This is a genomic window from Gemmatimonadota bacterium (genome assembly GCA_026702745.1).
GTDB lineage: Bacteria > JAAXHH01 > JAAXHH01 > JAAXHH01 > JAAXHH01 > JAAXHH01.
In genome coordinates, this window is sequence record JAPPBT010000083.1 from 1 (window position 1) to 57,125 (window position 57,125).

Annotated in this window: 54 protein-coding genes (1 of these 54 running past the window's edge); 27 read left to right on the top strand and 27 right to left on the bottom strand. The window is 63.0% G+C overall.

The genetic code is table 11. From position 1 onward, the window contains the following. A partial coding sequence (locus OXH56_13875; GenBank protein ID MCY3556397.1) for a carbohydrate ABC transporter permease occupies positions 1-332 on the top strand: 332 nt, incomplete at its 5' end. 10 nt (positions 333-342) lie between these two features. On the opposite strand, the gene OXH56_13880 is transcribed toward OXH56_13875, so the two are convergent. Then, positions 343-930, bottom strand: a complete 588-nt coding sequence (locus OXH56_13880; protein MCY3556398.1) for a GNAT family protein — start codon at positions 928-930, stop codon at positions 343-345. A 394-nt stretch (positions 931-1,324) separates the two neighbouring features. On the opposite strand from OXH56_13880, the gene OXH56_13885 reads away from it, so the two are divergent. The 5 genes from OXH56_13885 to OXH56_13905 all read left to right on the top strand — a co-directional run bounded on the left by OXH56_13885 (position 1,325) and on the right by OXH56_13905 (position 5,789). Beyond that, positions 1,325-1,672, top strand: coding sequence for a hypothetical protein (locus OXH56_13885; GenBank protein ID MCY3556399.1), 348 nt, complete (start codon positions 1,325-1,327; stop codon positions 1,670-1,672). Between the two features lie 88 nt (positions 1,673-1,760). After that, positions 1,761-2,735, top strand: coding sequence for a Gfo/Idh/MocA family oxidoreductase (locus OXH56_13890; protein MCY3556400.1), 975 nt, complete (start codon positions 1,761-1,763; stop codon positions 2,733-2,735). A 32-nt stretch (positions 2,736-2,767) separates the two neighbouring features. Then, on the top strand, positions 2,768-4,054 hold the full coding sequence (gene tyrS / locus OXH56_13895; protein ID MCY3556401.1) for a tyrosine--tRNA ligase: 1,287 nt from the start codon (positions 2,768-2,770) through the stop codon (positions 4,052-4,054). Positions 4,055-4,065: 11 nt separating this feature from the next. Beyond that, a complete protein-coding gene (locus tag OXH56_13900; GenBank protein MCY3556402.1) occupies positions 4,066-4,920 on the top strand; it encodes a sugar phosphate isomerase/epimerase in 855 nt (284 codons plus the stop codon). A 26-nt stretch (positions 4,921-4,946) separates the two neighbouring features. Beyond that, positions 4,947-5,789, top strand: coding sequence for a histidinol-phosphatase (locus tag OXH56_13905; protein ID MCY3556403.1), 843 nt, complete (start codon positions 4,947-4,949; stop codon positions 5,787-5,789). Here OXH56_13905 and OXH56_13910 read toward each other — a convergent pair. Continuing rightward, positions 5,786-7,363: a thiamine pyrophosphate-binding protein gene (locus OXH56_13910; protein ID MCY3556404.1), complete on the bottom strand. Its 1,578-nt coding sequence runs from the start codon at positions 7,361-7,363 to the stop codon at positions 5,786-5,788. The two genes, OXH56_13905 and OXH56_13910, sit on opposite strands and share 4 nt — an antisense overlap. Before the next feature lie 63 nt (positions 7,364-7,426). Beyond that, positions 7,427-8,827, bottom strand: a complete 1,401-nt coding sequence (locus OXH56_13915) for an amino acid permease (GenBank protein MCY3556405.1) — start codon at positions 8,825-8,827, stop codon at positions 7,427-7,429. Between the two features lie 193 nt (positions 8,828-9,020). Here OXH56_13915 and OXH56_13920 point away from each other — a divergent pair, with 193 nt between their 5' ends. Continuing rightward, positions 9,021-9,602: an AAA family ATPase gene (locus tag OXH56_13920; GenBank protein ID MCY3556406.1), complete on the top strand. Its 582-nt coding sequence runs from the start codon at positions 9,021-9,023 to the stop codon at positions 9,600-9,602. Positions 9,603-9,652: 50 nt separating this feature from the next. Here OXH56_13920 and OXH56_13925 read toward each other — a convergent pair whose 3' ends face one another. The 13 genes from OXH56_13925 to argG form a co-directional block, all read right to left on the bottom strand. Further along, positions 9,653-10,684, bottom strand: a complete 1,032-nt coding sequence (locus tag OXH56_13925; protein ID MCY3556407.1) for a Gfo/Idh/MocA family oxidoreductase — start codon at positions 10,682-10,684, stop codon at positions 9,653-9,655. 38 nt (positions 10,685-10,722) lie between these two features. Further along, entirely contained in the window at positions 10,723-11,715 is a 993-nt protein-coding gene (locus OXH56_13930) for a hypothetical protein (protein ID MCY3556408.1), read from the bottom strand. Positions 11,716-11,730: 15 nt separating this feature from the next. After that, positions 11,731-12,480, bottom strand: a complete 750-nt coding sequence (locus OXH56_13935) for an amidohydrolase family protein (protein ID MCY3556409.1) — start codon at positions 12,478-12,480, stop codon at positions 11,731-11,733. Beyond that, positions 12,477-13,238, bottom strand: coding sequence for an amidohydrolase family protein (locus OXH56_13940; GenBank protein ID MCY3556410.1), 762 nt, complete (start codon positions 13,236-13,238; stop codon positions 12,477-12,479). Before OXH56_13940 ends, OXH56_13935 begins: the two co-directional genes overlap by 4 nt. A gap of 19 nt (positions 13,239-13,257) precedes the next feature. Then, positions 13,258-14,160 (bottom strand): aldo/keto reductase, encoded by a 903-nt coding sequence (locus tag OXH56_13945; GenBank protein MCY3556411.1) that lies wholly within the window; start codon positions 14,158-14,160, stop codon positions 13,258-13,260. 12 nt (positions 14,161-14,172) lie between these two features. Then, entirely contained in the window at positions 14,173-15,597 is a 1,425-nt protein-coding gene (locus tag OXH56_13950) for a cupin domain-containing protein (GenBank protein ID MCY3556412.1), read from the bottom strand. Positions 15,598-15,618: 21 nt separating this feature from the next. Next, on the bottom strand, positions 15,619-16,881 hold the full coding sequence (locus tag OXH56_13955; GenBank protein MCY3556413.1) for a CaiB/BaiF CoA-transferase family protein: 1,263 nt from the start codon (positions 16,879-16,881) through the stop codon (positions 15,619-15,621). Continuing rightward, positions 16,878-17,525, bottom strand: a complete 648-nt coding sequence (locus tag OXH56_13960) for an AMP-binding protein (GenBank protein MCY3556414.1) — start codon at positions 17,523-17,525, stop codon at positions 16,878-16,880. Before OXH56_13960 ends, OXH56_13955 begins: the two co-directional genes overlap by 4 nt. Before the next feature lie 2 nt (positions 17,526-17,527). Further along, positions 17,528-18,274: an SDR family NAD(P)-dependent oxidoreductase gene (locus OXH56_13965; protein MCY3556415.1), complete on the bottom strand. Its 747-nt coding sequence runs from the start codon at positions 18,272-18,274 to the stop codon at positions 17,528-17,530. Next, the gene (locus OXH56_13970; GenBank protein MCY3556416.1) at positions 18,271-19,233 is read right to left on the bottom strand and encodes a nucleoside hydrolase; all 963 of its coding nucleotides are present in this window, start codon (positions 19,231-19,233) and stop codon (positions 18,271-18,273) included. The genes OXH56_13965 and OXH56_13970 overlap by 4 nt, the downstream gene beginning before the upstream one ends. 96 nt (positions 19,234-19,329) lie before the next feature. Beyond that, entirely contained in the window at positions 19,330-20,916 is a 1,587-nt protein-coding gene (locus OXH56_13975) for a M14 family metallopeptidase (protein MCY3556417.1), read from the bottom strand. A gap of 20 nt (positions 20,917-20,936) precedes the next feature. Continuing rightward, positions 20,937-21,359, bottom strand: coding sequence for a VOC family protein (locus tag OXH56_13980; GenBank protein ID MCY3556418.1), 423 nt, complete (start codon positions 21,357-21,359; stop codon positions 20,937-20,939). 88 nt (positions 21,360-21,447) lie between these two features. After that, the gene (argG, locus tag OXH56_13985; GenBank protein MCY3556419.1) at positions 21,448-22,692 is read right to left on the bottom strand and encodes an argininosuccinate synthase; all 1,245 of its coding nucleotides are present in this window, start codon (positions 22,690-22,692) and stop codon (positions 21,448-21,450) included. Positions 22,693-22,980: 288 nt separating this feature from the next. Here argG and OXH56_13990 point away from each other — a divergent pair, with 288 nt between their 5' ends. The 6 genes from OXH56_13990 to OXH56_14015 all read left to right on the top strand — a co-directional run bounded on the left by OXH56_13990 (position 22,981) and on the right by OXH56_14015 (position 31,397). Further along, positions 22,981-25,902 (top strand): 2-oxoglutarate dehydrogenase E1 component, encoded by a 2,922-nt coding sequence (locus OXH56_13990; GenBank protein ID MCY3556420.1) that lies wholly within the window; start codon positions 22,981-22,983, stop codon positions 25,900-25,902. Positions 25,903-26,074: 172 nt separating this feature from the next. Next, positions 26,075-27,457 (top strand): 2-oxoglutarate dehydrogenase complex dihydrolipoyllysine-residue succinyltransferase, encoded by a 1,383-nt coding sequence (gene odhB / locus OXH56_13995; GenBank protein ID MCY3556421.1) that lies wholly within the window; start codon positions 26,075-26,077, stop codon positions 27,455-27,457. A 50-nt stretch (positions 27,458-27,507) separates the two neighbouring features. Next, positions 27,508-27,939 (top strand): NfeD family protein, encoded by a 432-nt coding sequence (locus tag OXH56_14000; GenBank protein ID MCY3556422.1) that lies wholly within the window; start codon positions 27,508-27,510, stop codon positions 27,937-27,939. Positions 27,940-28,011: 72 nt separating this feature from the next. Next, positions 28,012-28,956, top strand: coding sequence for a paraslipin (locus OXH56_14005; protein MCY3556423.1), 945 nt, complete (start codon positions 28,012-28,014; stop codon positions 28,954-28,956). Between the two features lie 9 nt (positions 28,957-28,965). Further along, positions 28,966-30,159, top strand: a complete 1,194-nt coding sequence (locus OXH56_14010; protein MCY3556424.1) for a hypothetical protein — start codon at positions 28,966-28,968, stop codon at positions 30,157-30,159. Positions 30,160-30,197: 38 nt separating this feature from the next. Continuing rightward, a complete protein-coding gene (locus tag OXH56_14015; GenBank protein MCY3556425.1) occupies positions 30,198-31,397 on the top strand; it encodes a hypothetical protein in 1,200 nt (399 codons plus the stop codon). Positions 31,398-31,464: 67 nt separating this feature from the next. Here the strand turns inward: OXH56_14015 and OXH56_14020 are convergent, their stop codons facing one another. The 3 genes from OXH56_14020 to OXH56_14030 all read right to left on the bottom strand — a co-directional run bounded on the left by OXH56_14020 (position 31,465) and on the right by OXH56_14030 (position 34,997). Next, positions 31,465-32,955 carry a CUAEP/CCAEP-tail radical SAM protein gene (locus tag OXH56_14020; GenBank protein ID MCY3556426.1) on the bottom strand — a complete coding sequence of 497 codons (1,491 nt, stop codon included), beginning with the start codon at positions 32,953-32,955 and terminating at the stop codon, positions 31,465-31,467. 46 nt (positions 32,956-33,001) lie between these two features. Continuing rightward, entirely contained in the window at positions 33,002-33,277 is a 276-nt protein-coding gene (locus OXH56_14025; GenBank protein ID MCY3556427.1) for an oxidative damage protection protein, read from the bottom strand. Positions 33,278-33,476: 199 nt separating this feature from the next. Then, positions 33,477-34,997, bottom strand: coding sequence for an ankyrin repeat domain-containing protein (locus OXH56_14030; protein MCY3556428.1), 1,521 nt, complete (start codon positions 34,995-34,997; stop codon positions 33,477-33,479). 236 nt (positions 34,998-35,233) lie between these two features. On the opposite strand from OXH56_14030, the gene OXH56_14035 reads away from it, so the two are divergent. The 3 genes from OXH56_14035 to OXH56_14045 all read left to right on the top strand — a co-directional run bounded on the left by OXH56_14035 (position 35,234) and on the right by OXH56_14045 (position 36,977). Continuing rightward, positions 35,234-36,058, top strand: a complete 825-nt coding sequence (locus OXH56_14035) for a helix-turn-helix domain-containing protein (protein MCY3556429.1) — start codon at positions 35,234-35,236, stop codon at positions 36,056-36,058. A gap of 170 nt (positions 36,059-36,228) precedes the next feature. Next, entirely contained in the window at positions 36,229-36,654 is a 426-nt protein-coding gene (locus OXH56_14040) for a VOC family protein (GenBank protein MCY3556430.1), read from the top strand. Further along, positions 36,651-36,977 carry a hypothetical protein gene (locus OXH56_14045; GenBank protein MCY3556431.1) on the top strand — a complete coding sequence of 109 codons (327 nt, stop codon included), beginning with the start codon at positions 36,651-36,653 and terminating at the stop codon, positions 36,975-36,977. Before OXH56_14040 ends, OXH56_14045 begins: the two co-directional genes overlap by 4 nt. A 21-nt stretch (positions 36,978-36,998) precedes the next feature. Here OXH56_14045 and OXH56_14050 read toward each other — a convergent pair whose 3' ends face one another. Together OXH56_14050 and OXH56_14055 are read right to left on the bottom strand one after the other, a co-directional pair. Continuing rightward, positions 36,999-38,804 carry an ankyrin repeat domain-containing protein gene (locus tag OXH56_14050; GenBank protein ID MCY3556432.1) on the bottom strand — a complete coding sequence of 602 codons (1,806 nt, stop codon included), beginning with the start codon at positions 38,802-38,804 and terminating at the stop codon, positions 36,999-37,001. A gap of 87 nt (positions 38,805-38,891) precedes the next feature. Continuing rightward, positions 38,892-40,115 carry an ankyrin repeat domain-containing protein gene (locus OXH56_14055; GenBank protein MCY3556433.1) on the bottom strand — a complete coding sequence of 408 codons (1,224 nt, stop codon included), beginning with the start codon at positions 40,113-40,115 and terminating at the stop codon, positions 38,892-38,894. A 147-nt stretch (positions 40,116-40,262) separates the two neighbouring features. Here OXH56_14055 and OXH56_14060 point away from each other — a divergent pair, with 147 nt between their 5' ends. After that, complete coding sequence (locus tag OXH56_14060) at positions 40,263-41,132, top strand: hypothetical protein (GenBank protein MCY3556434.1); 870 nt, start codon at positions 40,263-40,265, stop codon at positions 41,130-41,132. 32 nt (positions 41,133-41,164) lie between these two features. On the opposite strand, the gene OXH56_14065 is transcribed toward OXH56_14060, so the two are convergent. The 3 genes from OXH56_14065 to OXH56_14075 form a co-directional block, all read right to left on the bottom strand. Then, on the bottom strand, positions 41,165-42,919 hold the full coding sequence (locus OXH56_14065) for an ankyrin repeat domain-containing protein (GenBank protein MCY3556435.1): 1,755 nt from the start codon (positions 42,917-42,919) through the stop codon (positions 41,165-41,167). Beyond that, entirely contained in the window at positions 42,916-43,797 is an 882-nt protein-coding gene (locus OXH56_14070; GenBank protein MCY3556436.1) for an ankyrin repeat domain-containing protein, read from the bottom strand. The genes OXH56_14065 and OXH56_14070 overlap by 4 nt, the downstream gene beginning before the upstream one ends. 75 nt (positions 43,798-43,872) lie before the next feature. Then, positions 43,873-44,283, bottom strand: coding sequence for a hypothetical protein (locus tag OXH56_14075; protein MCY3556437.1), 411 nt, complete (start codon positions 44,281-44,283; stop codon positions 43,873-43,875). A gap of 205 nt (positions 44,284-44,488) precedes the next feature. On the opposite strand from OXH56_14075, the gene OXH56_14080 reads away from it, so the two are divergent. Further along, positions 44,489-45,571: an aminotransferase class V-fold PLP-dependent enzyme gene (locus OXH56_14080; protein MCY3556438.1), complete on the top strand. Its 1,083-nt coding sequence runs from the start codon at positions 44,489-44,491 to the stop codon at positions 45,569-45,571. A 15-nt stretch (positions 45,572-45,586) separates the two neighbouring features. After that, entirely contained in the window at positions 45,587-46,735 is a 1,149-nt protein-coding gene (gene sfsA / locus OXH56_14085) for a DNA/RNA nuclease SfsA (GenBank protein ID MCY3556439.1), read from the top strand. Between the two features lie 35 nt (positions 46,736-46,770). On the opposite strand, the gene OXH56_14090 is transcribed toward sfsA, so the two are convergent. Beyond that, a complete protein-coding gene (locus OXH56_14090; GenBank protein ID MCY3556440.1) occupies positions 46,771-47,382 on the bottom strand; it encodes an ankyrin repeat domain-containing protein in 612 nt (203 codons plus the stop codon). Between the two features lie 148 nt (positions 47,383-47,530). Between OXH56_14090 and OXH56_14095 the strand changes: the two genes are divergently transcribed. The 5 genes from OXH56_14095 (at position 47,531) to OXH56_14115 (ending at position 51,679) form a co-directional block, all read left to right on the top strand. After that, the gene (locus OXH56_14095) at positions 47,531-48,700 is read left to right on the top strand and encodes a DNA polymerase IV (protein MCY3556441.1); all 1,170 of its coding nucleotides are present in this window, start codon (positions 47,531-47,533) and stop codon (positions 48,698-48,700) included. A gap of 74 nt (positions 48,701-48,774) precedes the next feature. Further along, positions 48,775-49,467, top strand: a complete 693-nt coding sequence (locus OXH56_14100; GenBank protein MCY3556442.1) for a hypothetical protein — start codon at positions 48,775-48,777, stop codon at positions 49,465-49,467. A gap of 43 nt (positions 49,468-49,510) precedes the next feature. Continuing rightward, positions 49,511-49,915, top strand: a complete 405-nt coding sequence (locus OXH56_14105; protein MCY3556443.1) for a DUF1761 domain-containing protein — start codon at positions 49,511-49,513, stop codon at positions 49,913-49,915. A gap of 15 nt (positions 49,916-49,930) precedes the next feature. Beyond that, positions 49,931-50,569: a pyridoxamine 5'-phosphate oxidase gene (gene pdxH, locus OXH56_14110; protein ID MCY3556444.1), complete on the top strand. Its 639-nt coding sequence runs from the start codon at positions 49,931-49,933 to the stop codon at positions 50,567-50,569. Positions 50,570-50,617: 48 nt separating this feature from the next. Further along, positions 50,618-51,679 carry a Gfo/Idh/MocA family oxidoreductase gene (locus OXH56_14115; GenBank protein ID MCY3556445.1) on the top strand — a complete coding sequence of 354 codons (1,062 nt, stop codon included), beginning with the start codon at positions 50,618-50,620 and terminating at the stop codon, positions 51,677-51,679. 328 nt (positions 51,680-52,007) lie between these two features. On the opposite strand, the gene OXH56_14120 is transcribed toward OXH56_14115, so the two are convergent. Next, entirely contained in the window at positions 52,008-52,802 is a 795-nt protein-coding gene (locus OXH56_14120; GenBank protein ID MCY3556446.1) for an ankyrin repeat domain-containing protein, read from the bottom strand. A gap of 245 nt (positions 52,803-53,047) precedes the next feature. Between OXH56_14120 and OXH56_14125 the strand changes: the two genes are divergently transcribed. Both OXH56_14125 and OXH56_14130 read left to right on the top strand, forming a co-directional pair. Further along, positions 53,048-53,545, top strand: a complete 498-nt coding sequence (locus tag OXH56_14125; GenBank protein MCY3556447.1) for an SRPBCC domain-containing protein — start codon at positions 53,048-53,050, stop codon at positions 53,543-53,545. After that, complete coding sequence (locus OXH56_14130; protein ID MCY3556448.1) at positions 53,542-55,251, top strand: ankyrin repeat domain-containing protein; 1,710 nt, start codon at positions 53,542-53,544, stop codon at positions 55,249-55,251. The genes OXH56_14125 and OXH56_14130 overlap by 4 nt, the downstream gene beginning before the upstream one ends. Positions 55,252-55,293: 42 nt before the next feature. On the opposite strand, the gene OXH56_14135 is transcribed toward OXH56_14130, so the two are convergent. After that, entirely contained in the window at positions 55,294-56,466 is a 1,173-nt protein-coding gene (locus OXH56_14135) for a sialidase family protein (protein ID MCY3556449.1), read from the bottom strand. A 140-nt stretch (positions 56,467-56,606) separates the two neighbouring features. Here OXH56_14135 and OXH56_14140 point away from each other — a divergent pair, with 140 nt between their 5' ends. After that, a protein-coding gene (locus OXH56_14140) for a hypothetical protein (GenBank protein MCY3556450.1) crosses the window boundary here: on the top strand, positions 56,607-57,125 show its 5' portion. 174 nt of this gene lie beyond the right edge of the window; only the first 519 of its 693 coding nucleotides appear in the window; the start codon lies at positions 56,607-56,609; its stop codon lies beyond the right edge, outside the window.

Genomic DNA, 57,125 nt, shown 5'->3' on the forward strand with positions numbered 1-57,125 from the left:
AACTCATCGAGGCTGCGCGCATGGATGGTTGCGGGGAGTGGGGGGTATTTCAGCGGGTGATCCTGCCGCTGGCGAAACCGGGGATGGGCGTGCTGGCCATCTTCACCTTCATGGGGGTATGGAACGACTTCCTGTGGCCGCTGATCGTGATTAACCAAAGCTCGATGCTGACCCTGCAGGTCGGGCTCAACTCCCTGCAGAACCAGTACTACACCGACTACGGCCTGCTCATGGCCGGGGCCGCGGTGTCGGCCCTGCCCATGATCGCCTTCTTTCTCGTCTTCCAGCCCTATTTCGTGCGGAGCATTACGATCGGAGCGGTGAAGGGGTAGGTCCCCCGCGCTAGTCCAGGGCCGGGAAGTCTTCCTGGTCGCGCAGGGTGTAGGAAAGCAGGGCGAGGTCGTGCACGCTTCCCTCGATGTCGCGGACCTGGCCGGGCAGGATGGCGCGCTGCACGAACCCGACGAGCTGCAGCAGGAGGATCGCGCCGCGCTGGACGTCCACCATGCACTCGGCGTTGAGCTGCTCGATGGATCCGGTGTGAAGGGCGACGGCGATCAGTTCGTTGATCATATCGACGGCCAACCCCTGGCGGCGGAAGTCGGGGTGTACGACGAGGCGGAGCTTGCCGATATGGCTTTTCCATCCGCGGCGCTCGCGATGCAGCGAGACCTCGGCGACGATATCGTCGTCCACGATCGCCACGATGGGGATGACGACGTCCCAGTCGATATTGCTGCACCATCCCTGGATGATGCTCTTGTCGCGGATATCGTCCTTCAGGAAGATCCGGTCCTTGCGCGGGATCGACTGGAAAAAGGCGTACAGCGCTTCCACGTCGTCCGCTTCGAGCGGGCGGATCGAAACCTTGGTACCGTCCTTCAACGTCTCCTGTTTCGGATATTCCTGGGCCAGGATTTCATCCAGCATGGCGGGCTCCCTTTGGCCTTCGTGCCCTCGCATTGCCGAGAACAGCCAGCCGGCTGGCGCGCGACTGTACTCGACAAGGTGCCAGAACACCTGTACTTTTCACTGAAATTTAGATTGATCGGTACCGGTTGTCAAGCGGGGTCTGTTCGTGCGCGGGCGGGACTTGCGCAGACCCTGACAACCGCCGGCGAAACCGTGCGCAAACCGGCCAAAAACCGCTTGACAGGAACGCTCCTTCCGCTTAGCCTAAAATGCAGACCAACGCCACGTTAAGATCCAGCTTTAGTTTCAGGTCGCAACACGTTCAGCAGGCCTGCCTGCGCTGCGTCCCTCATTCTTGTGCTGTCATACCGATTTGCAGGTATACGGCCCGTGGCCGGAGAGGAGCCTTTCCATGAAGCTTACATTCACCGATCTCAACGATATGATACGCGAGTTGAAGGAAAAAAGCGTCCAGTCGATCCGGGTGAATGAAGTGATTCGTGATGTACAGGTGATGATTCCGGATGAGTATCCCATGCCCATCAAAACCTTTTCGGTCTACGTAACCGCCAGTATCGATGGAGAATGGAACGAGGAACTCGTGGCAGAATACGTGGAGCACGTCGGTTGCGTCGACGAGCTTGCGGGCGAGGAGGTCCTCGGCGATCTGCATCGGCGTACGGGCAACAAGGTGGAGATCCTGCACGAATTGCTCGCGGGCGAATTCCTGACCGTGGGTTCGGGCCGATTCGAAGAATGAACGGCATTGCATCGCGTGTCGGTCCGGCAGGAGGAAGTCCCGCCCGGACCGGCGATGATCTATCCAGTCACATGAAAAGGAGTTCGACTTGAGCACCGATCCCGTCGGTTTCGGCGTGATAGGGCTTGGCATGGGCGCGGTGCGCGCCCGTTTCATAAGCGAGACGGAGGGCGCGAGGCTCGTGGCGGTGGCCGAACTCGACGAGGAGCGGGGCCGGAAGGCCGAGGCAGAGTACGGCATCGACTGGTACCGGGACTACCGCCGCCTGCTCGACCGCGACGATATCGACGTCATCACGGTGATGACGCCCAGCGGTACCCATGCGGACTTCGCCATCGCGGCCGCGAATGCGGGCAAGCACGTCATCACCACCAAGCCCGTGGAGGTCAGCCTGGAAAGGGCGGACCGGATGATCGCGGCCTGCCGCGAGGCCGGCGTGATCCTGGCCGTCGATTTCGAAGCGCGGTACATGGCCGACAACGTGCGCGTCAAGCAGGCCGTGGACGAAGGTCGCCTCGGGCGAATGATCCTGGGCGAAGTGCGGCTGAAGTGGTTCAGGAACGATGCTTACTACGAGGGCTGGCACGGCACGTGGGCGTTGGACGGCGGCGGCTCGCTGATCAACCAGTCCGTGCACCAGATCGATTTGCTGGGCTGGTACATGGGCGAGGTCGAAAACGTCCAGGGACAGATCGGGGTGTTCAACCACGACATCGAATCCGAGGACCTAGGCATGGCCATGCTCCGGTTCAAGAGCGGCGCCGTCGGAACCATCCTGGGTACGACGACCTGTCCCGTCACCATCCCCGCCGGGGTGGAACTGCACGGCACGCAGGGGCTGGTCATAACGGCCGGAAACAAGGTCGCTGCCTGGCATGTCCCGGATGAATCGGCCGACGATCCCTTTCCCTACGAGGGTCCGCGCAACGTGATCGAGGACATGGTCAGCCTGATCCGGCACGGCGGCACGCCCCGCATCACGGGCGAGGAAGCCAAGAAGTCCCTCGCGCTCATCCTCGCCATCTACGAATCTTCCCGAACGGGACAGGCCGTGTCCCTTTAACTCGTTGTCCCAGTAAATCGGAATCTCCCAGCATGTCCAGTGCATTCGAAGTATTGAAGGAACGAGGGTTCGTCTCCCAGGTCACGAACGAAGAGGCCGTGTCCCGGGCCTTCAAAAACGAGACCGTCACCTGCTATATCGGGTTCGATCCGACGGGGCAGAGCCTGCACGTCGGCAATCTCGTCCAGATCATGATGCTGGCCCACGTGCAGCGCGGCGGTCACCGGCCCATCGCCCTGGTGGGCGGCGGCACGGCGATGATCCCCGATCCGAGCGGCAAGGACGCCCTGCGTCCCCAGCTTTCGGCGGAGGACATCGATCAGAACATCCTTCGGATCAAGAAGCAGCTGAGCAGCTACCTCGATTTCGACGGCGGCCACGAGGGCCAGGCGGGCCACGAGGACCAGGCGGGTCACGAGGGCCAGGCGGGCCGGGCGTCGATGGTGAACAACGCGGACTGGCTGCGCACGCTGAACTACATCTCCTTCCTGCGGGAGATCGGAGAACATTTCAGCGTAAACCGGATGCTGACGGCCGAGGCCTACAGGCTGCGCATGGAGACGGGCCTCACCTTCCTGGAATTCAACTACCAGATCCTCCAGGCCTACGACTTCCTCATGCTCTTCCGGGAGTACGGCTGCACGATGCAGTTCGGGGGAGACGACCAGTGGGGGAACATCGTGGCCGGCGTGGACCTGATCCGTCGCAAGGAACGGGCGGCCGCGCAGGCGATTACCACGCCCCTGCTGACCCTGTCGGACGGCAAGAAGATGGGCAAGACGGCCGAGGGCGCCGTCTGGCTCGATCCCGAGATGACCTCGCCCTACGACTTCTACCAGTTCTGGATCAACGTGGACGACCGGGACGTGGAAGGCCTCCTGGGCCATTTTACCTTCCTGCCCATGGAGCAGGTGCGGGAACTCGGCGCCCTCGAGGGCGAGAAGATCCGCCACGCCAAGTCGGTCCTGGCCTTCGAGGCGACGAAGATTACCCACGGAGAGGAAGCGGCGACCCAGGCGGAGCGCGGCGCACGAAGCGTATTCGGCGGCGCGCAGGCGGGGGCGGAGGACGTGCCCACCGTGAAGATCGGCCGGGACCGCCTGGAGGCCGGCATCAACGTGGTCGACCTGTTCGTGGAAGCCGAACTGGGCAGGAGCAAAAGCGAGGTGCGCAGGCTGATCCAGCAGGGCGGCGCGTCCGTCAACGGCGAGCGCGTGGCCGCCATCGACCGGATGCTCGGCACGGGGGATCTCGACGACGAAGGCGTCCTGCTCCTGAGGGCGGGCAAGAAGCGGTTCCAGCGCGTCAAGACCGGGTAAGGCCGGGGCATATGTACAAGAACCTCAACCCGGGCATGATCGGCATCCACGCTTCCCTGGACGAAGCGCTGGATATGGCCCTGCAGTACGGGTTCGACGGCGTCGATGTCAACCTGCCTGATCTGGCCGAACTGGCCCGGGAGACTTCTGCCGGGGAGGTCCGCGATCTTTTCGGGAGGGCCGGCTGCCGTCCCGGCAACTGGGGCCTGCCGATCGAATGGCACGGGGCCGGGAAAAAGTGGACGGAAGAACTGACCCGGCTTCGCCGGTATGCCGCCCTGGCACGGGACATCGGCGCATTGCGGACGACTGCCGTGGTCATGCCCTGGTCCGATGAACAGACCTTCGACGAAAACTACGCCTTTCACGTAGAAAGGCTGAAGCCCGTGGCGGAGATCCTCGGGGAGCACGACTGCCGGTTCGGCCTGGAGTTCATCGGCCCGGAAACGCTTCGCCGGGGCAGGAAGCACGCGTTCATCCATACCATGGACGGCATGCTGTCGTTATGCCGCGACCTGGGTCCGAACGTGGGTCTGCTACTGGACCTGTGGCACTGGTACACGTCCCGCGGCACCTGGGATGACCTCGCGCGGCTGTGCAACGGCGACGTGGTCAACGTGCACGTCAACGACGCGCCGGCCGGGATCCCGGTGGACGAGCATATCGACAACGTACGGTGCCTGCCCGGCGAAACCGGCGTCCTCGACATAGCCCGGTTCCTCAAAGCACTGGACGCCATGGGTTACGATGGACCGGTCACCGCCGAACCTTTCAGCGCGCGGGTGAACGCCCTGGCCCCGCGGGACGCCCTGCGGGAGACGTCCGAAGCGATGCATCGAGCATGGGCGTCGGCTGGTATTGCGTAGTCGCAACCATCGAAACAGGTTTGAGCATGGCCTCATTCCCCGAACGCGTTTCCGTCCACGGCGGCCACAGCGGTGAGTTCTGCGATCACGCGGAGGACTCGCTGGAGGAGATCGTACGGGCCTACATCGACCATGGATACACCTGGGTGGGCATCACCGAGCACATGCCGCCGGAGCGGGACGCATTGAGCTACCCCGACGAACTGGCTGCCGGGTTGAACGCCGTCGATCAGCAGGCGAGATTCGCCAGGTACATGGCGGTCTGCCGCCGACTCCGGGACAAGTACGCGTTGCAGATCAGGGTCCTGGTAGCCTTCGAAACGGAGGCGTACAGCGGGTATGAAAGCTGGGTACCCGTGGTAAGGGAGGCGCACGAACCCGACTATATCGTGGGTTCCGTGCACCAGATCAACGACGAGTTGTTCGATGGATCGCCAGAATGGTACCGTGGCGCGGCGGAAACGGTCGGGGGCGTGGACGAGTTGTACTGCGCGTACTTTGACCGGCAGTACGAGATGATCACGAAGCTGCGTCCCGAGGTGATCGGCCACTTCGACCTGGTCAGGATCTTCGACCCCGATTACAGGACGCGCCTCGTCAAGTCCTTCGTGTGGGACCGGGTAGTGCGCAACCTGGAGGCAATCCGGGATCTCGGTTCGATCCTGGACTACAACCTGGCCGCGCTCAAAAAAGGCCAGGCCGAGCCCTATGTCTCCCGGCCGGTACTCGAGCAAGCGCTGAAAATGGGAATTGCCGTGGTACCCGGGGACGATTCCCACGGCGTAGGCAACGTCGACCGCCACTGGGACGAGGGCATCCGCTTCTTGCGGGAAGCGGGGTGCGACCTGAACTGGAAATGCCCTGCCTAGTACCTTCGCTCCCAGGGCCCGACCGGCACCTCGATCAGGGTCGGTGCGTCCGCTGTAACGGCTTCGGCTACTGCCGCTTCCAGCTGTGACGCATCCTCGGCCAACACCCCCCTTGCGCCATAGGCTTCCGCCAGTTTCACAAAATCCGGATTGTGGAGTTCGGTGCCGATGACGCGGCCATCGAATTCCTCCATCTGGGCCCGCAACACGTTGCCGTAGGCGTTGTCGTTGAAGACGACAGCCACGATGTTAATGCCGTACTGCACGGCCGTGGCGAGTTCCTGGAGGTTGTAGAGGATGCCGCCGTCGCCGGAGACCACGACGACCGCGCGGTCGGGGCGTCCGATCTTGAGGCCGATGCCGACGGGGAACACGCTGCCCAGCGTGCCGTGGTGCGAGGAAGTCTGGTATCCCCTCGGGGACTGAGATTGGTAGTAGTTCCGTCCGTAGTATCCCATCTGGTTCATCCCGCCCACGAAGATCCCGTCGTCCGGTATGGCTGCACGCATGGCGTCCATGAAGGCGCCCTGGGGCTGGAGTTGTTCCGCCGGACCGAAACGGTGGGCGTTGATCGCCTGGATGTCCTCGGTGACGTTTTGCCTCGGCGCGGACAGGCCGGCCAGGTTTTCGTACAGGACCTCCAGGCTCAGCGCGGCGTCGCCCAGGATGCCGTGAGTATGGTTTCCGTCCTGGTCGATCTCGTCGGGGTCGTCGTCGATCCGGATCACCGTCTGCCCATCCAGTCGCGCGCTCAGGTCGGTCGCCGTGCCCACGGCCAGGATCACGTCGCATTCGTCCACCCGGTCCTTCAGCGGCTTGAACCGCGCCTCGAACATCCCCAGCGAAAGCGGATGCCGTGCCGGAAGGATGCCCTTCCCGCTGCGGCTGCTGACGACCGGGCTGCCCAGGTGATCGGCAATCTCCCTAATCAGCGGCGCGCCTTCCGACGCCCCGGCGCCGACCCAGACCAGGGGCCGTTTCGAATCCGCCAGCAGCCGGGCCGCGTGCGCCAGCTGGCCGGCGTCGCCCGCCGCGGGCGAGTACGACGCCGCTTCCACTAGGCGGACCTCCTCCTCGGCCCTGAATACGTGAGGGCCGATCTCCAGGACGACGGGCCGTTTCCGCGGGGTGCTGAGTTGGCGGAAGGCCTCCCGGACCAGGCCGGGGACGTCTCCGGGCGAATCCGCACGGCCCGCCCACTTCGAGTAGGCGCCGTAGTCGCCCCGGCTGTCGTGCGGGGCCTGGCCGGGTATGGACACGCCGTGGTGATCGCCGGTAACCAGCAGCACGGGCGAGGACTGGGCGTAAGCGGTGGCCAGTCCGGCCGTGGTGTTGAAGAACCCGGGCCCTTCGACCGCGATGCCCACGCCCGGCTTGCCGCTCACGCGGGCGTAACCGTCCGCTATGTAGCTGATCGCCTGTTCGTTCCGCGTGGTGACGTACCGCATGCCCTCCTGCCGGTAGATCGCGTCGATGGCTTCGTACTGGCCGGCGCCGGGCAGTCCGAAGACGACCTCGACGCCGTTGGCGTGCAGGGACCGGACGAGGGCCTCGCCGCCGTTCATGACGGGCATCTATAACTCCTCTTTTTCTTGATCTGTGAGTTAATCAAAAACCTGAAGTCTGCAATCTGAAGTCTACGCACCGGCCGCCTGCCTGCGGAACCACAGCAGGTACACCGGCACGCCGAGGAGCAGGACGATAATGCCCGGCAGGGCGTCGCCGAAGCTGAAAACGACGGTCGATACGATGTATCCGAGAGATACCACGATAAAGAAGAGCGGTGTGATAGGGTAGCCCCACACCTTGAACGGCCGGGGTTCGTCAGGATACTTCCGGCGTAGGATGAACACGGCGATCACGGTCAACACGTAGAACACGAACAGCACGTACATCACGGCCAGGACGATTTCCATGAAGTTGCCGACGAGGCTCCACGCCATGCCCAGGATGGTCAGGGTGGTGATCGTTCGCGACGGGGTCCGAAACCTGGGATGCACCCGGGTGAACCAGTTGAAGAAGAGGCGCTCGCGGGCCATGCCGTAGGCGATGCGCGGCATGTACATGATGTTGGCGTTCAAGGTGCCGAAGGTGGCGACGATAACCGCCAGGGAGGTGAGTGAGCCGCCTACCGGCCCGATCAGCCTTTCCGCCACCTCGGCGGCGATCTGGTTCGACCCGGCGATTTCGTCGATGTTCATGACGTAAAGGTATGCCCAGTTGACGGCCAGATAGACCAGCATGCAGAGGCTCAGCCCGATGATGATGGCCAGTGGCAGCACGCGGCGCGGGTCCTTCACCTCACCCGCCACGTTGTTCGTGTTGTACCAGCCGTTGTACGAGAACAGGATGCCGACCATGGCCGTACCCAGCGCACCGAACAGGCTCATCTCCCTGCCCGTGGCCGACGGGGTGGAGAAATGCTCCGCGGACCCACCGACGATCAGGGCGAGGAATACAAGGCCCAGCAGGGCCGCGACCTTGGCGAAGGTCGACACATTGGATATGATGCCCCCGAATCGAACGCCCGCATAGTTGACGGCTCCGAGCAGGGCCAGGACGGCGAAAATCGCCAGGTGCTGGGTCGAGACCATCACCGGTCCAGCCTGCAGCAGCACGTTTTCCAGGGAGATATCAGGTACGAAGTAACCGAGGTAAGAGGTGCAGATCATGGCGACGGCGGCCAGCGCGCCGGGACAGATCACGGCGGTCTCCGTCCACCCGTATAGAAAGGACACGTGGGGGGGATAGGACTCTCGCAAGTACACGATGATGCCGCCCGTACGGGGCATCATGGCGCCCAGTTCGGCGAAGCACAGCGCACCCGAGAAGCAGAGCAGGCCGCCGATGACCCAGACCAGCAGGAACAGATCGGGGGAGCCCAGAACGGCCGCGATACCCGCGGGCGCGCCGAATATGCCGGATCCGATGATGCCGCCGACGATGATCGTCGTGGCCGCGACCAGGCCGAGATCCCGGGCCAGCTCGGTCTCGAGTTGAAATCGACTTCCGACGCGATCGGGTGATGATTCAGCCATGGCCTGCCTCCGTTGCCGTCACGCACGGGAATGGGGTCGTTATTGAATCGTCGAAGAAACTTAAAACAAAATGGACGCGGGGTGATCGTCAAGGACAATCTATCCCGCATACATCCGCTTTGACAGGACCCTGCGAAATGGGTATATTCAGCCCGGTTTTCGTCTTCCTTCTCTGCAACCAGGCGGTCCTGAAATGCACCTAATCGTCGCCATCGTAGGCATGACCGGGTCTGGGAAATCGACGGCCGCCGAATGTCTGGTCGACCGGGGCTGGCGCCATATCCGATTCGGCCAGGTGACCATCGACCGGCTCAGGGCGGAAGGACGGGAAGTGAACCCTGAGAACGAGAAGGAGATGCGCGAAGGGCTGCGGCGCGTCCACGGGATGGGCGCCTTCGCACTGCTATCGCTGCCCGCCATCGAGGACGGACTGAAACACGGCCACGTGGTGATCGACGGGCTGTATTCGTGGTCGGAACACAAGATCCTCAAAGAGACCTTCGGCGACCGCATCCACGTGGTGGCCGTGGTCTCTTCGCCGAAGACCCGTTACCGCCGGCTGGAGTGCCGGACGCACGACGCGCGGACGGACCCTCAGTTCCGGATGCGTCCCCTCACGGCGGATGAGGCGCGTAAGCGGGACCACGCGGAGATCGAGAACATCGAGAAGGGCGGGCCCATCGCTATGGCGGACTTCACCGTCGTCAACGAATCGGTCCCGCAGGACCTGGTCGACGCCGTCCTGGCCTACGTGGACCGCGTCACTTCTACGTAACAGGCCAGCACAGCTCCGTGAACGGTGGGTCCGCACCGTCCGCCCAACGCTTACAACGGCAGGGCGATGGCCTTGCCTTCCGACATGCTCCGGGTCACGGCTTCGGTGAATTCCATGTACTTGATCCCGACGTCGAAGGGCGTGTGGGACACCTTCTCCAGTCCGCGAATGGCGTTGATAAACTCCTCTTCGACCCGCCATTCCCCATGGTCTTCGGGCCGGATCTCGATCTCGCTCAGGGCGTCGTCCCCCCGCCGAGCACCGTAAAGCTTGCCTTCGCCCATACGGATCGTGCCTTCGCTGCCGTAGATGGTGGCTTCGCTTTCGTTGGCCAGGCCCTGGACGACTGATATCTTGATGTAGGCAGACGCGCCGCAGATCATGTCCATCACGATGTCGACGTGCTCCGGCACCCTGACGGCGCGCATGACGCCGCTTTCGGCGTCACGGCGCATCTTCGTGAAGGTCTTGCCCTGGGCGAAAACCGAAAGCGGATCCCCGACCCAGCGCCGCATGGCCTCGTACCAGATCCCCATGGTCATGACGTTCATCCCGCTGTAGTCCGTGTTGTGCCGCCAGTGCAGCGGACCTTCGCTGTCGATGAAATCGCTGCCGGAGGAGCGGAGTTCCACGCTGAGGATTTCGCCCACGTACCCATCCGCGATCAGGCGCTGAATGGTCTTGTCCGCCCACAGCGTCATGGGGGAAGGCACGATCTGGGCGACGAGGTCCGGGTTATTCTGCGCGGCGTCGTACATGAGCTGGGCCTCTTCGTAATTCATGGCCATGCGCGCCTCGCACAGGATGTGCTTGCCGTTCGCCAGGGCCGACAGGCTCGTGGCGCAGTGCAGATAGGGCCAGGTCCCGACGACGATAGCGTCCGTATCTTCGGCCTCGATCAACTCGGTCCACGTTTCGTAGATCGTCGGGATGCCGAACTGCTTCGCCACCCGCTCCGACGAAGCGCGGCTGCGGTTGCACACGCTGACGATCTTCACTCCTTTAATCGCCTGCAGCTTCGGTATATGCATGGTCACGGTATTGGTGCCGGCGCCAACCACGCCTACCCGGATGGTTTCCATTTGTTTCCCCTTTTGGCCTGCCGAATGATGTTTAAAGACTACGTTCTGCGCGCACTAATGATGTCCGCCAGGTTTCGCGCCATCTCCTCGAAACCGGCGGGCGCCGGATGCACGAGGTCCACCGTGAGGCCGGTGTTGGACCGGAGCATGGCGCTTCCCGGAATATGTACGAGCCTGGGACGGTTCAACTCCAGCACCCGTTCGGCCACGATGGACCGGAAGGTCTCGCATTTTTCGACGCCCGTAAAATCATACCGGCACGGGAAGATGTCAATGCAGAAGATCCAGTCGTCGGGATGGGCATCGGCGATCGTGGTCACGAAGTACGCGACGCGGTTGTAAAACTCGTCCACGCTGAAGGACTGCACGACGTTGATGCCCATCTCCAACGTGGCGATGTGCCAGTCCGTGCGTCCGGCGATGTAATCCGCCATGCCCCCTTCCATGTGGGCGCCGCCGCCGAATCCCAGGTTGAAGAGATCGGTGCCCAGCAACTCTGCGGTCCGGGCGGGGTATGTGCCCGTGGGCCGGACGGCCGTACTGCCGTGGGTAATCGACGAACCGTAGGCCAGATACCGGGTCTGCGGCGCCTGGTCCGGCCTCGGCAGGGACGTCTCGCCTTCGATGGAAACCAGACGGACCGCGGGTCGCCACGGCAGGACCACCCGGGTAAGGCCGGTATCGAACCGCGCATCGGACGGCGTGACCCGGCGCATGTCCGCTTCGGACTCGGGGCGCGCCACGGAGATCCGCGTAGGGGACGCGTCCACGATATGCAGGGCGCTGAAGAAATCACCCTGGTACACTTCCGCGAGTGTCGGACCGTCGGGGCTCTGGAGCGTGATGACCGCCTCCGGTCCCTCCAGGTTGAACCGGATCTCGCACCCGGAGGCCTGCAGGGCATTGTTCTTCGCCGATTCGTTCAGCGTCACGCGCAGGTCGTTCGGCACGCGGCAGCAGATACTGCCCGCGCCGCCGGGGTCGTCCAGCAGTTCGTGTACGTTGTGCAGTTCAGCCTGGCCGAGAATCACGTAACCCTCCTGTCCTTAAATGCCCAGCAGCCGGGCCGCGTTTTCGCCCAGTGCCATGCGTTTCGCCTCGTTGGATATCCGGGCCGTGATGATCTTGCCGATCTGCGGCCTGGGGTCCATCAGGGGCATGTCCGATCCGTAAAGCACGCGGTCGGCCCCGCCCTTTTCCACCAGTTCTTCGATCACGCCGGGCGTACGGTACGTCGAGCAGGTTTCCAGGTAGACGTTCGGGTACTTCCGCGCGGCGGCGATGGCCTCCGCGCGGGCTTCGGGCACGTTGCCGCAGTGGGCGGAGACGAAGTTCACCCGGGGGTAGGCCGGCGCGAGGTCTTCAAAGTAACGGGGCCGGCTGTTGATGAAGTGGTCCGTGTGGAAGATAATGGCCAGCCCCCGGTCCTGGGCGAATTCGTAGATCGGATGCCAGGGTTCCTCGTTGAAGGGCCAGGGCGTATAGGGCGGGTAGAGCTTGATGGCCGGAAACCCCAGCTTGTCGATCGCCCTCTCCAGTTCGGGTACCATCCGTTCGGGCATGGTCGGCGAGACATAGGCGAAACCCACGAAGCGGTCCGGGTTCTTGGCGACGAATTTCGCCGTCAGATCATTGCCCGTGGTCCCGTCGGGATGAAATATGTGGAACAGGCACGCGATATCGATGCCGGCGGCATCCATGGCCCCCAGGAGGAGCTTCGGATCGTCCACCATGCCGTACCGTTCCCACCGGCCAACGTGTCCGTGGTAGTCGATCACCCTCGTGCCGTCTATCATGACCCCTCCGTGACTCCGAGCAGTCGCTCGACGTTCCCCGCGCAGATCCGAGCGAGTTCATCCTCGCCCATGCGCGTGTGGTGCAGGTAGAACAGGATCGGCCCCATGGCGTACCGGGGATACCACGAGCCGTAGACGAACCGTTCCGCGCCGAACCGTTCCACGAGAGCCTCCACCTCGCCGATGGGTTCGTACCGGCTGAGTTCCATTACGGCAAGGGAACTCGCTTCCAGCAGCCCGCGAACGACCAGCGCGTGGGTATAATGCGCGCCGACGAGTACGGCGTGCAGGTCCGGATAGGCCTTGAGCGTCGTGACCAGGTGGTCCACCTCGACGTCCATCAACGGGATCCAGATCGGGATCCCGGCATCTGAAATAAAAGTCAGGAGTTCGTCGTAACCCCATGGAAGAAAAGGAAGTCCGGCGGACTGGCAGTCGTGAAGCCGGACGGAACGCACGCGGCCCTGGCCGTGGAGATCCTCTAGCTGCTGCATGGAGGTTTCCACCGGCGCAACCGACCACTGGGGGATAAGACGTCCGTCCTCGTCGAGCCAGTCCTCCAGGTACCGATTGCCGTCCGTCGGGCTGATCTGTTCACCCTGGGCATGGTAGATCACGGCCCGCCCGACCCGGTGGAAATCCATTTCGTCGAGCAGTTGCGCCGGGCTCTGGCAGGGCGACGGTCCGGTATGGTGATTGCCCACGCACACATTCGCGTCGATGACGGGTACGCGGGGCGAGAAGTTCAGTGAGGACAACGTGGTCAGGTTCCCTTTGTTATGACAGTCCGGCATCCATGCCCGGACGGATGCCGAAATCCCGGTCGAACGCTTCCCAGAGTTCGGTCGAAATCGTCTCGGTGGCGGCCTCGTAGGCCTCCTGGACGTGCCGGATGCTCGCCGGTCCGAACATGACGATGCTGTCCACCGGCGCCGCCAGGCAGAACTGTATGGCCAGGTGGCGAATGTTGACACCATGCTCGCGGCACCAGGTCCAGATTCGATGGGCGCGCGGCTCGGACCCTGGATGCATGCCCCGCTCGCGTTCCGGATCGGGCTCCTGTCCGGTGAGCAGGCCCATGCCCTGCACGCTGGCCAGGATGACGCCCGTTGCCCGCTTCCTGGCCGCCGGAAAGATGGTGGCTGCGGCCGACTGATTGACCAGGGTGTAGTCCAGGAAGGTCAGGGACACGTCGCAGAAGCCTTCGTCGATCAGCCGTACGTGCCAGTCATGGGAACGGGCACCGAGCCCTATGTTCCTGACCACGCCCTGCGATTTCATTTCGCGCAGCACGTCGAAAACCGCGCCTTCGCGCAGCAATTCGTCCACATCGGCCGGATCGTGCACGAGTACGCAGTCGAGGTAGTCTGTCTTCAGGGATCGCAGGCTCTGGTCCAGGCTCCACCTGGCGCTTTCCCCGGAGAAGTCCTTCCTGCGTTCGGGATGGGTGCCGATCTTGGCCTGGAGATAGTAGGAGGACCGGGGAACGCCGGAAAGCGCGTCACCCCATTTCTCCTCGTGGTGGCCCGGATAGGTATCGAAATAGTTGACGCCCAGTTCCAGGGCGGTCTGAATGGCCTCGACCGCCTCGGGACTTTCGTGAAGAAAGGCGGCTCCCATGGCCAGCGCCGCCGGACGCATGCCGGTTCGCCCGAACGAACGGGCGGGTAGGTTGTTCACGTACGCTTTCGATTAACGTCTGTCCGCATCAGGGGAATCGTCGTCCTCCCCTGTTTCGTCCTCCACGGCGGTTTCATCTTCGTCTTCGATATCGAAGTCCGCATCGTCGTCTTCCAGGTCGAAATCGTCGTCGTCCGCTTCGACACTTCCGGTAGCCTGGTCCGCTTCGGCCTGGTCCGCTTCGGTCTGGTCCTCTTCGACCAAATCTTCTATTTCCTCTTCCTCAACCTCGGCGTCTTCCTCGACCTCGGCGTCATCTACATCCTCGTCCGCGACCTCCTCGACCTCGGCGTCATCTACATCCTCTACTGCGACATCCTCGTCCGCGACCTCCTCGACCTCGGCGTCATCTAATTCTACTTCCGTTTCGCCATCATCGGTCGCCTCGGCGACTTCCGCTGCGACCTCCGCTTCGTCATCGGCCTCCTCTTCGGTCGTCGCGGCGTCATCCGCCGCGGCCTCCACCTCATCTTCAGCCTCTGCCTCGGCCTCATCTTCGGCCTGTGCCGACTCCACGTCATCGTCGGCCCCGTCCTCCTCGATTTCCTCTTCGGTCTCCACCGCGTCGGCGTCGTCCCAGTCGACTTCCGCCACCACGGCGGACTCGGCGATTTCCTCCACGCCGTACTGCTCAGCCGGCGCTGCGGACTCCTCGAATACTTCGGATTCGTCCGGCGCTTCGACCTCACCAACATCGACGGCGAACGTGACATACTCGAGCCAGCCCTCGCCCTCGTTGGAGAATCGATGGGCAACCCCGGGCAGCACGTGGACCGCGGAACCTTCCGTGACCAGTTGGCGGTCTCCGTCCAGATCCACGACGATCCCGAATCCGCTGAGCACGTAGTGGACCAGCTCGATGCCATCCAGCTGCTGCCAGGCCGTTCCCTGGCGCCCCTGAACCGCATATCGGGTCACGCTTTGCACGCGCTGGAGCACGCCGCCTTCGCCGGCCGGGGCTTCCTCCTCGCGTCGCAGGAGCGGCCAGGACACGGTGCCGCCTTCCAGTACGACCGGATGGACGTCGCGCCAGTCCCGCACCGCGGGCGTGCCCTCCCGGATTTCGTCGAGCGGGCAACTGACGATCAGGTGCTCCATCCAGCCTTCGCTGTCGTTGAACGCCTGGTGAGGCACGTTGACGGGCATGTAGACGGCCGTGCCGTCCCGTACGTCCACCTTGTCGTCCCCGATCAGCAACTGGCCGCGCCCGCGGAGGATGAAATACAACTGCTCTATGGCGTCGTGCTGGTGGTGGTCCGAGTGTTGATGGCCCTGCAGACCGTGCTTGACGAAACTGTTGATGCCGTGGAGCCGGTTGATTTCCGGCGGAGAGGTCTCGTCTTTGTCATGGGACTGGTATAGCGTCCAGACCAGCGCGCTGATATGCCCGACATAAGGCGCCTGGTCACGCCAGTTTCGCACGCGGATGCTCATCATATCTCCTTTGGGATTCGGCTGCTACTCCCCGATTCGGGATGCGTGAACTGCGCCTAGTCGTATCAATTGGTCGATCTCGTCATCGTCGTATCCGGAATCCGATAGCACCGATCGCGTATGTTCACCTTTGACGGGAGGCGGAAGCTGGGCTTCGGACTCCAGCGGATCTGTACGGTACGGCGGCCTGACCTGGCGGCTTTCCGACAGGTCGGAAGCGACGAGATGATAAAACGGGTTTCGATACTGTATATAAGGGTCGTCCGGCAACTCGTCAAGATGGTAAATCGGTGCGCAGGGAACGTCGGCTTCGCGCAGTCTCCGGTCCCATTCCCGGCAGGATGCCGTGGCGAAAACGGCGCGGAGTTTCTCCCTTATTTCGGCCGCTCGGGCCAGGCGCTTTTCCGTGGGCCAGTCCCGCCACTCGTCGAGTTCAAGCACGCCACACAGGCGCGCCCAGAAATGGTCCTCGTGGACGATCCCGAGGCTGATATGCCGGCCGTCCGAGGTCTTGAAGATCCCGTAATGCGGGATGTTCCCGAGGAACTGCCCACGAGCCGCGTCTGGATCCTGCGCCGCCGCGTCTGGATCCTGCGCCGCCGCGTCTGGATCCTGCGCCGCCGCGTCTGGATCCTGCGCCGCCGCGTCTGGATCCTGCGCCGCCGCGTCTGGATCCCGCGCCGCCTCGGCGAGATCGAGCGCCATCCATGAAAGGACGCAGTCGGTCATGGACAGATCGATGAAGCTTCCCTCCCCCGTGGCCGCGCGCCGCAAGAGGGCGGCGGAAACGGCCAGCGCGGCATACAGGCCGGAGGAAAGATCTGAAATCAGTACGGGAGGGACCGCGAGCTGATCGCCGCGACCGAGCATGCCGCCGATCGCGAGGTAGTTGATGTCATGGCCGGCACGGTCCCGGTAGGGGCCTTCCTGTCCGAATCCCGAGATGGCGCAGTACACGACGGCGGGGTTCAGACTTTTTGCCGCCGGATAGTCCACGCCGAGCCGTTCCGCCACGCCGGGCCGGAATCCTTCCAGCACGACGTCCGCCCGGCCGATCAGGCGGCTCATGACCGCCCTCCCCGCGTCCTTTTTGAGGTCGATCACGATGTTCCGCTTGCCGCGGTTGACGCTGGCGTACGCCGGGGGGAAACCGCGCAGGGGATCCCCGCCGGGCGGTTCCACCTTGATCACCCGGGCGCCGAGATCGGCCAGCAGCATGGCGCAGTAGGGACCCGGCAATTGCGTGGTCAACTCCACCACCAGGCAGTCGGTCAGTGCGCGAATCATGGTTGCTCGGACACTTCCTGTAACGCGATGGCCAGCCCGTCGCGCCACGCGTCGAGCTGCTCCAGGTCGTATCTTTCGTCGCCGTGACAGTGCGTGGTTTCGGTGGCCGGCGATCCCTGGTCGTACACGACGATGCACGGATCGGATCCGTGCGTCTCCACCGCATTGAAGCCGGCCGGGGCGAGGGAGACCCGGCGATCGAAATCCACCCACCCCTCGCGCTCCCAGCCTACGGACAGCCAGTGGGTGATCCGGCTGCAGTCGTCCATGATCCGGCCGATCACGTCCGCGACGGCGTCGGACGCGATCACCAGCGTCGATCGGGACTGATTGATCTGGTCCTTCAGCACCTGTGACGTGGACGCGTCCTGGCCCAGTACGGCCACGGCGCCCGCGCGCATGCAGCCGAGCACGGACTCCCACCAGGCCGTGCACAGCGGCAGCAGGATGAATACCCGCTGTCCCGGACGCACGCCGTGGTTGCGCAACACGCAGGCGACTTTCTCGGAGCGTATCTTCATGTCCAGGAAGGTCACGTCCGTCGTGTAGCCGCCTGCGTTTTGCCATCGCAGCGCGACCCGGCCTGGTTGCCTCGCATGCCGGTCCACGACGTCCAGGGCGAAATTTGAAACGGATGTGGTCATGGTCAGTCCATCAACAGGCCGCCGTTGACGTCCAGGATCTCGCCGGTGATGTGCCGCGACCGGTCCGATGCCAGGAACAGCGCCGCCTCGGCCACGTCCCGTGGTTCCCCTTTGCTGCCGCCCAGGGGGATCGCGTCGACGAATGCAGGATCGTGATGGGCGGTCAGGGCGGTATCTATGATCCCGGGCGCGATGGCGTTGACACGGACCCCGTGCGGCGCAAGCTCGCGGGCCAGCGACTTGGTCAGGCACTCGATCCCGGCCTTGGAGACCGAATAGGGCGCTCCGGACACTACGCCGCCGGTCTTCCCCGCGACCGAGGCCAGGTTGATTACCGCCCCGGATCGCCGGGCGATCATGGTGGGCAACAGGGCCTTTGACAGCAGGAACGGTCCCTTGAGGTTGACCGCCATCACCCGGTCCCATTCTTCCTCCGTGCACGCTTCCACCGATCTGAACAGGGCCAGTCCCGCGTTATTCACGAGAATGTCCACGCGGCCGTATTCCTCGACGACACCGTCCGCCAGAGCGCTGATCTCCGCCGCGACCGAGATGTCCGCCCGGACGGCCCGCGCGGACCGTCCGGGATAGCCTTCCCGGTTCAGCATCCGGGCGGTCTCCTCTGCGGCGGATTCGTTGATATCCACGACCACGACGGCGGCGCCTTCTTCGGCGAAGATACCGCAAATCGCCCGGCCGATGCCCTGCCCGCCGCCGGTTACGATGGCCGTACGGTCCTTCAGGATCATGCGAGCACCCTTTCCTCGAACAACCTGGTGAATGCCTGGACGTCCACCGCGGTGCAGACCCTCGCGTTCGGTTCGCCCCACCGGTCGGAACGAAGGTCGGACACGGTCATGCCCGTGGTGAGATCGCCTGCAGTTTCCACGTCCACCCGGGCCGGTACCGTCGTGACGAGGTCTTCCCGGACGGCGACGGCCACGGCGAGGGGATCGTGGAGGAAGCAGCCGTTGACGCCCCTCTTCTGCCGGTGAAAGGCCACGTAACGGGCCGTGCAGTCGCGTACGAAGGTTGCCCTTGCACCCGCACCAGCGGCAAAACGGTCGATCGTTCCCGCATCCAGGAACGCCTGCCGGGTCGCGTCGAGTGGAACGAAGACCAGGGGGATTCCGGCATCGCAGACGATTTGCGCGGCATGGGGATCGGCGTGGATGTTGAATTCCGCCACCGGAGAAACATTTCCGCCGGTCTCGAAGGCGCCGCCCATGATGATGATCTCCCTTAGCCCGCGCATGCGGTCCGGATCCTTCATGACGGCCCGAGCGACGTTGGTGAGCGGACCCACGGCGACCAGGATGAGCTCACCCGGGTACCGGCCGGCGAGGTCCAGGATCAGTTCGACGGCGTGAACGGTACTCGTCTGCCGATCGGGGTCCGGATATACGCGGCGCCCGTCCGCGTCCACCTGATTGGTCACTCCGCCCAGTCCGTCGTCGCCGTGGATATCCCCGGCGAAGGCCAGTTCGCGGACCAGCGGCCGTTCCTCTCCGCGGGCGACAACCGGCGTTTCACGGGCATCGACTACGTTCAGGGTGAGGTGTATGTTCCGTATGCAGTTCTCAAGCGACGTGTTTCCGCAGACCCCCGTGATGGCCTCGACGCGAAGCTCGGGCGACCGCATGGCCAGCAGGATGGCCAGGGCGTCGTCGACCCCCGTATCGGTGTCCAGGATGATGCGTGAAGGCATTCGGGCTCCGTCGGGAGTAGATTCAGGGCCGTCGCGGGCCCTTCCGAGCAGCTAAGGGTCGGCCGCCTATGGGTCGGATGCCTATGGGTCGGCCGGTTATGGGTCGGCCGGTTCGCGCAGTATGGGATAGTGTTCCGCGCCTTCGAGCACATCGTCCAACAGCGCCCAAGCGACCAGGCCGTCGTCAGACCGGGGTTCCAGCAGGTAGTATACCAGCCTGCCCAGCTTCTGATCGACGGGTACGACCAGCGTGCCGGGTTCCAGCGTGTGGACCACGGGTTCGTAGACGCCCGACAGGGTCCGTTCGTGTCTACCCTGGAAGGGCCGTTCGGCGGCCTGCGAAACGTCTATCCTGAACCGCTCCAGCGCCAGTTCGCGCGGACCGGAGAGTTCCTCGTACCAGATGCCGTGGGCATCCAGCCGTTCGATCACGGTGGACAGGGAGGGAGGTACGAAATACGTCCGGGGCGCACGCTCCGTCTCCGTCGCGGAGAATGTCCCGTACTCGTACATCGAAGTCGGTTTCAGGACTTCCTTCCGGAGATACATGACCTCGCCTGTGTAGGGGTTGCGCATCTCGTCGACTTCACCAAGCAGGATTTCCACCGGTTCACCGGACCGGGCGAATGCGGAACGGACGGCCAGGTCCCGGCCCACGACCGATTCCAGGTCCACGGTCTCCAGGGTCTCGCGTATCGAAGACGCGTTCCGGTGGGCGAAGTGGACGTTTTCCTTCACGAAGGCCAGTGTGGCCATGATGCGGTCTTCGAAGGACGCGTAGGCATAGGCTTCACTCAGTATGGCGATACGGTTCCGGAGTCCCACGTAGTTGTTGTTGAACCGGGGCCGGTGATCGAAGGTGTACCACCCCGGTTCACGGGCCGACCCGGCCCGGGGCACGTTGCCGTAGTAGTAGAACTCCCACCCGTAAGCCTCCCGGACGGTGGCTCGCACTTCGGGCAGCCACCGATCCCGCATCAGTTCGATGATCCGGCGGTCGGTATTGGGGTTGAGCGGCGGCGAGTAGGTAAGGTGGTAGCCGTGGACGGTGCCGTTCGTGGTGTGGAGATCGATCAGCACGTGGGGATCGTATTCGTTCATGAGCCAGACCAGGGACCGCGCCTCGGGGGAGTCCAGCTTCATGTGATCGCGGTTCAGGTCGAAACCCTGGACGTTCGGCCGCTGCCCCATGCCCCCCACGGGTCCATGCTGGCGCGGGCGGTTGTACAGGCTGATCCGCTCGTTGCCGTCGGCATTGTAGATCGGCGCCATCATCAGCACCAGGGAATCGGCCCAGTCCGCATACGCTCCGGAGGCCAGTTCCCGGATCAGCATGAGCAGGGCTTCCTTGCCGCACACCTCACCGGCGTGGATGTTCGCCTGGACGAACACCCTCGTTTTGCTGGTCCGGGCGACTTCCGCCGCGGATGCGTCCCAGACGTCGCCGAAGACGAGCAGGGGCAGGGTACGGCCTTCCGTCGTGTAGCCGAATTCGGTCAGGTGGAGCCGGTCGGATGCGAGCACGGCGGCCCGGAGGTAGGACATGACCTCCGCGTACCGGGTCGTCTCGTCGTAATCGGAGAACTCGGCGCGCGTCTGGAGCTCGGATACGTCATATTCCTGGGCAATGGCGGGGCAAGCGGCCGCCACGACCAGGGCGAGGGTGGCGAAGATTCGGTACATCGGGTCTCTGCGTTGCTTGATCAATGTTCCTGGAAGAACTCGATCACCTCGCCGCACGGACCTTTGAAGAAGGCGACGGTTACTTCCAGTCCTCCCAGATTGACCTCTTTCGGTTCGATCGTCACTTCGTATCCATGGGACCGGACGTGTTCGATCGCGGTCCGCGCATCCGTCGTGGCCAGCGCGATGTGGGTGACCGGGTCATTGGGCGAGGGACCGCCGGGCAATGGGGTATCCGCTGTGGGCTGGAACAGTTCGATGTGACTGCCATCCCCGGCGTCGAGGAGCAGGATCCGCCGCTCAGCGGGGCCGAACTCCGCCACGGGTTGCATGCCCAGGACCTCCTGGTACAGCCGAAGCGATGCGTTCCAGTCCCGCGTCTGGACGGCCACGTGATGGGTTCCGCATCCGGGAACCAGTTGGTTTCTGTTGCCTACCGGCATGAATGTAGTCTCCAGGTTTTCAGCGTGCGTGGTCTTCAACGTACGTGGTTCGGTCTACCGCGCGGGTCCGTCTGCCGTGTGGTTCGGCCTACCGCGTCTGTCTGGTCTGACCGCATGATTTGAGCGCCCGTGCGCTGACGCCCAGCACGCCCAGGAATCCCTCGGAATCCTTGTGGTCGAAATCACCCACACCTTCCATGGAAGCCGTCGTCTCGGAATAGAGCGAGTTGGGGACGTCCTCGGCCGACACGAAGGACACGCCGCCTTTGTACAGATCGACGTGAATGGTCCCCGTTGCGAGCCGGTTGAACACGTCGACGGATGCCCGCAGCGCCTGGGTGGCGGGATCGTACCAGTACCCCTGGTAGATCTGCTCCGCGATGACTGCCGAGGCCTGGTCGAAGGAACGACGTGCGCGGCGGTCGAGAATGAGCTGCAGCAGGAACTCGTAGCACTGACCGAGGAGCGTCATGGCCGGCGACTCGTAAACGCCCCGGCTCTTGATGCCCACGAAGCGGTTTTCCACCGTGTGGATCCCGATCCCGACGCCGTTTCTGCCGCCGATCCGGTTGGCCGTCTCGATGGCCGACAGCGGCGTCGCCGGGTCTCCGTTTACCCGGACCGGCACGCCTTGTTCGAAGCGGACGGTAAACCGTTCGGACGCATCGGGCGCTTCCCTGGGATGGACGCCCATGCCGGGCGTGATGAAACCGGCCGGGGTCTCGAGCGACTCGAGGCGGCCGGCCTCGTGGGTCAACCCGAGGATGTTCGCGTCCGTGGAATAGGGTTTCTCGTGGGAAGCCTGTATCGGCAACGCCCGGTCTTCACAGAAGTCGATCATTTCCTTTCGTCCGGGAAAATCGTCCAGGAAAGCCTGGTCCCTCCAGGGGGCGTAGACCTCGACCGCAGGGTCGATCATGTTGGCCACGAGCTGGAACCTGACCTGGTCGTTTCCGCGGCCGGTCGCGCCGTGGGAGAGGATATCGATGCCGCGCTTCTTGAGCTCGGGCAGCAGGGAACGCACGGTGATGTGACGGGCGATGCCGGTCGTATTCCAGTAGCTCCCTTCGTACATGGCCTGACACTGGATGACCTCGATCCCGGCCTGCGCCAATTCATCCTTCGCATCTACGATTACGGAGTCCTTCGCGCCGCACCGCATCATGCGTTCGGCGACGTAGTCGATGCGTTCTTCATCCGGCTGGCCCAGGTCGGCGGTCACGCAGACCACGTCCACGTCGTGGTCCGCAAGCCACCGGGTGACGGTACAACTGTCCAGGCCGCCCGATACCGCGGCACCGACGGTCCTGCCCTTCAATCCACTCAGGTCCATGAAGTCGAAACTCCCCGAAGCAACCGGTTAACAAGGATTAAGATCAAAATCTGGAAGTAATGCATACGCAAGTTAAAAGTCAAGGCACTAATAGGGGAAAAGGACCTTCATCCGGCGCTTCAGCGCCCACCCGGAATGCCTACAATTCATTTGCCTTTCCCCGGTGGCGCCTCTATCTTCGTAGGCGGGTTGAAACGGCGATGAACCGGAGTCGAGGACGTCGTCGCCAGGCATTGATTCGTTGCCCGCCAGCCACGTCGAAATCAGTCGCCCGTGGGAGGATTCGAGTTGGATCTCTTGCGCGAGTTCCATGGCCCAAACGCCGGTTACGTGATCGCGTTGTACGAGCAATACCTCGAAGATCCCGAGTCTGTGGACGCGGCAACCCGCGCGCTGTTCTCCCGCCTTGCAGTTGACCTGGACGGAGATCCCGCGGCCAGCCCGACCAGGCCGGCCGGCGATTCCGCGCCCGGCCCGTCTGGCACCACCGGCACCGTTAGTTCCGCCAGCGCCGACGGCAACGCCAGTCCGGCCGATATCGATCAGATCGTCTTCATCGCCAATCTCGCCCAGAACGTCCGCGAGTACGGACATCTCGGCGCCCATCTGGACCCCCTGGCCGATCCCAGGTACTTCCCCTATTCCGTCTTCGCGACCGAGGACGACGCCGCGCTGGGCGACCCACTGACGGAGCTCGAACTGCAGGCGCAGGGCGTGACGGAAGAGACGATGCGCAGTCTGCCCTCCTCCCTGATCGGCGGTCCGGTGGGCCAGCAGTGCGGCAACGCTTCCGAGGCTCTTAAGAAACTCAAGCGCGTCTATTCCGCCACCACCGGTTACGACTATATGCACATCGAGGTCCCCGGAGAGCGGGAATGGCTGCAGGAGGCGGCGGAAACGGGGCGGTTCAGACCCTCGGAGGACGACGACAGCGCAATGGCCATCCTGGACCGTCTCACCGAGGTAGAAGTCTTCGAGCAGTTCCTGCACCGGACTTTCCCCGGAAAGACCCGGTTCTCCATCGAAGGCCTGGATACCATGATCCTCATCCTGGACGGGGTGATCGGCGAGGCCGCGGAGAACAACACCTGCAATATCCTGATCGGCATGGCCCACCGGGGCCGGCTCAATGTGCTGGCCCACATCCTGCACAAACCCTATGAACACATTCTGGCCGAATTCAGGGACCCGGTGCAGCGGGTCAACAAGACCGGCAACGACACGGGCTGGACCGGCGACGTGAAGTACCACAGCGGCGCCCAGCGCAGATACCAGGACCAGCAGGGCAAGGAAGTGGATCTGCATATCCACCTCGCGCCGAATCCCAGCCACCTGGAAGCGGTCAACCCGGTGCTCGAGGGCATGGCCCGCGCCGCGGGGACGATCGTCAACCTGCCGGGGGACGTCCGGCCGCTGCCCGAACGGAACCTGCCCATCCTGATCCACGGCGACGCGGCCTTTTCGGGCCAGGGCGTCGTCGCGGAGACCTTTACGCTTTATCGCATTCCGGGTTTCAGGACGGGCGGCACGATACACCTCATCACCAACAACCAGCTCGGATACACCACGCCGTCGGAACAGTCCCGAAGCACACTGTACGCCAGCGACATCGCCCGGGGATTCGAAATCCCGATCATCCATGTGAATGCCGACGACCCGGTGGCCTGCCTGGAGGCTGCCCGCATCGCCTACGCATACCGCGTCAAGTTCCGCAAGGACTTCCTGATCGACCTGATCGGGTACCGACGCCACGGCCACAACGAGGGAGACGACCCTTCGCTCACCCATCCGAGTCTCTACCGGCGGATCGACGCCCATCCAACGGTCAGGAAGCTGTGGGCCGACCGGCTCGTGGCGGAGGGCCGGATCGAAGCGGGGAAGCCGGAGAAATGGGTCGCCGGCCACATGGAGACCATGCAGACGATGCTGGATGAACTGAAACCCGAGGAAGTGCTCGAGGTGCCCTACTACAAACCGCCTCGATCCGGCACCGCGAAGCGAGCGCGCTCTTCTGTTTCAATGCGGCGTCTGAAGAACCTGAACAAGGCGCTGTGGACGTTTCCGGATCAGTTCACCCTGCATCCCAGGCTCAAGCGGGTGATCGAACGCCGGCAGCGGGCGCTGGACGACGTGGACGCCCGGAAAATCGACTGGGCCCATGCCGAGACCCTGGCCTTCGCCTCCATCGTCGAGGATGGCGTGCCGGTCCGCTTAACGGGCCAGGACGTGGAGCGAGGGACCTTCAGCCAGCGGCACAACGTGCTGCACGACTACGAGACCGACCGGGCCTGGACGCCGTTGCGGCGGCTGCCTCAGGCGAACGCCTCCTTCGAGACGCGGAACACGCCGCTGACCGAATACGCCGCGTTGGGATTCGAGTACGGATACAGCATCCAGGCGCCGGAGCGGTTCGTACTCTGGGAAGCCCAGTACGGGGACTTCGTGGACGGCGCCCAGATCATCATCGACGAATTCCTCGTCTCCGGACGCGCCAAGTGGGGGCAGACCTCGTCCCTGACCATCCTGCTCCCCCACGGATTCGAAGGGCAGGGGCCTGATCACTCCAGCGGGCTGATGGAACGATTCCTGTCCTTCGGCGCCGATTTCAACATCCGCATCGCCAACTGCACTACGGCGGCCCAGTATTTCCATCTGCTGAGGCGGCAGTCCCGGCTGCTCGAATCCGACCCGCTGCCCCTCATCATTATGACGCCCAAGAGCCTGTTGCGTCATCCCGACGTGGCCTCTTCCGCCCGTGAGCTGGCCGAAGGGAAATGGATGCCGATTATAGAAGACGAGCGCGCGGAGGAACATCCCGATAAGATCCGGAGACTGGTGTTCTGCAGCGGCAAGGTGTACGTCGACCTTATGAACGACGAGCTGTGGGAAAGCGCAACCCATGCCGCGGTCGTTCGTATTGAACAGCTCTATCCGGTGGCGGAGGACCAGGTGGCCGGGATCATCGGGCAGTTTCCCGGGCTGGAGGAAGTCGTCTGGCTCCAGGAAGAACCGGAGAACATGGGCGCCTGGGACTACATCCGCAAGGTCCTGGAGACGGTCCTGGATGGCCGGTGCCCGGTCTACCGCGTATCCCGACCGCCGAGTGCGGTGCCCTCGGAAGGTTCGACGGCCATTCACAACCACAACCAGCGGAATCTGGTTAAAATGGCCTTTGCCATGGGGGCGTCGGGTAATATCGAGATGCATTGACAGATCGCCGCGTCCGGCGCATTTTGTACGATTCGGGCGTGCGTTCGGAATCTTGAGCATGCTGGCTCAGGGCAGCCCCGCCAGTCTGGTCTGGCAGGGTCTGAATCGCGGTTGTCCTGTTCGGCGATTGAAGCGAACGTTTGCATTTGAAGTGAAGACCCGGAGAGTGTGAATGGCCATCGATATCACCGTGCCGCAACTGGGTGAATCCATCGTAGAGGCTACCGTCGTCCAATGGTTCAAGCAGGAAGGTGACCCGGTTACGACCGGCGAACCCCTCCTGGAGCTTGAGACGGAGAAAGTCACCCTCGAGGTGAACGCCAATGACAGCGGCGTGCTGGCCCGTATCGAACGTGCCGCGGGCGAGGACGTCCGCATCGGCGACTTGCTCGGTGTGCTGGATGATAGCGAAGTAACGGCAGGCGCGGACGCAACCGTCGCCGCCGCTGCCGAGGCGGCAGCGGCGGACACGCCAGTCGCTTCAGCGGGCGAATCCGTTTCCGTGGATGAAACAGAAACCGCGGATATGTCCCCTGAACCCGCCCGGGAAGCGCCAGGCCCGTCCGAAGCGGTCTCCGACGACCGGGTCACGCCTGTGGCTCGGCGCATGGCGGAGGAAGCGGGGATTTCCCTGACGGACGTGGAAGGGACCGGGATGGGCGGCCGGATCCGCAGGGAAGACGTGGAACGGGCGGTGGCGGCGCGAAAAGAACAGAACATTGCCGCGCAGACTACGTCGACCGGCGAAGAACCGGCTGAACCGAAGACTCGCGCGGCCGAACCCACGGCGCGCTTGGACGAACCGACGACTCGCGCGGCTGAACCGCCGGCGCGTGCGGCCGGACAGGCCGGTGACGACCGGGAAGAAATCGTGCCCATGTCCCGGCGCCGGCGCACCATCGCCAGCCGGCTCGTGGAGGCGCAGCAGACCGCGGCGATGCTGACGACCTTCAACGAGATCGACATGAGCACGGTGATGACGATACGCCGCAGGAACCGGGAGGCCTTCGAGGAACGGCACGGCGTGCGGCTGGGATTCATGTCTTTCTTCGTCAAGGCCGTGATCGGGGCGCTCAGGGATTTCCCCGAACTCAATGGCGAGATTCGCGGGGACGCGATCGTCAGGAAGCACTACTACGACATCGGGATTGCGGTGGGCGCCGAAGACGGACTCGTGGTGCCGGTCCTGCGGGACGCGGACCGCATGTCATTCGCCGAGATCGAAAGCAATATCAGACAGTACGCGGCTAAGGCGGGCGAGGGCAAATTGTCGCTCGAGGACCTGCGCGGCGGCACCTTCACGATCACGAACGGCGGAGTTTTCGGTTCGATGCTGAGCACGCCCATCCTGAACCCGCCGCAGGTCGGCATACTGGGGTTGCACCGAATCGACGACCGGCCCGTTGCCGTCGACGGAGAGGTCGTGATCAGACCCATGATGTACGTGGCGCTGAGCTACGACCACCGGATCATCGACGGACGGGAAGCCGTGCAGTTCCTGGCCAGGGTCAAGTCCTTGATCGAGGTGCCCGCGGCTTTGCTGCTCGAAGTGTGACGTTCTTTACGACGTTCTGTCAGCGATTCACCTGATTCCAGGAGGAACTGATGGCGTGGTGGGTCTGGATTGTTGGCGGCGTGTTGCTCTGCCTGGCCGAGATGGCCACGCCCGGCGCCTTCTACCTGCTGTTCTTCGGCGTCGCCGCGCTCGTGGTCGGCGTGCTGGCCTGGGTGGGACTGGTGGAAACGACCTGGGTTCAGTTTCTACTGTTTTCGGTCGTCTCCATCGCCTCGCTCGTCCTGTTCCGTCGGATGCTGACCGAAAAACTGAATCCCGATGAGCCCGCCACGAAGATCAACACTTTGGAGGGCGAATCAGCAACCGCCCTCGAGGACATCCCGGCCCAGGGCACCGGCAAGGTGGAAGTGCGCGGCACGAACTGGAACGCCGTGAACAAGGGAGACACACTTATCGAAAAGGGACAGGCCTGCGTTGTCGAACGTGTTGAAGGCGTCTCACTCTGGGTAAGGAGCGCGTAAACTCAACCCGGATGGCGTCGAGGGGTTTCTAACGACCTCGCCCGTCTCTAATCGCGCTGGAAGGAATCTGTAATGGAAACCTTGATTGTAACCATCGTCGTCGCGATCGCCGCGATCATATTCCTGAGAAACCTGATCATCGTCGTGCCGCAGCAGGAAGCCCGCGTCATCGAAAGGCTGGGGAAGTACAGCAAGACGCTAAATGCCGGTTTCTACATCCTGCTGCCCTTCGTGGACCGGGTGGCTTATCGGCACACGCTGAAGGAACAGTCCATCGACATCCCGGAACAGCTCTGCATCACGCGGGACAACGTCCAGGTCGGCGTGGACGGGGTCCTCTACATGCAGGTGCTGGACGCGGAGCGGGCCTCCTACGGCATAGCCGATTACGACCTGGCCATCACGCAGCTCGCCCAGACGACCCTGAGAAGCGAGGTCGGCAAGATCGATCTGGACAAGACCTTCGAAGAGCGCGGCGCCATCAACTTTGCCGTTGTCAGCGAACTGGACAAGGCGTCCGATCCCTGGGGCGTCAAGGTCCTGCGGTACGAAATCAGCAATATCAGTCCGCCGCGGGACGTCCTGGAAGCCATGGAGAAGCAGATGCGGGCGGAACGGGAGAAGCGTGCGGCCATCCTGAATTCGGAGGGGCTGCGCGACTCCAACATCAACCAGGCCGAGGGCGAGAAGCAGAAGGTCATCAAGGAATCCGAGGCCACGAAGCAGCAGCAGATCAACGAGGCCGAGGGCGAGGCCCAGGCCATTCTCACCGTCGCCAACGCCACGGCCGAGGGCGTCCGGGCCATCGCGGGCGCCATCAAGTCGGATGGTGGCGACGAGGCCGTGCAGCTGCGGGTGGCCGAGCAGTACATCGAGACCTTCGGCAACCTGGCCAAGTCGGGCAACAGCCTGATCATTCCGTCCAATCTCAGTGACGTCAGTTCCATCATCGCGTCGGCCATGTCCGTGATCAAGCACGACCGGACCGCGGACAACGGCGATCGGGGGCGCGTCTAGCTCACGACCATGCCCAACCGACCGAAGATCGCCGCGATCACGACCATCTACCACCCGTACGCCCACACACAGCATATCGTGGACCGCTTTCTGGAGGGGTACGGCTGGGCCGGACGGCACCACCACCCGCCTATGGACCTGGTATCCCTGTACGTGGACCAGGTGCGGGAGAACGATCTCAGCAGGGACCGGGCCGCTCGGTTCCCCGGGATGAAGATCTACCCCACGGTCGCCGAAGCCCTCACCCTGGGCGGGGATGCTCTGCAGGTGGACGGCGTCCTCCTGGTGGGCGAGCACGGCGAGTATCCGGCCAACGAGAAGGGGCAGCGCCTCTATCCGCGCTACGAACTGTTCCGCGAGATCGTGGAGGTCTACGAGACCAGCGGCCGTTCCGCGCCGATCTTCAACGACAAGCACCTGTCATGGAACTGGGATTGGGCCCGGGAGATGTACGATACGTCGCGGCGGCTGGGGTTTGCTTTCATGGCGGGGTCCAGCCTGCCGGTCACCTGGCGGACACCCTCGGTCGACATGCCCCTGCACGCCGAGGTAGAGGAGGCCGTGTGCGTGTGCTACGGCGGGGTCGACAGCTACGACTTCCACGGCCTGGAGACCCTGCAGTGCATGGTCGAACGGCGCAGTGGCGGAGAAACGGGCGTAGCCTGGCTCCACGCCCGGCGCGGCGAGGCCTTCTGGGAAGCCTACCACGAGGAAGCGTGGTCCCGCGAACTCTTCGAAGCGGCGCTCTGCCGCAGCCATACGCTGAAACCCTCCCGCGACGGCTTCAACCATATCTTCCCGACCATCAACGAGATGAAGCGGATGGTGGAAGATCCGGTGGCCTACACCTACGAGCACCGCGACGGGCTCCGGTGCACCATGATCCTCTTCAACGGACTGGTGGAGGACTTCAACTTCGCGGCGCGTATCGCAGGACGGAGCGACCCGCTGTCGACGCAGATGTACCTGCCCATGCCGCCCGCGCGCACCTCGCTGGCCAACTTCTTCTCGCCGCAGGTCAACAACGTGGAGCAGATGTTCCTCACCGGCGAGGCCGCCTATCCCGTGGAAAGGACCCTGCTGACGACAGGCCTCACCGCGGCCGGGGTCGACAGCCTGCACGAGGGACAGGTACGCCTCGAAACGCCTCATCTCGACGTGGCCTACCCGGCGCCCGAAAACTCCACTTTCTGGAGATATTGACATTCTGGAGTTACTGACTTACAGGAGATACTGACACTATGTCCAGGCGGCTTGCCGTCATCAGTTCCATCTACACCTATCTGTCTCACTCCCAGCACTTCGCGGACCGGTTCCTCGTGGGCTATCCGCGGTCCGGCCGCTGGCACCGGCCGGACGTGGAAGTGGTGTCGCTCTACGTCGACCAGCGGCCCGAAGGAGACCAGAGTACCGGCCGCGCCCGCGAGTTCGGCTTCGAGGTCTATCCAACCATCGCCGAAGCGCTGCGGTGCGGCGGGGATACGCTGGCGGTGGACGGGATCCTGATCATCTGCGAACACGGCGACTATCCGGACAACGAAAAAGGACAGAAGCTCTACCCGCGCTACGAGATGTTCAAGGCCTGCGTCGAGGTGTTCGAACAGGACGGCCGCGCGGTGCCGGTCTACAACGACAAGAACCTGTCCTATAGCTTCGACCGGGGCCTGGAAATGGTGGCCGATTCTAATCGACTCGGCTTCCCCGTACTCGCGGGCTCGAGCCTGCCCGTCACCTGGCGGCTGCCCGACCTGGAACTCCCGCTGGAATGCGACATCGAGGAAGCGTTGATGGTGGGCGTCGGCGGGTCGGACGCCATGGACTATCACGCCCTCGAAGCCATGCAGTGCATGATCGAGCGGCGCAGGGGCGGAGAGACGGGGGTCAGGGCGGTTCAGATGATCGTGGGCGACGCCGTGTGGGAGGCCGGCGAGCAGGGACGCTATTCGAAGGAACTGCTGGGATCGGCGCTGTCCCGCTGCGACAGTCCGAAGGGGCTGCCCGAAAAGGACGGCCGTACCCAGGACCTGCTGGGCACGGGCGAGTTGCAACGGCTCGCCACTGAGCCGGCCGCCTACTTCATCGAACATGTGGATGGACTGCAGACCACGCTGCTCATGCTCAACGGCGCCATAGGGGACTACTGTTTCGCCGCCCGCCTGAAGGACGAACCCGCGCCGCAGTCGACCCAGTTCTTCCTGCCGCCCACGCCTCCGGTCACCTATTCCGCCTGCCTGGTGGCGAAGATCGACGAGATGTTCGAGACCGGGGTTTCCCCGATCCCGGTGGAACGGACGCTCACCGTATGCGGCATCCTCGACCACTGTCTCACGTCGAAGCAGCGGGGCGGCGTCCGACTGGAGACGCCCGATCACCGCGTGCAATACCGGGCGCCGGACCGGCCGCAGCACTGCGGCGCCGCGCAGGACGGGTACACTTCCTGAGTCAGCGTTTACAAAGTTTAGATGACGATTAGATGAACGAGCCTTTCCGGCTCGCTGTAGGCTCCGCTCAGCAGAACCAGGCCTCGGTCAGCCTGGGGACGCGCCGCCTTTTGAGCGGGATGTCGTGAGAAGGCTGCTCCGCGGGTGCCTCGTCGCCCGCCGCTTCCGCCGCCAGGCACCTGATCCGGTGGAACACGCGGCGGTTGTCCCTCTCCTCTCCCGACGCGTCGGCTTCCTCCACGAGACTGGAAACCTTTTGATGCAGGCGGTCCATGCGCGCATCGCCGTGGCGCCACGCATAGGTGAACCCCGCTTCATCCAGCGCTCCAATCCATGACCGGGTATCCGGCTCATCCAGCAGGGCCGACCCCGGTGGTACGAGCAGGCGGATGGTATACTGCACCGGGTCGATGTGGTCGACCAGGTCGTGGACTTCGACGAAATCCAGCAGATCCAGGTAGTCGTCCAGGGTCGCCCAGGGCGTGAAGGCCACCAGCGAGGGCCGCATGGGCAGGCCCGCGTCCCGCAGGATGGCGAGGGCCCGGACGATGTCGTCGCGGGTGTGTCCTTTCCTGAGACGCTCCAGCACCAGGTCGCTGACCGACTCCACGGCCGATACGACGAAGATGCCGCCCAGGTCACGGGCCTCCGGGAAAAAGGATGGGTGCCGGAGGATGTGTTCGATCTTGGTGGTGAAATCGAAGGTGAGGCCGGGGTGGGCGTCGCTCATCCTGCGCAGGATACGCAGGACGTGGGTGGGGCCGTTCAGGAAATCCGGGTCCCCGAAGGTGATGTGCCGGGCTCCCATGCGCACCTGCTGGTCCACGTCGGCGAGCACCACGTCGGCGGGCACGGCGAAGAACCGGCCGTTGTACACCGGCGTGATCGGGCAGTGCAGGCAGGTATGCAGGCAGCCGCGCGTGGTCTCGGTGTACCCGGCCGGAAGTGATTCAATGCCGTTGTCCAACTGGGCGTAACGCTTCAGCCCAGGCAGCGTATCGCGATCCGGGACCAGCCATTCCTGGCGGGCGAGATGCGGGGCGCCGGCCGCACCGCCGGCCGCACCGCCGGTCGATGCGGGATCCGCGTCCGATGCGTGATCGCCGTCTGATGACGGATCCCGGGCCGATGCAGGATCCCCGGCCTTAGGGAGTTCTCCGGTCGCCGCTGACGATTCGCCGTCGCACAGCTTCCCGACCAGGTCGCAAAGCGGCTGCTCGAACTCGGCGCCGATTACCGAGTCGGCCCCGTGGGACAGGAGATACTCGGCGTTCAGCGTGGCATAGAGTCCGTAGAAGCAGAGATGCGCGCCGGGGTTGAGGATCCGAATGCGGCGCGACAGGTCCATCCCGACCCGCATGGCCGTGTGCATGGGCACCGAAATGCCGATGAAGCCGGCCCGGCGGACGATATCCTCCGGGACCGGTTCGATCGCGGCGTCGACGACAGAGACGTTATATCCTACGGACTTCATGCGAGCGGCGGGGGAGGCCAGGCTGAAGGGCTGATGGCCCAGTTCATAGCAGGAGATGAGCAGGATATCATCGTCACGCTTCATGATGAAACCACGGGCGGCGACGGCTGCGGTGACGGCGGCGGCCGGTTTATTTCGTCTGAGGGGGACGGTATCCCGGCGGCATTTCGGCGCCTTCTCCAAAGAAGAACTCTTCCAGGTGCCGGTCGTAGACTTCCTGGCCCTCGGTCGTGGCGAGATTCAGGCGGTACTCGTTGATCACCATGACCGAATAGTTGATCCACATCTGCCAGGCCTGTTTGGAAATGTTATCGTAGATGCGCTGGCCGAGTTCGTTGGGGAAGGGGACGAAATCGAGTCCTTCGAGTTCCTCTTTGAGCTTGGCGCAGTGGACCATGCGGGCCATGCCGGGCCTCCTCGTAACGGGCGTAGTCTTCGCTGATCAATGACCGGATAGTATTGCTTGCGTTACAACACAGGCTATATACCCGCCCGCCCGAGGTTTGTCAAGTTGACCGTGGTCGTTTGCCAGTGTCGAAGCGCAGCTACCGGACGAGGAACCCGCTGGCGCCCTTAGGCGATCCCGCCTTACGCCACACTTCGCCTCAGTCTTCAATGTACCGCGACAGCACCGCGTCCATGGCGGCGTTGCCGCTGGGATAGCGTCCCTCCGGAACGCCGAGACCGTGGTCGAGCAGCATTCCGAGCGCGGCGGGGTACCCGCCGTCGTCCCGATACCACTGGCAGTGGATCACGGCGTGGATCGGGTCCTGGAAATACCCGCCGATGGGCTTGGTGGAGACGCCCCGCCGGAGGAGGAAGTCGACCATTTCGGAGTTTCCCTTGCACAGGGCCCAGTACAGCGGCGTGGCCTCCATCCAGCCCCGGGCGTCCACGGACCATCCCAGGTCCGCCATGAGACGGACCGCGGCCCAGTTGTCCACCTGGGCCACGTGGCTGATCAGGGTCCGGTCGTCGTCGGTCAGGCCGGGCAGATATCGGTCTTTCAACTGCTCCACGACATCGAGGTCCGTATTGGCGCACGCGACTATGAAGCGATCGTATTCGGACATGGGGGACGGCACGGCGCCATGCTTCCTGAGGAGCTCCGCGACCTCTCCGCGACCGAGCCGCAGGGCGAAATCCAGCGGGGTCCGGCCGACGATCCCGAGCGCCGTACTCTTCCCGGTCGAGGTGGCGGCGTTTGGATCCGCGCCGGATTCCAGGAGCGCGCCGATCACTACGGCCGAGTTGTTTCTCTTTACGGCCCAGTGCAGGGACGTTTCCCCGTCAGCGGGATGAATAGCATTGGGGTCCGCGCCCTGGTCGAGAAACCACCGGATGCCCTCGGTCCAGTTCATGTCCATGACATGCTTGATGCAATAGGAAACGGCTTCCGCGTCCAGCCCGTTCGCCGCGACCGTATCCAGCAGTTCCAGGTTGAACTTCTCGCAGGCGTGGTACAGGGATTCGTTGTCGTTGGGGTCGGCGCCCGCGTCCACCAGCACCCGGGCCGCCGGCACGCAGTTGTTTTCCACGCATCCGTAGAGGGCCGACTCCTTCCAATCGTCATCGTTCACCCAGTAGCTGTCCGGATCGGCGCCGTGCCGCAGCAGCAGTTCCAGGATGCGGACCATGGCGTCGACACGCTTGGAAAGGAAACAGGACCATGTCACGTGGAGGATCGGGGTCCAATCCTTCGGGCCGCCCTTCGTCGTGGCCGCCGCGGGATCGGTCGCCAGGATGCCTGAAACGGCATCCATGTCCCCGGCGGCGCAGGCGGCATGGATATCTCCCCGGACGAGTTCCGGCGCCGATTCGAGCACGGCTTCGGCGCGTTTCAGGTCGCCCCATAACCAGGCCGAGGACAGAAACATCTCCCGCTTCTCGTCCAGGTTCCTTGTGGCGATTTCGAGGTGGATCTTCAGGTGGGGCCAGGATCTGAACCCGTGTTCCAGGGCGATAGCGTGATAGGCGTCCGACAGCACGATGCGTTCACGCTGCGCGCCGGTGGCCGACCGGATCCTGTCGACGGCGTGTACTTCGCCGTTGCGCGCGGACTTCAGCAGCGTTTTCGCCTGCAGCCTGAGATGGCGTATATCGGGATGAGAAGGCAGGGACGGCATGGAACCTCCTTCGGGCGATCGTGTGACCGCCAGTGTACCCGTGTGTCCGCCGGACGGGCAGGAAGAAGGTTGCCACGGCAGAAGGGAACCGATACAGGTGAACTTGTGTTCTTTCCGCGGACGGGCGGCGTCCTGCACACGCCGGTCATGGAATGGTACAGGCGCCTCGCGGGTGCGTCAAGTGAAAGCGTCCGGCTTGACGCAGGCACCAATTCCCGTTACCTATCGCATCAGCCATGATCTATCGGGAATTCGAAACGCACGCAGACCTCGCCCCCTACGTCCAACTCGTTTGGATGATGGAATCCGAGCATGAGGACGACCACGCGCCCAGGTCGCTCATCGTGCCGGACGGCATCGTGGAGATCGTCTTTCACTACGGCGATCCGTGGATCACGACCGTGGCAGGCGGGAAGCGCAGGGTCCAGCCGCGGAGTTTCGCGGTCTCCCAGATGCGCAAGTATATAGAGATCGAGTCCAATGGTCGGACGGGTTTCGTTTCGGTGCGCTTCTTTCCGTGGGGTGCCTACCATTTCTTCGACCTGCCCGTCCGCGGTTTTCTGGATGATACGGTAAGCACCGCGACCCTGTGGCCAATGCATTACGAAGACTTGATGGAGAAACTCCGTACGGCGGCGTGTGGCGCGAGCGGCGCGGGCGGCGCGGGCTTCGCCTCTGTCGTGCAGGGGTTCCTGTTGGACCGGTTGGAGGAGCATTACAAGGATGACGCGGCGCTGGACGAAGCGGTCAAGCTCATCCGGTCCACGGGCGGGCAATTGCCCGTTGAAGAGGTCGGTGAACGCGTCGATCTCTCAAGGAAGCAGCTGGAAAGGAAGTTCGCGGCTACGGTCGGCACGACGCCGAAGACCTTCGCCCGTATCAGCCGGTTCCTGAACATCTGCCATCATCTGGGCAGGTACCGGGACAGTACGCTGACCAGACTGGCCCACGAATGCGGGTACTTCGACCAGGCCCATTTCATCCGGGAATTCAGTGCCTTTACCGGGTTTACGCCTAAGGCCTTTTTTGCAAAAAACAACGTGAGTTACACGGAACTTTAGTCCTGTGTCTCTTTTTTACAATTTCAACGCACCGCGCGTTGTATCTTTTGATATGAAAGTGATCTGACGCAGGCGAACCCGCCACCTGCGCGGTGGCCCAGCAAATCCACTACGAGGTGACGCAGGTAATCCCGCCACCTGCGCGGTGGCTTACTATAAGGAGAACTATCGTGAAACTGGTACCCTATCTGGCATTCAATGGTCAATGCGAGGAGGCCCTTGAGTTCTACCGCGATTGTCTGGGCGGTTCAGTCGTGAACTTAAGCCGCTACACCAAAGACCAGGACATCGGCATGGACATTCCCGACCACATGGTGGGTCAGGCCATGCACATGTCCATCCAGTTCGGCGAAAACATGCTCATGGGCTCCGATCATATTGAAACGGTTCCTTCGGACACCAACATCTCGCTCTCGATCGACTTCGCGTGCGTGGATGAACAGGAGCAGGCGTTCAACGCCATGTCCTCTGGCGGCGAAGTGACCATGCCGCTGCAGGATACCTTCTGGGGCTCCCGTTTCGGAATGATCACGGACAAATTCGGCATAAACTGGATGTTCAACTGTCACCTGAACACACCGGAGCATTCGTCATGAAGCGCGTACCATTGGGTTTGATCGCCGGCGGCGTACTCGGCCTGCTGGACGGGCTGTCCGCTTTCCTGATTCCCGAGGCGCAGGGCATGATGACCGAGATCATCATATGGGGAACGGCGAAGGGACTGGTCACGGGTCTGTTGGTTGGCCTGATCGCGTGTAGAGTCGAGGGGGTCGGCATGAACGTGCTTGCCGGCGGCGCGGTGGGTGCGGCCCTTTCTCTCCTTGCGGCGGTCTCGACGGGTTCCTATGTCGAAATCGTGCCCCCGGGGATCGTCGTCGGTCTGCTGACGGGCCTGGTCGTTTCGAAATGGGGAAAGTGATCCCGGGAAACGGTTGAGGATTTACGAAGACGAGTCGGCATCGTCTGATTCCACGCCCCCGTATCCGCGCAGCAATTCAGCCAGGTCGTCTCTTCGACTAAAACCGGCGAGACGCTCCAGCCTGTCGAGCGGTGTCAGGCCTGCTTTGTTTCTGGCATTGACATCGCCTCCGTGTGTCACGAGCAGCCGGAGTACCTCCTCTGTATCCTCCATCCTGTTATCCACGTCGAGGCAGTGCAGCGGCGTGTTCCCCGCGTCGTCCCGTTCGCGGGCACAGGCGGGGTCATTCTCCAGTAGCTCCCGAACACGTACCAGCAGATCCGATTTTACGGCCCGGTGTATCCCGGCGAACGGTGCCAGATATTCGGTTACGTGGTCCTGCTGGTAGTGGCTGGCATGGCCGATCGCGTCGATTCCGTGTTCCCCGTCCCGGTGTGACGCATCGACCCCCAGCTCGATCAGCAGTTTGATCATGTCCAGGTGACCGTACCGGGCCGCTTCGTGCATACCGCAGGCATTCAGATCAAATCCCACTTCGGCCATCAGCCGGACCGCGTCCCGGTTGTCCGATCCGATGGCGTTTTCCATAAGCGCGTTACCGCGTTCGCCGAGTTTTTCTGTCAGTAATGGGTCGTGGGCCAGCAATGCGCGGGCACGGTCTAGGTCTCCACGGATGCACGCACCGGCGAACCGGTCCAGATCGTCCAGCGGGAACGTACGCGCGCCGCAGGCCGCCAGGTACTCGGCAATGGCCTCATTCCCGTGGTAGATGGCTTCGCCGTAAGGGGAGCGCGCATCAGGCCGGTTGGACGGCCGATTTACGTCTGCTCCGTTCTCGACCAGCAGGCGAACCCGGTCCGGATAGTTCCACCGGGCGGCCCACTGCAGTTGATAGGCCAGCATGTCCGCCGGACTACTCATCCAGCCCCTCGATTGCTCGCCCAGTAACCGGTGCCAGGGCCGTTCCCCTTCCTTTCCCAGTCCGTGGACGAACAGGAACCGCAGGTGCTCGTCGTCACGGCTGAACATCCGGTTGTAGAGCGTCTGCGCGTCGTTGGGATCGGCGCCGGCCGCGATCAGGATCTCAGCCAGTTCGTAGCAGTTCCGGTGCGACGGGCACCTCGCCGGGCCGTTTTCCCCTTCGCCGAATACACCGGTCAGGACCGTGTATGGACAGGGGAATCCGGCCCACAGATAACCTGCGTTCGGGTCGGCGCCATGGGCGAGCAGCAACCGAGTTACCTCGACGTCCGCATGTTCGGCTGTTCCGGCGTCGAGACGGGAAAACGCTACATAGAGCAGCGGTTCCCAGTCATGAGGGCCGCCGGAGGTCTTCGCAAGTTCGGGGCTTGTTTCCAGGAAATCGATTACGGCGGGTACGTCACCGGCTGCAGAGGCGGTGTAAATACTCATCCGGGAAAGCTCCGGATGGGCTTCCAGCATGCTCCTGGCCCTTGCCCACCTCGACGGGTGATCCTGCGCGCCCTGCGTCAGACAGGCGAGGCGGAGGAAATCGTCGGCGTATCCGGCGCCTTCATTCGGCTTCGACGGCATGGGTTCCAGGTTGGGGCTGTGCGAACGGCTTTCGACGGTGTGGAAGTACTGTTCGATGTGGGTCCAGTCCGGAAAACCGTAGCTTCGGGCCACGGCGTCGCGAGCGTCAAGCGGAGTGAGGGTGGACGGATCCAGTGGGGGATGGTTCCGGGCCGTCCGAACCGTCGCTGCTTCGGCATCGGTCCGTTGCGCCTCGAACAGCTCGCGGGCTTCCGCGGCGATATCGTTCAGGGCGACCGGGTACGGCCATGGTCTGGGAGGAAGTGGATCCAAATGCGGCATCCTGCATGTTCCCGTGTTCGATTCAACCGCCCGCGGCCTGCGGGTACGGTTCAGCTGCCCGCGGCCTGCGGGTACGGTTCAGCCGCACGCGGCCGTGACACGTCGAAGCGCGTCCTGGTTGACGAGATCAGGATAGACGAATCTCCGGGCGTACTCGGCCGCCGTCACATCCCTCCACGTGTATTCCCCGCCCTCCGGCGTCGGTTTGCGAAGGGACGCGCGCAGCAATGGGTCGGCGCCGTGTTCCAGGAGCAGGTCCGCCATGTCCGTGAAATTACGTGGTACGTGCAGAGAGGCCATGGCATGGAATAGTGGCGTCCAGCCCCCGTACCCCTCGTGGTCGGTACCGGCAGGCGCATTGACATCAGCTCCGCGTTCGAGCAGCCACACGGCCATTTCCACGTCGCAGAACTCGACCGCCATGTGGAGCAGTGTTACGCCACCGGCAAGGGGGGTCGCGCAGGCGTACGGCGAGGGATGCTTGATCCCGTAGTCCGGCGGGAAGATCTCCTCCGCACTGAACAGCCTATCGAGCATGTGAGGATCGCCACTCACGTGCCGCGTGAGACGGTTCCCGTCCCTGAGATGCAGCGCCATGGGCGGCGTATCCGGTAGCGATACCCCAGCCTGTTGCAGGACGCACAGGCATGCGGCCTTGTCTACGGGCCGGCGTTCATTCGTCGCCAGGATCATCCCGGCGTTGTCCGGCAAGAGCGTACCTCCCGCCGAAACCAGGCGGTCGAGCATCGCCGGCGCCAACGTCATGCAGGGATAGTCGATCACCCGGTACGGTACACCGGAGGGAGAGGTCGTCGACGCGTCGGGGTCCGCGCCGCGGCCGAGTAGCATGTCGACGGCGGGGATGTTCCGATCGAAACACGCCGCCGCCCGCAAGGCCATTTCCTCCCCTTCGTGTATGTCCACACCGGCATCTATAAAGGTCTTCATGACTCCGGTTTTGCCGAAAAAGGCGGCATAGGCCAGGGGCCGGTAACCGTTGTGCCGCCGCCGCTTAACCCAGTGCCCTTCCCGGTGTATCAGGTAGGGATCGGCCCGCAGCAACCGACTCACCCGATCGGTATCGTCCGCCTGAATCGCCAATTCGAGTTCCCCCATGACGCCGATCGACCCGACATAGGCCGCCAGTTTCGGCCAATCGGGAAACCCGTACCGCGCGGCGACCCGCAGCCGTGCATCGGGGAGCGATTGGCAGGAACCTTCCTCGAGAAGGTCTTCAGCCTCCGCTTCAAGGCGTTCCAGGTCGGGGTGGTCAGGCAGTTGTATTATGGCGGTACCGGTCATGATTGCTCACCAGCTATACAGTCGTGCTTCCATTCATACTACATAGGGACTACTATCGAGACGGCTGTTTATTCATTTTTTGGACATTAGCATGATGTTACATTGCACAGACGAATTACGAAGTCACCGCCATAGACCGAGGTCGTCATGGATCTGGATTTCTCGTTTCTGCCTGATCTGCCCCAGATAGAAACGCTGAAGCAGGTCGCGCCCGCGATTTGGTCCAACGAAGATGTGGGGGCCCTCTGGATTGAAGGCAGCTTCGGACAGGGGACCGCGGACCGGTACAGCGACGTGGACCTTCGGCTGGCAGTTCCCGCCGCGCGGTTCCGGAAATGGGAAACCCCCGATTTTGCGGCGCTATTCAAGGGCCTGTGTATCGCGCACCAACAGCTGTTTTCGCAAGAAGAAGCGATCCTGCATCACGTTCTGCTCGAAACCGGCGAGATGTACGACCTCGGCATCCAACGGGTCGATCGGCTTGCCCTGCATGGCACCAGCCACCTGCTTGGTTGCCGGGACCCCGCGCTGGCCGACAGTTTCACGGAACCGGCCGCTGTATCGGCAGCTGTATCGTCCGAACCGATTCGTTCGGATCCAGACCCCGATTCCGTACGACAGGTGATTGTCGACTTCTGGATTAACTCCAACAAACACCACAAGGTGCTGTACCGCGGTCTCGATCCCATGGTCGTCGTGGGACTGCAGATCGAGCGCGCCATCTTGATCCGGCTCTGGGCGATACACGCTTCCGGACGAGATTTGGGCGCGGTGACACCGACTATCCATACGCTGACGCCCCAGATTCGGTCGATCGTGGAAACCGGGAGCAACGCGCTGGAAGTCCTCGGAGCACCGGTACGAACTCGCGGCGAACTGAGGGCGCTGATCGAACGGCATCGGGATGAGGTCGCCCGCGTCGGACGTGCGCTGGCGGAGCAGTATGCCTTCGGCTATCCTGAGGTCGTGGAAGATACGGTCAGAGCCGGCTGGGACGAGTTTCTTTCCACGGAATGATGACCCGGCCGTTATGCATCCGCTCAACATCCTCAGTGCCCGTACTCCCGGATCAGTTTAATGATCTCCTCCTCTCCCTTCTCTGCGGCAATCGCCAGTGGTCGGGTCCAGGGCCAGTCGGCCAGGCCGGGGTCGGCGCCGTTTTCCAGAAACAGGCGGACCATGCCGGTCTGGCCGTGCGCGACCGCGACGGCCAGGGGCGTGCGGCCATCTTTCTCATCGAGTACGTTCACCGACGCGCCCCGTTCGATCAAGGATCGGGCGGTGGATGCCCAGCCATGCCGGGCGCAGACGTGTAAGTAGGTCTGACCGTCGAAGGTGCGGCGGTTCGGATCCAGGCCCGCCGCGACCAGTTTGCCGGTGATCGCGGCGCTGTCGCCCCAGGCCGGCAGGTATTGAAGATCATCCAGGCGTCCGGGCGCTTCGGGATCATCGGCTAGCACGGAATCTATCAGCGTTTCATTTTCTGATTCCAGCACCTGCGCGAACAGGTAGGGGTCTCGTACCCTGCAGTGCTTGCCGTTCACCATGTCGCACAGCCTGTCTTCATTCAGGCTCCAGGACGGCGGGTAAACCGCGCCGTGGCGTATAAGCAGGTCCCTTATGACTTGATCGTTCGTGCCCGCGGCGCATCCGCAGGAGTCCAGTTCCACATTGGGATTGGCGCCACTTTCGAGTAAAAGGTGGACCAAATCCGTCTGCTTGTGCCACACCGCCACGAAAAGCGCTTCGTCTACAAGGTGTTCGTCGGTACCCGCTTCGAGCAGCAGCTGAACGATGCGTTGGTGCCCTGCGCGCACCGCATAGGACAGGGGGGACATCAGCGCGGCATCGCGGTGCTTATCGGCGGGATGCGCTTCGAGGATCGACACTGTCCATTCGTAGTCGCCCAGGTGGCAGGCCGCGGTGATGGCGTAATGCGCCCCGTTCTCCAACAGGAGTTCCGTAAGGCCTAGTTTCGGATCGGGCGGATCGAGTCCGAATCCGACATCGAACGACAGCGTCAGCGGGGTCTTGCCGTCCGCACGCCGATCATCGATGGGCAGGCCGTGGTCCAGAAACAGTTCGATCAGGTCTTTCCGGCCGTTCAGTACGCCCAGGTGAACGCCGTTGTTGCCATCTTCGTCGGACCGATCAACAAGGTCGGGCTGTTCTCTCAGGATCGTCTCAACGCGATCGGCACTGCCGTCGCTTTTCACCAGCGCGGCGATCTCCCCGAACGCAGGATCGTAGCCAAAACGGGCGTTCATCGCGTTTTCAAGGACTTCTGTCACGTCAACGAAGCCGCGTTCCCTGGCGCCTTCGAGGAGACTCGCCCAGGTCGGACCGAAAATGTTGAGTCCGGGATCGGCACCTCGGTCGAGCAGCAGCTGCACGGCATCGACATGGCCGTGGCGCGCGGCCATGTGTACCGGTTGGGCGTACCAGTGCAGAGCGTTCACCAGGCGCGGATCTTCGTCGAGGAGCGCCTCAATGGCCACCAGATCGCCGGCAGCGCCGGCCTTGAACAGGAACCAGGCGGATTCGCCGTCGATCCAGTCGGTCTCGTCGCCCCAGCGGTCGTCGTAGTACGGACGGCCGTAATCGGGCCCCAGGCCTGGACAAATCATGAATCCGGTTCGGCAGGCGTCCTGGTGCACCCGTCCACAGAACTTCCCGGGAAACGCCATGCGCGCGGCGCGGTCGGGGTACTTTCCCTTGATTTCCAGTGCGTTGCTCCGATCCATTGGCTGATCGACGCCGATCCGTTGCCCGCTCGACGCCGTATGGCCGATTCTCGTTCTCAACCGGTGTTGCCGCCAAGTTCAACGAGCGCGTGGAACGCCGTCCGGCCCCGCGCGGAAGCGGCACAGTCCAGGGGCGTTCTGCCCCCATGGTCCCGCGCGTCCGGGTCGGCGCCGGCTTCGACCAACGCGCGGATCGTTTCTGCTCCCGTCCCTCTCGCGCAGATCAGGTGCAGCGCGGTACGGCATTCACCATCCCGAAGGTTGGGATCGGCCCCGAAATTCAGGAGCAAACGGACCCGCTTGCCGTGTCCGTGATTGACGTCGTGGTGCAGGAGGGTGCGACCGTCCACCCGCTCGTTGATGTCCCAGCCGTGCCGGACCAGCAGTTCGAGGCTCTCAGCCATCGATGCGCTCGGTGTATGCTTGAGTCCGCCCCGGTTCGGTTCCGCGCCGTTATCCAGCAGGAATCGCGCGCCTTCCAGGGTGCCGAATCGTAATTGCATCATGAGCGGGGTTTCGCCGGCGCACCCCACGGTAGTCAGGGCGTTCACGTCGGCCCCGCCGTCCAGCAGCAGCCTGCCGACGGGGACGGACCGCCAGTGATGTATCGCCAGGGCGATACCCCGGCCTCCGGTGAATTCGGCATGTACGAGCCTGGGATCTTCCGCCAGCCCGGACCGGACCGCTTCGATCCGGTCCGCCATCACGGCATCCCTGAAGGCGCGCACCCGTTCGGGAATCAGCAGGTCCGCGATCTCCCTATGGGTCGATTTATAGCAGTGGCCGCAGTTCCGGCGGACAAACTCCCGCAGGAGTGGGTGAGCCGCGATCCCGTCGTAGCCGGCAAGCCGTGGCCGGCTATCGATAAAGGCCCGTGCGGCTACCAGATCCCCGCGTTCGAACATCGCAAGGAAGGCTTCGTCAGATCCGGATTCCATGCCGGTTCGTCCCTCCGGGCACTACGTGCGTCATACCCTGGCGTCTCAATCCCTGGCGTCTCAATCCCTGGCGTCTCAATCCCTGGCCGCCAACTGCCCGCCGATCCATGCCATGGGCAGATAAGCGCCGATCAGGTCCGCCGCAATAAACCAGCCCGGCGCGGGCAGCATCATGGCGTTGGCGATGCCGCCGAGGAGGAACAGCGATCCGATGAGCATGGATAGCTTCAACCTGTACCCCGATGCAATCTTCACGGCCAGGTACGCGGCCGCCAGGGTGCCGGCCGCATGGGCCAGAAAGGGAAAGACGAAATGCCTGAACTGGAACAGGTGCATGGACGACGACAGGGATTCCATATCCGTTACGTCGACGCCGGGCGGCGGCGGTATGACCATGGGGCCCAACAAAACCAGGCCCATGTTGACCGCGCTGCCGGCCGCCATGCCCAGCACCACCGCCAGGACGATTCTGATCGTTCTACCCATGGCGTTCCCTCATTGTTTGGTGGGGAGTGTGGTCGGTTTCTATGAAACCTACCTTCCAACCGGCACGCTGGCAAAGCAAATCAACGTCGGTTTATGGACTTGTCCGGCTTTCGTGCCGGTAGTACGTTGGAATGCGTCGTCCGAATCCAGTCGGACCGCAGCGTACCATCAACATCACGCAGATGAAGCTTGCAAGGGAGCAATCATGGGCGTTTACGAGGAACTGGGCATCCGTCCGTTCATCAATGCCGCGGATCATTACACGCGGTACGGCGGGTCGATCATGTGGCCCTGCGCGGTGGAAGCCATGGTCGAGGCGTCCCGCCAGTACGTCAACCTGTTCGAGATGCAGACCCGGGTCGGCGAGGCCATCGCGGAATTGACCGGTAACGAAGCCGCGTACGTGAGCTGCGGCGCCGCGGGCGGAATCGCGTTGGCGGTCGCGGCCTGCATGGCCGGCACGGATCCGGAAAGGATCGAACAACTGCCCGATTCGACGGGCATGAAGAACGAAGTCATCGTGCACCGGTGCGCGCGGTTTTACGAGGACATCGCCATCCAGGTCCCCGGTGCGACGATCGTGGAAATGGGCGACGAGCACGGCGCCACGGAAGCACAGCTCGCCGCCTGCATCAACGAGCGCACGGCCGCGGTGTTGACCCTGTCGCCGTGGGGCCGCATGCTGCCCATCGACCGGATCGTCCGCATCGCCCATGCCCGCGGCGTACCGGTCCTCGTGGATGCCGCCTTCAGCATACCGCCCAAGGCCAATTTCCGGTACTTCACCCGCGAACTGGGCGTCGATGCCATCATCGCCAGTGGGGGTAAGGCGATCCGCGGCCCCCAGACCACCGGGCTCGTCTTCGGAAAGAAGTCCCTCGTGGAAGCATGCGCCGCCCACGGAAATCCCAACCGGGCCATCGGCCGTACCATGAAGGTCGGAAAAGAAGAGCTGGCCGGCATCTACGCGGCGGTGAAGTTCATCATGGAAAGGGACGAGGACGCAGTCAGCGGGGAAGTCAACCGGATGGGGCTGGATATCCGCCAGGGGTTGTCCCGCTCACCCCTGGTGAAGTCGGTCAAGCGCAGCGGAGACGTGGTATCGATTGACATCGACCTCGAGCGGCCAGGCTGGTCGGACCAGGAGTTCGAACGGCTGCTGCTCGACGGCGATCCCTCTATCGTGACCTGGTGCAGAAACGGTCGCTTCCGGGTGAAACTCGGTACGCTGCAACCGGGCGAGGTGGACCGGGTGATCCGGCGGCTGCGGGAACTGTTATGCGACTGAGCGCGCAGGATCGTCATGCCATCTGAACCTTCGTACTACCCGTCTGTTACTTCCCTCTCCCTCATCGAAGGGACGTATCTGTCCCGGCCCAACCGATTCAGCGTTACGTGCCTGATCGACGGCATGGAGGAGTACGTCTTCATGCCGAATCCCGGCAGGATGAGAGAACTGCTTCTGCCGGGGGTACGCCTGATCCTGGCCGATCACGGCCGGCAAGCAGACCGGAAGACACGGTATACGGTGATGGCCGTGCACTACCGTCAGCGCATCGTGTTTCTCCACACCCATCTGAACAACCTCGCGGCGCGCCGACTGGTCGAAGGCAGGGCGATCCCCGGACTAAGGGAATTCGCGGTCGCGGGAACGGAGGTGACCGTTGGCTCCCACCGGTTCGACCTCCTCCTGCGGGACAGCGCGGCGGACCTGTACCTGGAAGTCAAATCCTGTACTCTGTCCGCGAACGGTGTCGCCATGTTCCCCGACGCGGTCACGGACCGGGGGCGCAGGCATCTGCTGGCACTGGCGCAGATGAAGGCGGAGGGTAAGCGGGGGGCCCTGATGTTCCTGGTTCACCACGGCGACACCAGGGCTTTTCTGCCGGATTATCACACGGATTTCGCATTCGCCAGGGCATTCTGCGACGTGGAGGACCGGCTGCCCGTCCTGGCCTGTGCACTGGAGTGGACACCTGACCTGCGCTATCGGGTCTCGAATCCGCGGGTAAACATCCCGTGGGAAACCATTCGCAAGGAATGCGTGGACCGGGGTCACCTGGTCTGCGTCGATTGCATTGGGACGGAATACCGGGTTTCGCTGACACGCTATTCGGGTAAACTGTCCGAACTGTCGCGGAAAACGGGAACGCTTGCGGGCAAGGCGGGGACGCGCACAGGTCGCGCAGGCCGCGCAGGCCGCGCAGATCGCGTAGGCAGCACAAACCGCAGAGGCCGCACAGGCCAAGCAGGCGCGGAATTTCCCGTCCGGTCTTCCATCGACAGTTCGGAGAGTATGGCGGGGGTGCTTTCGCGGCTTTATGGTAACCCGTCAGAAGACGCCGACGGCTGGACGTTCAGGTGTGCAACCGACCCGGTACCTACGCCCGAGTTTCAAGAGGCGCTCCTGGACTTCCGCATGCCGCGCCGGCTGCTGCCGGATTCGCACTGAATTGCCTTTCATCGAAGTCGTCACGTACTGGAGGCTTACTTGAGCAGTTGCAGCACGTTCGGCATACGGCCGTTACGGACCGCGTAGTCCAGCGGAGTTTCTCCCCGGGAGGACTTCGCCGACCGGTCTGCGCCGTGGGTCAGAAGTATTTCGATGACTTCCCGGTCGGCCCCCGCAGCGGCGAAATGCAGGGCCGTCTCACCGTATACGTGTCCGGGGTCTGGCGTCGGCGCGTCATCGTGGCAGGACTGGTCGACGTTGGCGCCGTTCTCGAGGAAGAAACGCACGACATCCGGCAGGTTGTGCTGGACCGCCACGTGCAGTCCCGTGACGCCGTTCATGGGCTGGGCGAGATTGATGTCGGCGCCTGCTTCCAGGTAGAGGCGCAGGTACCGCAGTTGGCCCCGGTACGCGGAAAACGTCATGAGGATGCCTTCGTCGAAACCGGCGAAATTCACATCGGTGCCGGCGGAGAACAGGTATCTCATGATCTCGTGATGTTCATCGGTTTCCTGCTGAGGTGGTATGTGCACCGGGGTAATACAGGCCGGATCGGCACCCCGCTCGACCGCCCTGTACACCTTCGCCAGGTCGCCGTTCTCCACGGCATCGATCAAAGTCTCGTTCCAGTCTGCCTTGTCAGACACGATTGCCTCACTTCCGTCGGCAGTCCGGGGATTAGACCCGTGAACCTGCCGGTCAACAAAGCCCTTGTACGCTCGCCGTACAAAACATTTAATTAGATGTATAGTAACCAGTCAATGCATTCACATCCACCGTGTTTTTGCATCTGCCGTGAATCGCCCACGTACCATCCTGCACGCGGATATGGATGCCTTTTTCGCGGCCGTTGAGCAGCGGGACCGGCCCGAACTGCAGGGCAAACCGGTCATCGTCGGCGGCGATGGACCGCGGTCCGTCGTGTCGACCTGTTCCTATGAGGCGCGAAAATACGGCGTCCATTCCGCCATGCCGGGCACGACGGCCAGGAAGCTGTGTCCAAAGGGGATCTTTCTACCCGTCAGATCTGAGGCCTACGGAGCGGTCTCACGACAGGTACAGGAGGTCTTCCACCGGTATACGCCCCTCGTCGAACCACTGTCACTCGACGAGGCGTTCCTGGACGTCACCGGTTCGTCCCAACTGTTCGGCGACGGCGAAGCAATCGCCCGGTCGATCAAGGCGGACGTGCTGAAGGAAACGCGTCTCACCATATCCGTCGGCGTGTCGCCGTGCAAATTCGTGGCCAAAGTGGCCTCCGACCTGGACAAACCCGATGGCCTGGTGATCGTTCCCACGGACCGCGTACTGGATTTCCTGGCGCCGCTGCCCATTTCCTGCCTCTGGGGCGCGGGCAGGGACATGCAGGAACGCATGGTCCGTCACGGACTCCGGACGATCGGGGATGTGCAGCGGCGATCATCGGAGGAGCTGCAACGGTTGCTCGGTAACGCCGCTGGCGCTCATTTCGCGAGGATCTCCCGGGGGCAGGACGACCGGCCCGTGGTGACCGGGCATCCCGCGAAGTCGGTGGGTCACGAAAACACCTTCGGCACGGACTTGGTCGACCGGCAGGAATGCCACGGCGTGCTGGTGGACCAGAGCGACAAGGTGGGACGCCGGCTGCGGAAAGCGGGACGGCTGGGCAGGACGGTCCGGATCAAGGTCCGGTTCGGGGATTTCAAGACCCTCACGCGACAGGCGGCCGTCGCGCCAACAGACAACGATTTCGTCATCGGCAAGGCGGCCGTGGACCTGTTCGACGGCGTATGGGACGGCAAGACAGGCATTCGGTTGCTCGGTGTGGCCGTCGGCAACCTGGTAAGGCCGGAGGAGCCCGTTCAAACCGATCTCTTCACGGAAGGCGACGGGCAGTCGGATCGCCTCGTGCGCGCGCTCGACACCATCAGGGACCGTTACGGCCGCAGCGCCATACGGCACGGCGCATCCGCGATGAAGGCCTGATCCGCGTTCGGACCTGATCCGCGATGAAGGCCTGATCCGCGTTCGGACCTGCGAAATACTGGGATGGGAGGATTATGATAAAAAAACTGTTGCTGGTCTTTGTCGTCGCAGTCGTGGCTGGCGTTTCCGTGATGGGCTATTACCTGTGGAAGGGCCCCGACCTTTCCTCTTATGGTCATCTCGTCGAACCCGCGATTTCGTCCATGCAGCCCCAGCGGATGATCGTGGTCGAAGTCAGGGGCGACCCGGACCGCGTGGCATCCGAAGCTTACGAAATGCTGTACGATCTGTACTACAGTGTCGATGGCGTGGATTACTGGCCCCTGCCCGCACCCAGGGCCCGATGGCCGGTCTTGCCCGATCGCCCCAGGGAAGAGTGGGTAGGCATCTATGGCATACCCGTTCCCGATTCGGTGGCGGAACTGCCGGAATACGTCCACATACCCGGCATGTCGGTTTCTCTTACGACCTGGGATTATGGTGAAGTCGTGGAACTGCTCTACATCGGTCCCTATGAAGAAGAAACCCCCTCCATTGAACGACTGCGGAATTTCGCGGCAGAGAGAGGATATACATTCGCCGGACCCCACGAGGAAGAGTACCTGAAAGGACCCGGCATGATTTTCAGGGGAAACCCCGAGGAATATGTCACCATCCTGCGATATGTGGTCCGTCCGGTGATGGATTCTCCGGATAGCGAAACCACCACGGAACCACCTGGCAGGAACGGAAGAGAACCATCGGAAGGTACGGTCGTACCGGAATAAACCCTTCCACACTTGTCAATCCCTGCTGATCCAAGGAGGCGTCATGCTTGAGTTAACCGGACTGAACTGGCTGGCCATTCTCGTGGCAACGGTAGCTGGATTCGCACTCGGCGCGATCTGGTACGGCCCGATTTTCGGCGAGGCGTGGCTGGCCGCGCTGGGCAAGACGGCGGACCAGATTCAGCCGTCCCCCACCCCATTCGTCATCAGTTTCTTCACCGCACTGATTACAGCGGTCGTACTCGCGATGTTCATCAGCGCCCTGGACGTATCGACATTGGGTGGAGGTATAACAATCGGGCTACTCGTGGGCATCGGCTTCATCGCCACGGCGATGGCTTCGGACAGCGCCTTCGGCGACACGGGGCTGAAACTGTGGTTGATCCAGTCCGGATACCGCGTGCTCTACAGTGTGCTGATGGGCGCGATTCTCGCCGTGTGGCGGTAGGCGGACAGCACCCTCATGGACCCGGACGCACTCCGCAGGGAATACGTATTCGGCAGTCTGGAAGAACAGGATCTGAACGCAGACCCGTTCAGGCAGTTCGACACCTGGTTCGGAAACGCGGTCGACGCGGGGATCGAGCTGGCGGACGTGATGACGGTCGCCACGGCTTCGCAGGCCGGCGTGCCATCGGCCAGGATCGTCGTGCTGCGGGGGGTCGACGAGCGGGGGTTCGTATTCTACACGGACTACCGTAGCACGAAGAGCCGGGACCTGGATGAGAATCCCAGGGCCGCGCTGGTGTTCTACTGGCGCGAGCTCGGTCGCCAGGTCCGGATCGCGGGCGCGGTTCACCGGGTATCCGTGGAAGAATCCGCCCGTTACTTCCAATCCAGACCCCTGGAAAGTCGCCTGGCGGCCCTGGCTTCGAGCCAGAGCGAGGTCATAGCCGATCGGAAGGTGCTGGAAGACCGCTTCGAGGCACTGAGGGCGGAATACCCCTCAGGTGACGTACCCTTTCCCGACAACTGGGGCGGATACCGCGTTTCGCCCGATGAGTTCGAATTCTGGCAGGGACGGGAACTACGCCTGCACGATCGTATACGTTACCGGCGCGGGGAAGACGGCCTTTGGGTGAACGAACGGCTTTCACCCTAGATATCGCGCTCGCCATGGATCCCGCCGTCCCTGACAGGGGAACAAGCAATGACCAATAATCAAACGATGGCACAGGAAGTAAACGCGATTCGGTTCGGCGTAGTGGGCTGCGGAGGGGCCGGTCATGCTGCCATTCGTTCGGCCTGTGCCAGCACGCTGCTCGACGTCGTGGCGATCAGCGACCTGCTCGAGGAACGACGGAGCCGGGTGGGCCGTGAGGAGGACATCCCCCGTCTGTACGGACCCTACCAGGACCTCCTGGCCGACACGGACGTGGAAGCCGTCCTCCTGGCGGTGAATCCACCCGCCCGCTACCCCATGGTCCTCGATGCGATCGCAGCGGGCAAGCACGTGCTGGTACAGAAACCGCACGCCACCCGCGCCGATCATATCCTGACGTTCAAGGAAGCGGCCGAGCGCGCCGGTGTAACGATGCAGTTCTGCTTCTTCATGCGTCACGATCCGGTGAACCGCAGGACGCGCGTCGCGTTAAGCCGGGGGCGCATCGGCGAACCGTACCACGCTCGCATATTTCTGAAATACAACCACAGAGCGCCATTGGACAGTCCCGAAGCCTGGACCCACGTGTTCGGCCAGAAGGGAGGTGCCCTCGGCCAGCACGCCTCTCACGAGCTGGACCTGGCCTGGTGGTGGATGGGTTGTCCGGATCCCCGGTGGGCCTTTGCCGCCAAGCACGTCGTCGAGGCATTGTACGACGGTCCGGAAGGGCCGGCCGAAGACTATTTATCGGGGATTGCTGGTTTCGAGGGAGGCAAGACCATCCAGATTGACTGCTCCCGCTGGGTACACTGCGATACACCCACCGTGGTGGAGGTACACGGGAGCGAGGGTGCCTATTCCCACGGTCAGTTGTGGCACATGGAAGACGGCGTTTTCACCTCCCGGGAGATCGACGACGAATCCGATGTGCCCCATTCCGATCCGCCTGAAGACGGCCTGCCCTTCTTCCATGAGGTCGAACACTTCGCCCGGGCGGTCGCCGGCCGTGTGGAGCCCGATGTGAATGCGGATGACGCCTACCGGTACATGAAGCTACTTGACGCGATGTACGACAGTGCGAAGACCGGCGAAAAGGTGCACATCGGCTGAGTGCGCCCGCGTTGTTTACGGCGAAATCCAGGCTTCCGAAGCGTTTTCTGGTCTGCCGTACCGCTGTCCGAACCTGGGCGGCATCGGTTACGTCGGTGCGAATGAAGTGCACCTTCTCGCTGCGTGTCCGGAAAAGCTCCAGGCTGCGTGGGCAGGGAGTCAGGTCGACCGCAGTCACCGAAGCGCCGGCCTCCAGCATCGAAATAGTCGTGAATCGCCCGATTCCCTTGCAAGCACCGGTCACCAGGGCGGTTTTGCCGGAAAAATCGTAGGCCATGGCCTGATCCACCGTTCTCATGGTTTCGGACGATCGCATCCCCACGCCTGCCTAGAGCAGACGGACGATGTCCTCGCCTCGCCCGACCCGCAGGGCAACTTCGCGCGGAGTTTCATCGGCGACGTTGGCCTGGGACCGGCTGCAGCCGGCGGCGATCAGCGCCTCGATCACTTCGGGTCTGTTCAACTGGGCGGCCATGTGCAGCGGCGCATCGCCCTGGTAGACGGGTCCCCAGTCCGACTGGACGCCGACGCCCGCACGGTGGTTCGGATCCAGACCGGCTTCTTTTAAAATGTGTATGGTCTCGAGGTGATCGGCAACCTGTTCGTCGCCGGGTCTGACCTCCGCGGCGGAATGTAAGGCGGATGATCCGTTGTGGGGATTGATCTGACCGGGATCGGCGCCCAGCCGGATCTGCATCTTCAAACGGTCCGGATCGATCTGCCAGACCGCGAAATACACCGGCGCGCCCCCGTTGTCGTGCCACCGGTTGATGTCACCGCCATGGTCGATCAGGTACCGCGCCATGCGTTCTTCACGGCATAGGCAGAGGGGCCGGCCGTGCACGTTTTCGATATTGGGGTCGGCGCCCGCTTCGACGAGCAGCTTCACCATGTCGAAGTTAGTCCTGCGTTCCACCTGTCGCCAGTCGATCTGCTGTTGCGGAGGACCGCTGACGGCGAGGGAAAGGGTATATACAGGGAAACGGCCCTCCCGGTAAGGATCGTCGAAGGCTTCGTGGCAGTAATTGGCCAGAGACGGATCTTCAGCCAGCATCTCGGCCATGAGGACGAGGTCTTCGGCGTACACTGCGCCGATCCACTGTTTTTCCTTGTCAAAGCGCATAAACCGCTCCCATTATATCGACAAAACATGGTTAGTGCCGACGGGTTGCACTGTCAATACAAACCTCGAAATGCCCCGGCAGTGAGGTGAGTCGGATGAAGCACCTCGGATTGGTGGCTCTTGCAGTTGCTGGTTCGCATCAAACCGCAATTCCCTGAAGACAGTGTTCGAGTTCTCGACCGGATCTCTTTATTTGTAACGCCGACCGTTCTAATTGACACTAACACTATAGCGCAGTGATCAATATGGCAGAACCTCTGGCCAGGATAACGTCGGAATTCTGTATCGACATCGAACGGGAGTACCCTTTTCCGATCGACCAGGTCTGGGCGGCCGTTACGACGGCGGAAGGGATCTCGGCCTGGATGAAGTACGAAGCCACGCTGGACCGCCGCCTGGGCGGCAGGATCTTCGTGGACTTCAAGTCGGAAGGAAACCTGGAAGGCACGGTCTGCGAATGGGTTCCAGAACGGGTTTTTGCCTATACCTGGGGCATTTCCGTGGTCCGGTGGGTACTCGAACCCTGTGAGGGCGGCACGCGTCTGCACTTCACGAATTCACACGTCACTCCGGACATCCTGATGGGATTCGCGGCGGGCTGGCACGCTTTCATCGACCACCTGGGTCCGTACCTGGCCGGGACCACCGTGGAAGACCGGTACGACGATCTCATGAAGGTCTATGTCGATCGATACGGCCACCTGGTCGCGGGCAACGACGACTCCGAGGAGAAAAAACCATGACGAACGTGACGGAATCCGGCGCCTTCACCGTGGCCGAGCTTTGCGAAGCGTCGGCCGATGGAGATTTGAAGCGCATCAACTCTATTCTGGCCGTTGCACCCCACCTGGTGGAGGTGGACACGGCATCCTACGACGAGCACCGCGCCCTGCACCACGCGGTGATGAACCGCCGGATCGAAGCCGTTTCCGCGCTAATGGCCGCGGGGGCCGACCCGAACCAGGGCGTCTATCCCCATCGGGATGCCTCCACGCCTCTGGTCATGGCCCGCGACCGCGGATTTGAAGACGTTGTAGAGACGATCAACGAGGAAATGGAGCGGCGGCGGGAAGCGAATCTCTGCCCCAATCTGACCGTCGCGCCGGAAGTGGTGCTCCTCGCCGAGAAAGTCGCGGAAGGCGACGTGGCCGGCGCGATGCGGGAAATCCACGCCGCGCCCGAACTCGCGGAGGCCTGCGACGAAGACGGAAACACGGTCCTGCACCACGCGGCCAGCTATGGTCATCCCGGACTCGTTCAAGCGCTCCTGGCGATCAAGGCCGACACAGGTAAGACCAACCTCGAAGACCGGACTCCCCTCGAACTGGCCGTGGATCAAACGGCCGCAACGGACCGGCGGCGGTCGGAAGGGTGTTTCATGGCCGCCGGCATCCTTATGAGCGCGGGTGCCCCGAGAAGCCTGCGCACGAACGTGATGCTGGGGGACGCGGAAGCTGTACGCGAAGTCGCGGCGAGTCACCCCGGCCTGTTCGAGCCGGATATTGAAACCGAAACCCACTTGCTGGGGGACGCGGTCCGCCACAATCGGTACGAAATGGTGAAGCTGCTGCTCGATCTCGGCATGGATCCCAATCAGCGGTACCGCATCCAGTCCCTGGAGGAAGAGACGTACAACTGGGGCGAACCGCTGTGGATCGCGGCCGGCGACGGCCAGCACGATATCGCGCGGTTGCTGCTCGAGCGGGGCGCCGACGCCAACGCCGCCGTGTATGCCTCCGGCAATCCCATGAGCCGCGCCTACAATAACCGGGACGAGCGTATGAAGCGGCTGCTGTACCGGTACGGAGGATCGATGACGCCGGACGGCGCGGCCCTGGAATGCGATACCTCTGCGGCCGTCATGGCGCTGAACCTGCAGCCCGACCTGGTCGAGCAGATCCTGTGGGGCGCCGCCTGCGGGGGCGATCCCAGCGTGGTCGGCGTGTGCCTGCGCAGACTGGAATGGGCCCTGGACGATCCACGGTGGTACAGACTCCTCATCCAGCCCATTGGCATCTGGCCCTGCGGTCCTCATCGCAAGTACCGGGATTTCGATCGATCCGTGTTTCCCGAGATCCTCCGCATGTTCCTCGATCACGGGGTGGACCCGAACGTGAAGGGCCGGCGCGACACATCACTCCCGCACTACATCGCGGCTACGGGTAAAGTATGGGGCGAACCGAATTTGAAAGAGGACGAACGGATCGAGTTCGCCCGCCTGCTCCTCGAATACGGTGCTTCGCTCGACGGCAGGGATACGCTGCTTCAATCCACGCCCCTGGCTTGGGCAGCCCGCTGGGGCCGCACCGCGCTGGTCGACCTTTATCTCGAGCACGGCGCCGATCCACAGCCCGACGGGGAACCCTGGACCACGCCGCTCGCCTGGGCCGAACGGTATGGGCACACTGCCATCGTGGAGCGACTGCGGCAAGCCGGCGCCGTTTCCTGAGCGTCTGCGGCAAGCCGACGCCGTTTCCTGAACGACTTTTACTCACCCAACTTGAGGGCCCGGCGGCCTGTCCCGGTCTGGATGCCAGTGGGTAGCGGCGACATGGGTGGTATCATCTTCCGTCGTGATGTAATAGACGGTCAGGATGGTACCATCACCCAACTCCGCCGAAATTGGATAGCCCACATCCGCGCCACCCATCCGGGGACGCTTCTCCGCCGGCCACGCACTCGATACACCACCGCCGTCATCCCGAAGCACGTATTCGTGGTCCGTGTCCCAGGTGCGTCCGCCGTCCTCGCTGATCAGGGCCCGTATACCCATCGGGGCGCGGCGGTAGCCGTAGGTACACAGAATCCGTCCGTCACGCAGTTTGAGCAGGTGGTTCGGATAGCCCTCGAAGGACGCTTCGACCGGGCTGGTCCAGGTCCTGCCGCCGTCTTCGGACCAGACTTCCAGGGTGTAAAACCGGTCCCTGTGATAGGTACGCTCAACGACAGCCGGATCCCAGTAACACGTCGAGCGGATATGGCCCAGGACGCGGTTCGGCTCCGTCTCCACCAGGGCCCATTCGCTGCCGATACGCGGCACCGCCTCATGGAGATGCCAGGTCTCCCCGTCATCGCTGGACCGGAACAGGAGACAATCGCTTTCGCCCCCGGCGCGTATCGTGTAAATGGGAAACAACCACGTACCGTCTTCAAGTATGATCCCGCGCGGAAAACCCACCGCGGTTTCATAGCCCGGTACGGTCCAGGTACGCCGCTCCCACGTACGTCCTTCATCCCGGGATCGAATCACCGACAGTCGATGCCCAGTTATGATCAACTTTCCCGGAAAAAGGGACGTGTACGACTCGTCCTTTACAAAACCCAGGCCACGGGCTTCGGCTTCCTCCCGGCGGCCCAGTGTCCAGAATTCCTGTCCCACCGAGCCCACCGCCATTAAAGTGCCGTCGGGTAGAACGCCGGAGAGCCTGTCGTACCGTTCCCGCGGCGATGTACCCGGCCAGTTGGGCGGCAGCATAGGATCTTCCGCCGGTGTCCAGGTTCGTCCATCGTCTCGGGACTCAAGCGTCAGCCAGTCGCCCAGACCGTAATGATCCCCGAAAGGCGAAGAAATACAGCCGATCGAAAGCCGCCCGTCCGGTAGTTGATTCAATACGGGGAACGCGTTGTATCGTCCCTTTTCTTTCGTAACAATACGGTGTTGCATGGTTAACCTTGATGATGCATCGATCGATCGGGAAATGCGCGTGAAGCGAGGATGATTTACTAGCGTAAGGCCTGTTGTGTCAATATAATTCGGGTGTAACGGCCCACTGCGCTGACACCTGGCGTGCATCCAGGAATACCATGGAAAGCATTCCCCATCCCCACAGTCTCTCCATAACGCTGGACCGTATCAACGAACGGCACTTCCTCGGCCATTCGTTCGACCGGATCGAAGCGGAACGCACCCTGGACTGGCTGGCCGGTCGTTTCGGCTCGGATTCCGCCTATGCCGGGACGTTCGGCCTTACGGAACAGGACAGCCGGTCCAAAATCTATACCTTTACGGGTGAACGGCTTCAATCGGCGTCGCTGCGGCATATCCAGGCCGAAGAAACCTGCCGGGCGATCATCCTGCTGAACCGCCGTGTCGGGCGCGACCGGCTTCCCGAACTCGAGGCGGCAACGTCCAAATTGCTCGAGTGTTTCGAGGTGGCGCACGCGAAGGGTAGACTGCGGGGAACGTTCTGCTGCGGACCTTGCACAGTCTCTCTCTGGCGCCACATGGCCATGGGTGGCCTCGGCGACTACGCCCGTCACCTGGATGAAGGCATCGGCGTATTGACGAGCCATGAAGATGGGGCGGGTACGTGGCGCCGGTTC

What these genes read in the sequence shown, in the direction of transcription:
- OXH56_13905 (MCY3556403.1), top strand. Translation starts at nt 4,947, where the DNA reads ATGGCCTCATTCCCCGAACGCGTTTCCGTCCACGGCGGCCACAGCGGT.
- OXH56_14015 (MCY3556425.1), top strand. Translation starts at nt 30,198, where the DNA reads ATGTCCAGGCGGCTTGCCGTCATCAGTTCCATCTACACCTATCTGTCT.
- argG (MCY3556419.1), bottom strand. Translation starts at nt 22,692, where the DNA reads ATGGACCTGAGTGGATTGAAGGGCAGGACCGTCGGTGCCGCGGTATCG.
- OXH56_13880 (MCY3556398.1), bottom strand. Translation starts at nt 930, where the DNA reads ATGCTGGATGAAATCCTGGCCCAGGAATATCCGAAACAGGAGACGTTG.
- OXH56_14100 (MCY3556442.1), top strand. Translation starts at nt 48,775, where the DNA reads ATGATAAAAAAACTGTTGCTGGTCTTTGTCGTCGCAGTCGTGGCTGGC.
- pdxH (MCY3556444.1), top strand. Translation starts at nt 49,931, where the DNA reads ATGGACCCGGACGCACTCCGCAGGGAATACGTATTCGGCAGTCTGGAA.
- OXH56_14135 (MCY3556449.1), bottom strand. Translation starts at nt 56,466, where the DNA reads ATGCAACACCGTATTGTTACGAAAGAAAAGGGACGATACAACGCGTTC.
- OXH56_14060 (MCY3556434.1), top strand. Translation starts at nt 40,263, where the DNA reads ATGGATCTGGATTTCTCGTTTCTGCCTGATCTGCCCCAGATAGAAACG.
- OXH56_13960 (MCY3556414.1), bottom strand. Translation starts at nt 17,525, where the DNA reads ATGACCACATCCGTTTCAAATTTCGCCCTGGACGTCGTGGACCGGCAT.
- OXH56_14035 (MCY3556429.1), top strand. Translation starts at nt 35,234, where the DNA reads ATGATCTATCGGGAATTCGAAACGCACGCAGACCTCGCCCCCTACGTC.
- OXH56_14070 (MCY3556436.1), bottom strand. Translation starts at nt 43,797, where the DNA reads ATGGAATCCGGATCTGACGAAGCCTTCCTTGCGATGTTCGAACGCGGG.
- OXH56_13980 (MCY3556418.1), bottom strand. Translation starts at nt 21,359, where the DNA reads ATGCCGGTAGGCAACAGAAACCAACTGGTTCCCGGATGCGGAACCCAT.
- OXH56_13915 (MCY3556405.1), bottom strand. Translation starts at nt 8,827, where the DNA reads ATGGCTGAATCATCACCCGATCGCGTCGGAAGTCGATTTCAACTCGAG.
- OXH56_13885 (MCY3556399.1), top strand. Translation starts at nt 1,325, where the DNA reads ATGAAGCTTACATTCACCGATCTCAACGATATGATACGCGAGTTGAAG.
- OXH56_14125 (MCY3556447.1), top strand. Translation starts at nt 53,048, where the DNA reads ATGGCAGAACCTCTGGCCAGGATAACGTCGGAATTCTGTATCGACATC.
- OXH56_13920 (MCY3556406.1), top strand. Translation starts at nt 9,021, where the DNA reads ATGCACCTAATCGTCGCCATCGTAGGCATGACCGGGTCTGGGAAATCG.
- OXH56_14055 (MCY3556433.1), bottom strand. Translation starts at nt 40,115, where the DNA reads ATGACCGGTACCGCCATAATACAACTGCCTGACCACCCCGACCTGGAA.
- OXH56_13975 (MCY3556417.1), bottom strand. Translation starts at nt 20,916, where the DNA reads ATGTACCGAATCTTCGCCACCCTCGCCCTGGTCGTGGCGGCCGCTTGC.
- OXH56_14000 (MCY3556422.1), top strand. Translation starts at nt 27,508, where the DNA reads ATGGCGTGGTGGGTCTGGATTGTTGGCGGCGTGTTGCTCTGCCTGGCC.
- OXH56_13950 (MCY3556412.1), bottom strand. Translation starts at nt 15,597, where the DNA reads ATGATGAGCATCCGCGTGCGAAACTGGCGTGACCAGGCGCCTTATGTC.
- tyrS (MCY3556401.1), top strand. Translation starts at nt 2,768, where the DNA reads ATGTCCAGTGCATTCGAAGTATTGAAGGAACGAGGGTTCGTCTCCCAG.
- OXH56_14005 (MCY3556423.1), top strand. Translation starts at nt 28,012, where the DNA reads ATGGAAACCTTGATTGTAACCATCGTCGTCGCGATCGCCGCGATCATA.
- OXH56_14080 (MCY3556438.1), top strand. Translation starts at nt 44,489, where the DNA reads ATGGGCGTTTACGAGGAACTGGGCATCCGTCCGTTCATCAATGCCGCG.
- OXH56_14105 (MCY3556443.1), top strand. Translation starts at nt 49,511, where the DNA reads ATGCTTGAGTTAACCGGACTGAACTGGCTGGCCATTCTCGTGGCAACG.
- OXH56_14120 (MCY3556446.1), bottom strand. Translation starts at nt 52,802, where the DNA reads ATGCGCTTTGACAAGGAAAAACAGTGGATCGGCGCAGTGTACGCCGAA.
- OXH56_14030 (MCY3556428.1), bottom strand. Translation starts at nt 34,997, where the DNA reads ATGCCGTCCCTGCCTTCTCATCCCGATATACGCCATCTCAGGCTGCAG.
- OXH56_13925 (MCY3556407.1), bottom strand. Translation starts at nt 10,684, where the DNA reads ATGGAAACCATCCGGGTAGGCGTGGTTGGCGCCGGCACCAATACCGTG.
- OXH56_14075 (MCY3556437.1), bottom strand. Translation starts at nt 44,283, where the DNA reads ATGGGTAGAACGATCAGAATCGTCCTGGCGGTGGTGCTGGGCATGGCG.
- odhB (MCY3556421.1), top strand. Translation starts at nt 26,075, where the DNA reads ATGGCCATCGATATCACCGTGCCGCAACTGGGTGAATCCATCGTAGAG.
- OXH56_14020 (MCY3556426.1), bottom strand. Translation starts at nt 32,955, where the DNA reads ATGAAGCGTGACGATGATATCCTGCTCATCTCCTGCTATGAACTGGGC.
- OXH56_14025 (MCY3556427.1), bottom strand. Translation starts at nt 33,277, where the DNA reads ATGGCCCGCATGGTCCACTGCGCCAAGCTCAAAGAGGAACTCGAAGGA.
- OXH56_13900 (MCY3556402.1), top strand. Translation starts at nt 4,066, where the DNA reads ATGTACAAGAACCTCAACCCGGGCATGATCGGCATCCACGCTTCCCTG.
- OXH56_13935 (MCY3556409.1), bottom strand. Translation starts at nt 12,480, where the DNA reads ATGATAGACGGCACGAGGGTGATCGACTACCACGGACACGTTGGCCGG.
- OXH56_13965 (MCY3556415.1), bottom strand. Translation starts at nt 18,274, where the DNA reads ATGATCCTGAAGGACCGTACGGCCATCGTAACCGGCGGCGGGCAGGGC.
- OXH56_14130 (MCY3556448.1), top strand. Translation starts at nt 53,542, where the DNA reads ATGACGAACGTGACGGAATCCGGCGCCTTCACCGTGGCCGAGCTTTGC.
- OXH56_13955 (MCY3556413.1), bottom strand. Translation starts at nt 16,881, where the DNA reads ATGATTCGCGCACTGACCGACTGCCTGGTGGTGGAGTTGACCACGCAA.
- OXH56_14010 (MCY3556424.1), top strand. Translation starts at nt 28,966, where the DNA reads ATGCCCAACCGACCGAAGATCGCCGCGATCACGACCATCTACCACCCG.
- OXH56_13910 (MCY3556404.1), bottom strand. Translation starts at nt 7,363, where the DNA reads ATGCCCGTCATGAACGGCGGCGAGGCCCTCGTCCGGTCCCTGCACGCC.
- sfsA (MCY3556439.1), top strand. Translation starts at nt 45,587, where the DNA reads ATGCCATCTGAACCTTCGTACTACCCGTCTGTTACTTCCCTCTCCCTC.
- OXH56_14045 (MCY3556431.1), top strand. Translation starts at nt 36,651, where the DNA reads ATGAAGCGCGTACCATTGGGTTTGATCGCCGGCGGCGTACTCGGCCTG.
- OXH56_13970 (MCY3556416.1), bottom strand. Translation starts at nt 19,233, where the DNA reads ATGCCTTCACGCATCATCCTGGACACCGATACGGGGGTCGACGACGCC.
- OXH56_14115 (MCY3556445.1), top strand. Translation starts at nt 50,618, where the DNA reads ATGACCAATAATCAAACGATGGCACAGGAAGTAAACGCGATTCGGTTC.